The sequence below is a fragment of the Chryseobacterium sp. A301 genome, assembly GCF_054489425.1.
Genome location: NZ_JBTMWY010000002.1, coordinates 287,917 through 345,587, shown reverse-complemented (window position 1 = coordinate 345,587; position 57,671 = coordinate 287,917). Strand labels below are relative to the sequence as shown.

Below are 57,671 nucleotides of genomic sequence, written 5' to 3'. Positions count from 1 at the left end.
CATGGTGATTACCGTGAGCTTGAGGGAATACCGACGAAAAAACAAGGAGGTTAAATGGCTCGCGCTGATTGACTCGAAAATCACCACTGCTGTATTAGAATATATAGAGGAAATGCAAGCGGAAGAATCTCTCGAATTCGATTCCCTCCTAAGTAGTAAAGACTTTCGAGAACTTCTATTGCACCGATTGGTGCAAGCGCAAAAAAAATTCTCAGGGTCTGCAGAGTCACAAATACTTGAGCTTTTCAAGGACTACGGATTAGAAAAAGAAGCCCTCCAAAAAACGTATAGTTCAAAAGACTATAAAATCTCGCAAGGCATTAATGAACTTCGTTCGATGAACGTAGAATCCGCACTTATTCGAATGCAAAAACTAGCGTTCCATAAAAGTGAAACAGTACGACATGAGGCACAACTGGCCTTAATCCATTTCAAAGGATTTGATGGACTCGAGTTTCTAAGTGATATTCAATGGAATATTTCCAAGTGGCACCGCATACGACTCTCCTTTGAATTAAATGATGTCAAGCTCACGGATGAATCCAAACTCATCAATTGGCTGCAGAACGATCAACCCACGGTTGTGATCTTTTCTTTAGTCCTCATGCGACGATATCAGACACTTTCCCTATACAACCACGCCCTCGCGTTACTACATCATTCCAATTACGAAGTGCAGTGCGAAGTGGTACAAACGCTTGTATTTTTAGAAAATGAAACGACGGTATCTACTTTAATTCAAGAATTCCCTACCGTAGATCCGCAGGTGCAACAGACAATTCTTTCTGAAATGGCTACTTTAAACGATGTTCTGGTTATTCAATTCTTAAAAGAGCAATTTACATCGAATTCAAATACTAAATTACAGCTTCAGGCTGCCAAATCCTTGATGGCACTTGGGGAGAAAGAATTCCTAATAGGTTTTACGCAGGAAGTAAGCCCAGAGTCCATTGAGAAAAAAATAGCCTACCATGCCTTAGATTTAGCTTTATGATCGCATTTCTGTCAACTGTTTTTTCTATTGTAACGTGGCTGTTTTTTATATATGCCATTAGCGTAATTGCCGTCTACACTTGGATCGCTTTGTATGCCCTAGGGGCTGTACTGCGCTATCGCAAAGAAAATACACTCACCGATTATTCAATCATTGCCCGCACATCTCAAGCGCCCAAATTCAGCCTGGTTGCCCCAGCCTACAACGAAGGGATGACGATCGTGGAGAACGTACGTTCCCTACTTTCACTTTATTATTCCAACCTCGAAATCATCATTGTAAACGATGGAAGTAAAGACGATTCAATCGAGAAACTGATTGCGGCCTACCAACTAAAAGAAGTGCGTTTTTTTGTCGACACTCAAATTGAAACTCAACCCATTAAAGCGGTCTACAAAAGTACGAATGCGGCCTTTAGCAAACTAATCGTAGTGGATAAAGAGAACGGTGGAAAAGCTGATGCACTAAATGTGGGGATTAATCTCTCAAGTGGCGACTATCTGGTGTGTATAGATGTCGACTGTATTTTAGAGCAAGACGCATTACTCAAACTCGCCAAACCCTTTTTGCAAGCAACTAGCAAACGTGTTATTGCCTGCGGTGGGGTTATTCGATTGGTAAACAATTGCAAAATTGTCGATGGAAAGGTGGTTGAAGTTAGGATGCCTACAAGCTGGCTAGCTAGAAACCAGGTGCTTGAGTATATTCGTGCGTTTGTTTTAGGAAGAATGGCATGGTCAAGAGCTTCCGGACTCATTCTAATATCGGGTGCTTTTGGTGCTTTTGAGCGTCAAATTGTAGTGGCATGTGGAGGATACGATCCCAAAACCGTAGGTGAAGACATGGAATTGGTAGTTCGCATGCGAAAATACATGGAGGAAAAGAAGGAACCCTACGAAGTGATCACCATTCCAGATCCTCTGTGCTGGACTGAAGCACCAGAAACAAAGGAAATTTTGGCTCGTCAAAGAAATCGTTGGATGAGAGGAACGATGGAAACCTTATGGAAACATCGTGGATTAATGTTCAATCTGAAATACCGCAAACTAGGGACAATAAGTTTACCCTACTGGCTAACGTTCGAATTTCTGGGTCCACTCGTCGAATTTACAGGTTACCTTGTTTTTACCCTTTTTCTAATTCTTGGACTCATTAATTGGTTCATCTTTTTTATTCTACTTGCACTGGTCACTGCATTGGGAATACTTTTCTCGGTTTTTGCCATCCTAGTGGATCTTTTGAGCGAGCAGGTCTATACAAAACGAAAGGACCTCACCCGACTTTTCGTCACGGCCCTTGTCGAACCGATCTATTTTCATCCTATTGTGGTGAAGGCCGGGGTTCAAGGATTTGTCGATTATTTCAAAAAACGGCACCAATGGGGGGAAATGAAACGCCAAGGCTTTAGCCCTAGTTCGGGAAAAACAAGTGCATGGACTCTGCTTTGGGAAAAATTCAAATTTAATGTAAAACAGTGGGCGCCCACAGGCATACTTCTTTTTCTTTTATTTCAAATAGGAATATTAGGAGAATGGGCGTGGTACCAATACATTGAACCAAGTAAAGAGGCACCCCATCTCGCAGTCAATCTGTGGCTCTCCAACACACAGTTTATTCTCTCGTTTCTATCTCTGGGCGCTTTGGTTTTCTTTTTAATTCAAATGTATTCCGATCGCTTCTCGAGAATTTTACTAATCGCTAGTTCGGTCGTATTGGTAGTTTTGCAATGGATCTTAGTCGCTTATTTTTTAGAATCACACAATCTATTAGGCGCTGACCTTAGGTACTATTCAATACAAGAGTTAGAAATAGTGGCCCTATCTTCAGGCAAATTGTCCATCCCTTATGTTTTAGGTGCAATCTTAATTTTAGCAATGCTAATCGACCTCTTTAGGAAGTTTTCGCTAAAAAGTACAAAATCTGCGTCCATCGGAATTATGTTGATAGGCCTAGGATTATTAAGCGTTGCACTACCGAAACTGTCATTGGGCAGCCCCGAAAGTGAGTTTGACCAGAGCAAATCGAGTAGCAAATGGCAATACTTCGCCTTTACAAATTGGAACGACTACTTAACTCGTCATCCCGAACTTACGGCTTGGTTTGAACCCGAATTAGAACTCAACACACAAACCCTTCTTGACAAACGATATCCCTTTTGGCGTAAAGAAAACACTTCGGATTTCCTGTCTCATTACTTTGAAAAAAGCAGTACGCCACCCAATTTAGTGCTAATTGTCGTAGAAGGTCTAGGACAAGCTTACAGTTCTCCTGAAGGATATTTAGGGGATTTCACACCGTATTTTTCATCCCTAACAAAGAAGGGACTCTATTGGCCTAACACTGTTAGTTCTTCTGGGCGGACTTTTGCAGCCCTTCCTACTTTACTAGGATCCCTTCCCTTTGGAGAAAATGGCTTTTTAGAAGCTCCATTTCGAGCCCATTTCAATTTAGTGAACGTACTGGGTGCGAACGGATTTGAAACTGGATTTTTCCATGGTGGCAATGCGGAGTTTGATGGTATGAAGCCTTATCTTGAAGCAAGTGGAATTGATCGGATTGTGGACCAAAGTCTCTTCACAAATCCTGCAGAAAAACTTCCTTCAAGCCTAGGGGGAGAAAGTTGGGGGTATGAAGACCAAGCCGTGTTTAAGAAATTGCTTACGGAGCAAAAAGTGGCGCCGCCACCTTATTTTAACACGGTACTCACTTTATCCACTCACAACCCCTTTTTAATCCGTAATCAAGCCTTTTTTGAAACCCGCTTTGAGCAGCGAATCAGCGGGGGTGCTTTGACCTTGGAACAAAAAGAACGCTCCATTCATCATAAGAAAGAACTTATAACGGTACTCAATTTCGATCAGGCCCTGCAAGATTTTATGAAAGAGTATGAAAAACGACCTGATTACAAAAACACCATTTTTGTGATAACGGGCGATCACAGCATGCCGGAAATTGATCTACAAACTACCTTAGATCGTTTTAGAGTTCCTCTTTTAATTTACTCTCCTCTAATCAAAATGGGCAAACGCTTCTTGAATCCTGTGAGTCATTTTGATCTAGCGCCTACCTTACTTGCTTATTATAAAACAAGCTATGGACTGTCCACCCCCTCTACTGTGACTTGGTTGGGTGATGGTCTGACCGGGGAATACAATCCGCTACACTCTGGTGTTGGGATGATGCAAAGTAAATTCTTACTGCAAGATTACCTGTATAAAAACCACTATGTTCATCGCGATCAAGTGTACCGACTAAAAGAATTAGAGCCTAGCTCGGAAATTCAGGGAACAGAAAAAGAAAAAATCTTGCAAAGCTTTAGGAATTACAAACAGCGAAACCAACAATTCCGAGAGGGAGTTGAGCTTCTACCCGCAAAAGTAGTGGAGAATTTCTTTCAAAAAACGAAATAAGGTCTTTTAGAAAAGTCGGCTATATCCTAAGGATACATCCACTTGATTTCCTTTTACCCCAGGACGGTATTCCTGATTAAAATACATAGTGGAAACAGAAAACCTATCTTTTTCACTTAATGTAAAATTGTAATCGAGCCCTAGTTTAAATGTTTTCAGACGGTAAACGCTATCTCCTAAAAGTATCGTTCTTGTATCGTCTGGACTGATACCGGTTCCGATTTGAAAACCTATGTAATCATGGGTGCTTTTTAAATAGTAGCGCACGGTCCCCGTGTAAGATTGTGAGATTCTCTCCGTGCTTGGAGTTAAATAAGTTCGTAGATTGAACCAATAGTTCTTGTAGTATTTCCCTACAGATCCTGTAAACATCCATACCGTGGAGTCGAACTGCAAATGACGGTATCCTACTTCCGCTTCAAAGCTCTTAGGTAAGTTGGCATAGAGTGAAGCTCCCGTTCTAAATTTTGGAAAAATTCCTACATCACCTGAGTAGCCAACTCCTAAATAAAGATAAAACAAATCGTTAATACGAGGATAGGCTTCTACTTCTGCTTGAAGTCCGTTATTGCCAAACTTATTGGCGTGGTTCAATTTGAAAATTACGGATCCAATCGGAGTTGCGCGCTTATAACTTAATGAGACCGTATGCCAATCCTCTTCAAATTGTTTATCGAAATGAGAATAACTGTAGGATAAACCAAGGGCATTTTTTGTATTGTAGTTCGAGACTTTTTCTAGAAGTTCACGCGCCAAAGCATTTTGCGAGTTTCGTGCAAGTTCTTCTTCCAGCACTTTGCTAGCTTCCTCGTAACGATCTTCAGAATATAAAATTTTCGCCTGCAGTAATATCAAATCGGAATGGGCTGGATTTTTAATTAAACCCTCTTCAAGAAGCTCTAAGGCAAATAGGGAATTGTCATTCCAGTATTCTAACGAACTATACGCTAAATAAAAATCTGCATCATTCAAATCTTCCTTTCTCATTTGAGAAAACAGCTCTCTTGCAGAAGTTAAATCTTCACTCCATGTATAAAGTCGACCTAGAAACACTCGAATGTCGGTGTAGTTAGGTGAAAGCTCTAAGGCCTGTTTACTTTTTTCGATGGCCAGTGGATAATTTTTGTCTTCAAAAGCGGCTGAGCGAGCCTGTCCAAACAGTTCATCTGAATTGACTTTTTCTTGAGCATAAGCCTGAGAATAAAAGCATATAAACAAAATTAAGCAAGAAAAATTACGCATACGTTCTAGTGTTACTTATGCAAATATAGAGAACTTTTTGGCTTTTGAAATGAATTGAATTAAATCGAATCCTTGAAATACTAAAAACAAAAAAGACCTCTGAAAATCCTCAGAAGTCTTTAATTTAATTTATCCAAATCTAGAATTATTTCTTAGATTCTTCTACAGAAACTTTTCTAAAATCTTTGAACAATTTGCTAAGTTCCAATGCTGATTTTCTAGCTCTGGTTCCAGCTGCTTTGTTTCCTTTCTCAGCTTGTAGTTCAGCCTCTTTTGTAAAAGCCTCAAATTCTTCGTTGATTTTTGCAATCAGTTCTTTCATAATGGGTTTAATTTAAAGGTTAATTAGACTTGCAAATATAAAATAATTTCTGACCAACGCACTATCTCCATGATAAAAACTTATAGTCCATCGGCATTCACGTTTAAAAATACAGATTCAATTAAGTTGAAATACGAGGGCTAAAGCAAAACACAGTTTTAAAAATCAATTCCAAATCGTACATTTGATACTCAGTAATTCTTAGCAAATTAGTAGCTTCTAGAAATAAAGTTCCGCTATTTTCCACTATAAAAATTATACTAGTTTCGTATATTTTGTAGACTCCCTGATTTAAGAGGTAGCAAAGTACCCAAAAATGACAATCCCTACCTTTCTCTTTTCAATGCCATGCTCCCGCCTGACCAAGAAGCGCACTTGAAATTTTGTAACCTTTTCATTATCACTCTGTAAGAAATTTCATCGCATGAATTCTAAATTTGTAGTCTAACCAATACATAGCACGATGAAAAATTTAAAACTCTTTACGCTCTTTGTCCTATTTTTAGCCTCTCTAAGTAGCTGCGCTGCTGTAGAAACCGTTTTCAAGGCAGGAATGTGGTGGGGGATTCTTGTGGTGATAGGAGTCATTGCCCTACTTTTCTGGCTCTTTACCCGTGGAAGTAACAAATAAGTAAAAAAGTAGGTTTAGCCTACTTTTTTACTATAGTTCAACTAAAACTTGTTTAATTTAAATCTCTAAGAGTATGCAAAAAAAAGAAAGCCAAAAAATACGTCCCCTTCAAAAGCAGGCGAAGCCTGGAAAAGAAAGTCAATTGAAACCCAAGGCTAAAAGCAAACCCTTGGAGAACTGGCAAGTTAGGCTAAAAGGCAAGGTAGCTCTAATCACAGGAGCCGATAGCGGAATTGGCAAAGCCACGGCCCTATTATTCGCTCACGAAGGAGCGGACATTGCAATTGCCTATCTCTCAGAGACTCGCGATGCAAAAGAAACTCAAAAAGAAATTAAAAAATTAAATCGCAAATGCATCCTAATCAAAGGGGATTTAGGACGCGAGGCCCATTGCAAAAAGGTGATTTCAAAAACAATCGAAACGTTTGGGAAAATAGACATTCTAATTAACAATGCAGGCAATCACTGGGAAGCAAATAGTCTGGAAGACATTTCAACTGAGCAGTTACTTAAAACCTTTCATTCTAATGTTTTCTCCGTGTTTTGGATTACAAAATATGCCCTCCCCTTTATGAAAAAAGGAAGCTCTATTATCAATACGACCTCGGTTACAGCGTATCGGGGAAGCGACCATTTAATCGATTATGCGGCGACCAAAGGTGCGGTTTTATCGTTTACCCGCAGTCTTTCTGCTAATTTAGTAAGCAAAGGCATTCGGGTCAATGCGGTCGCCCCTGGTCCTATTTGGACTCCTCTGATCGCTTCTACCTTTTCAAAAAAAGAAATCTCCGAATTTGGGAGCGACACACCGATGGAAAGAGCAGGAGAACCGAGCGAAGTGGCCAATTGTTTCTTATTCTTAGGCTCAGAAGCAGCCTCATACCTTACGGGACAGGTACTTCATCCCAACGGAGGGGAAATTGTAAACGGGTAATTCAGGTACAGAGCTACCTAGAGACTATATTGAAGAAAAGAAAACTTGGCTTTTAAGTAGTGCAACTTCTTTTCCTTGGCTTAAATCTTCAAACAGCTCTGGAAATATTGCACTAAGGACAAAGTAGAAAACAATAAGTCCTACAATAATCGCAAGGGCAATTAAATACCCGGCTGGTGGTTTGTTTTTACCTTTTTGTGTTGGTTTGTTCATTGGTTCCATAACATTAAAATTGAATTGCTACGAAGTTCAATAGATTCCACTGCCTTCCTATTATAGAATGAGCGAAAATATTAATACAATTTAAAGCCTCAATGAAAAGGGGCATTTTAGTGCAATCCTGGCCTTGCCGTCAAGTGGATTCCTACTGGAATTTCTCAAAAGCGCCTGCAAATGCTGACAAATAAGATCTGCCACCCCTTGAAAATAAAAAAAATTTAAGTCCCTAGATAAAATTCCATCGCAAATTCTATTTTGTTTATTCTCAATAACATATAGGATAAATCATACCAAGGCAATTCGCTGTTTTTCATTTAAAATCGCATGGCCTTCAAATTTTTTATTCTTTTTTTCTTGGTGATTAAAAATTCCTCTCTATATTTGCTCCAATGAATAGCAACAAAAATACAAATTGGTGGTGGCCTCAAAACTTTCAAAGTCTTGAGCCTTATTCTTTTGTGTAAAAACTATAGTTAATCCAAAATACTAAGAAGACTTTGACGGAATGTTAAAGTCTTTTTTTATGTCTAAAATCTTTGAAATCCAATGAAATTCACTCAAACAATAAAACTTCAAACTCACGTAAAGACCCAACTATCAGACCTTTATACCCCTATTGGAATCTATCTTCGTCTTCGCGATCAATTTCGAGATACGATTCTTTTGGAAAGTGCGGGAAACCAAAACGCAGAGAATAACTATTCTTTTCTTGCTGTGAACGCCATTGCCGGAATTGAAATTAAAAACCAACAGACAGCCCATGTAAAATTTCCACTAGAAAACTCTCAGACTCTACCCATCGAGAATGAATCTCTTACGGAGATTCTCCACTCCTTTTCAAAGGTCTTTCACTGTGAAGAGCCCAATCTGGAAATTGGAAAATCTGCGCAGGGGTTCTTTGGCTATACCTCCTACGATGCCATCCCTTTCTTTGAATCGATTCCCTTTAGGGAAAGAGAAGAGCCAAATGGAGTTCCGCTTCTACGTTACCGTTTGTACCAATACGTAATTGCGATTAACCATCACACGGATGAAATGTTCTTAATTGAGAACAAAATAAAAGGGTTAAAATCGGAATTGTCCCTACTCGAAAATTTAATCCAACAAAAAAATGCGCCGGTTTTTCCGTTTAAGAAAAGCGGTCACGAAGAGTCCAATTTAAGCGATGAAGAATTTATGTCCCTGGTCGAAACCGCCAAAAACCACTGTTATCAAGGCGACGTATTCCAATTGGTCTTAAGCAGACGATTTACACAAAAATTTCAGGGAGATGAATTCAATGTGTACCGGGCCTTGCGAAGCATCAATCCCTCTCCCTATCTATTTTACTTTGATTACGGGGATTACAAACTTATGGGATCGAGTCCGGAAAGTCAACTCATCATCAAAAACCACAAGGCAACCATTCACCCGATTGCAGGCACCTTCAAAAGAACAGGAACGATGAAAGAGGATCTAGAAGCTGCAGAGCGACTACTTCAAGACACCAAGGAGAATGCAGAACACACCATGCTTGTGGATTTAGCCCGAAACGATTTAAGCATTCTTGGAAAAAACACCACAGTCACAAAACTTAAAGAAATCCAGTTCTTTTCGCATGTGATTCACATGGTCTCTGAAGTCACCGCGGAACTTTCAAAGGATCAAAACCCCTACGAAATGATTGCCACCACGTTCCCGCAAGGAACTCTAAGCGGTGCTCCTAAATACAGAGCCATGCAACTGATTGATCGGTACGAAAAAACAGCACGAAGCTTCTATGGTGGCTGCATTGGGTTCATTGGATTTGATGGCAGTTGCAATCAGGCCATTATGATTCGAAGCTTTTTGAGTCAAAACAACACCCTTATTTATCAGGCAGGAGCTGGAATCGTAGCAAAATCCAGTGCTCAGGATGAACTTCAAGAAGTCAACAGCAAATTAGGAGCCTTAAAGAAGGCGCTTAACAAGGCGGAAAAATTAGTTTAAAAGAGATAGACATGAGAATACTAGTAATAGACAATTACGACAGCTTTACCTACAATCTGGTTCAGATCCTTGAACAACTCACCCTTGAGAAGGTGGAAGTCTTTAGAAACGACCAAATTCCTTTGCAGGACGTTGAGAAATACGATAAAATCATTCTATCTCCAGGGCCCGGACTACCGAAAGATGCCGGGAATTTGCTCGAGGTGATAAAAACCTACTCCAGTACAAAATCCATTCTTGGAGTTTGTTTAGGCCAGCAGGCTATCGCCGAGGCATTTGGCGGCAGTTTATATAATCTTAAGGAAATTTTCCACGGTGTTTCTACGGAGGCCATCCAAGTCAAAGAGCACGATCTTCTAAAGGGTCTACCTAAGTCGATTCAGGTGGGACGTTACCATTCTTGGGCTGTCAATCCAAAGGATTTACCAGAGGAACTTGAAATCACAAGTGTGGACAAAAACGGAATTCCAATGAGTTTAAAACACAAGACTTATGATCTCCACGCCGTTCAATACCATCCTGAGAGCATTTTAACGCCTGAGGGAAGAAAAATCCTAGAGAACTTCATTACCAAATAGGCTTAAAACTAACCATCAACCTAAGTCCCCTACCCATGAAACAAATACTTCAATACTTATTAAATCACAATACACTCTCGCGAGCGGAAGCCAAATCGATACTACTGGAAATTTCCCTTAACAAATTCAATGAAAATGAAGTCACCGCCTTTGTTACGATTTTTTTAATGCGAACCATCACACTAGAAGAATTGGAAGGGTTCCGTGAGGCCCTACTGATCCTTTCCACGGAAATCGAACTCGAATCCGAGGATTTAGTGGACATTGTCGGAACAGGTGGGGATGGAAAAAACACCTTTAACATTTCTACCCTTGCTAGTTTTGTCGTGGCAGGCACGGGACAAAAAGTTGCCAAACATGGGAACTACGGAGTTTCCACGGTTTCGGGGTCTTCAAATGTTCTAGAAGAACTAGGCTATAAATTTAAAAGCGATTCCCAAGGGCTAAATCAAGATTTAAACAGAGCAAACATTTGCTTTATCCACGCCCCCCTGTTTCATCCTGCACTTAAAAAAGTAGCTCCCTTAAGAAAAGGACTTGGACTAAGAACCTTTTTTAATGTGCTGGGTCCTCTGGTCAATCCTGCGCAGCCTAAACATACCCTGATTGGTGTATACAGTTTAGAAATCGCACGTTTGTATCAGTACTTATTGCAGAAGAAAAAGCAAAACTTTCTATTGGTTCATGCCCTCGATGGATACGATGAAATCTCTCTCACCGCGGACACGAAATTTTTTGACAACTCGGGAGAGTCTATTTTAAGTCCAGAGGAACTTTCCTTTACAACCCTAGCACCGGAGGCCCTTTTTGGAGGCAACAGCAAAAGACAGGCGGCCGATATCTTTAAAGGCATTCTAGAGGGAAAAGGAAGTTATGAGCAAAATGCAGTGGTGTTATCCAATGCAGCCATGGCTCTAAAAAACACACTCAAATATGGCGACTACGAAACCTGCCTGGATCTTGCAAAAGAAAGTTTAGTAGGGGGTAAAGCGCTTCAGAGTTTTAAGAATCTTGTAAACTAAATCCTACCATGAACCTATTAGAAAAAATCGTAGAACAAAAGAAAGCAGAAATCGCGGACTCAAAAAAAAGTACGACTCTTCAAGAGCTGAGGGATTCCCCTTTTTTCTCACGCGAGAAGATCTCCCTTAAAAAAACACTCAAATCTAAATCTGGAATTATTGCGGAATTCAAAAGAAAATCACCAAGCAAAGGACTTATCAATGAACATGCGAAGGTCTTAGACATTGCCCCCCAGTACGAAGCCTATGGAGCAAGTGCTATTTCCGTTTTAACAGACAAAGAATTCTTTGGAGGAAGCTTTGAAGACATCCAAAGGGTGCGTGCTTCGATTCAGATTCCCATTCTTAGGAAAGATTTCATTCTAGATCCTTATCAGATTTTTGAAACCAAAGCCTTGGGTGCTGATTTAATCCTTCTAATTGCGGCCTGCCTCTCTCCAAGCCAAGTGGATGAATTCACGGCACTTTCTCATGAACTGGGTTTAGAGGTGCTTCTCGAAATTCATACCGAAGAAGAACTGAATCATTTTACCAAAGACATCGATCTAGTAGGGATCAACAACCGCAACTTAAGCGATTTCAAAGTAAACCTTGAGCATTCTTTAAGGCTTAAAGATAGTTTACCAAAGGGAATATTGTCCATTGCGGAAAGTGGAATAAGCAGCCGCGAGGACTTTCTCTTTTTAAAAGAGAAAGGATTTGACGGCTTTTTGATGGGAGAATACTTCATGAAGCACGTGAGTCCGGGTCTTGCCTTTCAAGAATTTGTAAATCCAATTTGATATGAAACTGAAAGTCTGTGGTCTTACGCAAATAACTCAAATCCACCAGTTGGAAGAAATAAATGTAGATTTCCTTGGGTTTATCTTCTATGAGCATTCGCCCCGTTATGTTTTAAACCACTTAACCTTACAGGAGATTGCAAAAGTAAATCATCCTGCAAAAGTAGGTGTGTTTGTAAATGAATCTGTAAAAAGGGTCACTCAGATTGCAAATACGGCCAAGTTGAACTTCGTTCAGCTCCATGGTGACGAAACTATAGCCTATATAAGGGAGCTCTCAGAAGAACTAGGTACCAGAACTCAAATTATGAAGGCTTTTCGAATCTCAGGAAATGAAACCTTTTTGCAAGCCCATTTGCGTGAGCTTGCGCCACTCGTGGAGTACTTTCTTTTCGATACGGATTCAAAACACTTTGGCGGAACAGGAAAACGCTTTAATTGGCAGGTTCTAAACGAGGTTACGATTCCAAAACCCTATTTTTTAAGCGGAGGAATTTCGCCAGAGAATCTAAGTGAGTTACAGATGCTAAATTTAAGCCCTTTTGCACTAGACATCAATTCAAAATTTGAAACAAAACCAGGGTTCAAAGACCTTGATAAAATTAAAAAATTCTATGAAAACTTATAAAAACCCAGACGCTGAAGGCTACTACGGTGAATTTGGAGGCGCTTTCATTCCCGAGATGCTTTACCCCAATGTAGAGGAACTAAAGAACCGATACTTAGAAATCATGGAGTCTAAAGAATTCCAAGACGAGTACCAAGAATTATTAAGGGACTATGTAGGTAGAGCAACTCCCCTTTATTTCGCTAAAAATCTAAGTGAAAAGTACCAGACACAAATCTATCTTAAGCGTGAAGATCTAAACCACACGGGGGCGCATAAAATCAACAATGCACTAGGGCAAGCTTTGCTTGCAAAAAAACTGGGTAAAAAACGAATTATCGCAGAAACCGGTGCCGGACAGCACGGCGTGGCGACGGCTACTGCTTGCGCCTTACTGGGATTAGAATGCATCGTGTACATGGGAGAAGTGGACATGCAGAGACAGGCCCCTAATGTCGCTCGAATGAAAATGCTCGGCGCAAGCGTGACGCCCGCTACTTCGGGTTCAAAAACCTTGAAAGATGCCGTAAATGAAGCGCTTCGGGATTGGATAAACCACCCGACCACCACGCACTACATCATTGGGAGTGTGGTAGGACCTCATCCCTTCCCCGATCTCGTGACTCGATTTCAAAGCATCATCTCTAAAGAAATAAAGTCTCAACTTTTGCAAAAAACCGGAGCTGAATCACCCGATTATGTGATTGCGTGCGTGGGAGGTGGAAGCAATGCAGCCGGAGCGTTCTATCACTTCGTAGACGACAAAGAAGTTAATTTAATTGCCGTAGAGGCAGGGGGATTAGGTACCGATTCGGGGAAGTCAGCAGCCACAACAGCCTTAGGAACCTTAGGGGTACTCCATGGAAGTAAAAGTCTCGTAATGCAAACTAGCGATGGACAAGTGATCGAACCCTACTCTATTTCCGCAGGTCTCGATTATCCTGGAATCGGACCTTTTCATGCCCATCTTTTTAAAGAAAAGCGTGCACAGTTTTATGGCATCAAGGATCAAGAGGCACTTAAGGCCGCCTTTGAACTCACAAAACTCGAAGGCATTATTCCTGCCCTAGAGAGTGCGCATGCCTTGGCGGTTTTAGAAAAAATAGAATTTAAGAAAACCGATACCGTTGTCATTTGTCTTTCCGGACGTGGGGACAAAGACATGGAAACTTTTCTTAACCACCTTTAAAAATCAATCGCAACTACAATTAGAAACCCATGAATACAACGAATAAAAATTTAAGCAGCAAGGAGGATCCTTCCCCAACGAAACAACTGAATCTCTACTTTACAGCTGGAATTCCGCAATTACAAGATACTACGCAAATTCTAAAACTACTTCAAGACTCAGGTGCGGACCGAGTCGAAATAGGAATGCCCTATTCTGATCCTGTCGCAGACGGACCGGTGATACAAAAAGCGCATGAACTTGCCTTAAAAAACGGAATGACCATTCAAATTCTACTAGATCAATTAAAATCTGTAAAAGAGCAAATTCATATCCCCATCGTATTAATGGGCTATATCAACCCTGTTTTAAGTTTTGGTTTCGAACGCTTTTGTAAGGCGTGCGAAGAATCTGGAGTCACAGGACTCATCATTCCAGACCTACCCGCATTCGAATTTGAAAAAACGTACCGACCCTTGATAGAGAAGTACGGTTTGGAATTCACATTTCTTGTCACTCCTGAAACGCCAGTGGAGCGAATCCAATATTTGGATTCGCTTAGTTCTGGCTTTTTGTATGCGGTTTCAAGTTCTTCCACTACAGGAAATTCAACTAAAAACATAACAAACGAATCCTATTTGAAAACCCTTGCGAGTTTAGAATTGAAGAATCCCGTGATGATTGGGTTTGGAATCCAATCCCAAGAGGACTTTCAAAAAGCGACCCGATTTTCTCAAGGAGGAATTATTGGGACTGCACTTGTTAAAATCCTACTTGAAAAGGACAATTGGGAAGAGAAGGCCAAGCGATTTGTTCACGGTATTAAGGCGTAAAGAACCTTTTGTTCTACTTTCAATTGGAAGTTAATTGAAAAAAGGGAAGCACTTTCTTATTGCGTATAATTTTAGAATCCGATTTTCACAAAGTTTGAAAGAAGGAACTCCCTGTTGAATTTTTGGAACAATACTTGTTTCAAAAAAAACGAATTCGATCCCATTTCCATCATTAATGCCTAAATATCCTATTATGAAAAAATTCCTTCCTGCCCTTAGTACTGCAGTTCTTCTTTTCGCTGCTCCACATGCCAATGCGCAAATATTCAATCGCATAAAAAGCGCGGTTAGTTCTAAAGTAGAGAATACAGTAGACAAAGTCCTCGAGGGAAAGAGCAAAACTACGGAACAAGTGGGTTCCGCTAGCCGTAAGGCAGAGCGCAGCTCATCCGATATTTTCGCAAATGCGGATAAAAATTTCCATTTTAAAACGGCAACCACGATAATTTTTGAAGATGATTTTTCGAAGGATCCATCGGGACGTATGGCACTAAATTGGAAAACGAGTGGTAGTGGTAGCGTCTCTAGTTTACCAGACCATAGTGGAAATTGGTTGCTACTAAAAGAATTCACTAGTTACAAGTTGAAAAGCAATACCCCACTACCTGACAACTTCACCCTAGAATTTGACATTGCTACTAGCAGTAATACCGGGGCCAAAGATTTGCAAGAACTCAAATTTGGCTTCGCGCACGACAACGCCATAAACGCATACATAAGTGATGCCTATAATGACAATGCTATCACTTCAACTTCAGTCCACTATTGGAACAAAGAAATCACCAATTCGAGTAGCGATACAAAAATTTATAATACGATCGAATTTCCTTTAGCGCAATATGCAGTGGGAACTATGCATGTTTCCATTGAAGTCAAAGGTAAAATGATGGCTGTTTACCTTGATAAAGTAAAGGTTTTAGACACGGAAATGTTCCTACATGATTCCGAAAAAAAATACTTTTACATTAGCACTGGAACTGAACTAAGCAACGATGCTAAAATCGGAATCAGCAATTTTAAATTGGCAAGTTTCTAATATTGCATTTTAAATCGTTTTTCGAGAACTCTATTTTGGCTATAGTATGGTTGTGCTTTATAACGCTGCAACTCTATTTTTAAATTGTACTTTAATACTGTTAATAGACAATCGATACCGGAAGATTATACGCGTATGCAAGGACGGTTCTAATCTTCATTCCTTTGATACTTTCTACTATAAAGGAACTAATGAAGGTTAATTTTTAGGGATAGATTGCGAAATAACTAAATTTTTTAAGGTAATTTTACCCTAGAAAATTACATCCGGTGAAACATCTAAAATTATTACTCTTCCTTGGTCTTGCCATCCTATGCAGTTGTAAGGCCGTACCAAAGTCCAACCCCGAGTTACCCATTAACTTTCACGGGCGAACCGAGCTATTTACTCCCTACAAAGCGAATCTTATAGGTCCCGCTTCTATTGCTGAATTTGAATTTAGCGGCAAAGAGACCACTGTGCAGCTTGGTTCGTACCACAGTCACGATTACGTCAACTTAGAACTCGATGGAATCTACAAAGGACGATTCCGCGTTGAAGCGGGAGCGCCTAAAGATTTCGTCATTAAGGCCGATCAAGCGGGAAATCATTCAGTTAAGCTTTACAAAGCCACCGAAGCCAACAAAGGTGCCCTCTTATTTGACGCCTCCAAGACCCCAAACCTATCTCGCGAAATGACGATTTCACCAAAGAAAAGAATTGAATTCATTGGAAATTCCATTACTTCTGGAATGGGGAACGACTTAACGATTCCTTGTGGTCAAGGGGAATGGTTCGATCAACATAACGCCTATTTTTCTTACGGTCCAATTTTGGCTAGAAAACTCGATGCCGACTTTTTATTAAGTTCAGTATCTGGGATTGGAATCTATCGGAATTGGAACGACGAGCATTTGAACGAAGCCATTATGCCGGACGTCTACAACAACCTATACCTAATCCGCGAAAACCAAACCCCATTTAATTCTGAATTCCAACCTCACCTTGTTTCCATTGCCTTAGGCACAAACGACCTCTCCGGGGGAGACGGTCAAAAATTCAGACCTCCCTTTAGCCAAGATAAATTTGTAAAGTCCTATACCGAATTCATCCATATGCTTTACAAGCGATATCCTAACACGCGAATCGTTCTTTTAACTAGTCCAATGATTTCTGGAGAGCAGAATACCGTTCTAAGGAATGCTTTGGATAAGGTCAAAAAGAACTTCGAAAACGATACAAGCCACAAACCCATAACAGTATTCGAATACCAACCCATGACGCTCAAAGGGTGCGGCAATCATCCAGCAATCGAAGAAGACCAAACGATGGCCCGGGAATTATATCCCTTATTTAAAAAATTGCTTGAAGATTAGCGCTTTGCGGATACACTTAAAGTAGAATTGGGGAATCGAGTAAACACCACTTTCCAAAAAGCCGATTTTGTTACAGATGATTTGTCCTTAATAACGGTAGAGGGTATCCTTATGGCAAACGCCTTACATTTTGTGAAAGACAAAGAAAACTTAATTAAAAAATTAGAAAAAAACTTTAAGATTGTAACAAGGTTTATTATCGTTGAATATGAACAATACACCAAAAATGGGGGAATTAAAATCAGTTTATGGAGGATTGATGTACGCCTGTTTTTGTGAAAAAACTTCAGAATAAAATTAATATAGCTTATGCACCACACTTTACTATTGATACTTAGTTTATTGTTTGTTATATTCCTTTTGGTAATGTTGGCACAACGTATCAAAATTGCGTATCCTATTTTCCTAGTTATAGCAGGTTTAGGAATCAGTTTCATTCCCAATATTCCTCAATTGCACCTTGACCCTGAGCTGATATTTTTAATCTTCTTGCCACCGCTATTATACGAAGCGGCTTGGTACACTTCGTGGAACGACTTTTGGAAATGGAAACGCCCGATTAGTTTATTAGCTTTCGGTTTGGTATTTTTCACCTCTATGGTGGTAGCTTATGCTACATCATCTCTTATTCCTGGCTTTACATTGGCATTGGGCTTTTTATTGGGTGGCATTGTTTCACCACCTGATGCCGTAGCGGCAGCCACAGTTTTAAAAGGAATGAATGTTCCTAAAAGAGTGATGACGATTTTGGAAGGTGAAAGTTTGGTAAACGATGCTTCCTCTTTGATTGTTTTCAAATTTGCTTTATTAGCCATTCTTACCGGGACATTTTCAATGCAAGAAGCTGTAGGACAATTTTTCTTAGTGGCCGGAATGGGGATTGTAGTTGGACTTGTAGGGGCACATATCATGTATGTTATTCATCGCTTTTTACCTACAACACCTGCTATTGATGCAGCACTTACGGTAATGACACCCTATATTTTGTTTTTGGCGGCAGAACAATTTCATTTCTCAGGTGTGATGGCAGTGGTGAGTGGCGGCTTATTTATGTCATATCGTGCACACGAAATTTTCAAAACAGGAAGCACCAAAATGAATATGCTTGGCGTGTGGACAACATTGATTTTTGTGATGAATGCATTGGTGTTTGTTTTGATTGGTCTGGAATTACCTGAAATCATCGACGGGCTGGGCGACTATTCGATTGCTGATGGAATCAAATATGGATTAATTGTAAGTGCCATCGTAATAGTATTGCGCTTTCTTTGGGTATATCCTGCGGCACATGTTCCCCGGTGGTTGAGTGTCAAAGTCAGAAAGGATCCATCGCCTGGTTGGAAAGGTCCGCTAATTATTAGCTGGGCAGGAATGCGAGGGGTAGTATCCTTAGCAACAGCACTGTCTATCCCACTGCTGATGACAGACGGTACGACTTTCCCGCAACGCAATCTGATCGTCTTCATTACATTTGTAGTCATCTTTGTTACCTTGGTTTTTCAAGGTTTGACCTTACCATTTGTTTTAAAATTCATAAAACTAAAAGAGATAGACAACTTAATTCCCGAAGAAGAACAACAAGTTGGTATACAATTAAGATTGAATAATCTTGCATTAAAATTGTTGAACGAACGATACGCTGATTACCTATCAGAAAATGAATTAGTGAAATTTTACAAATCCAATTTAGAAACCGACATGAGTAACATGGGACTACAATTACACTCATTAGAATGTAAAGAATCTCAGCAAAGAGAAATAGACGCCTATCACAAAATTTTACTAGACACCTATGCATTGCAACGAACAGAGCTATTTCTACTACGTAAAGAAAAGTTTTTTAGTGATGAAGAAATCAGAAAAGCCGAATTGCAATTAGATTTGAATGAATTGAAAATTACGGGAACAGGACATTAATTATGAATGCTGCAACTCATTATAAACTAAAACATTTTATTCTTTATCCTTTGGATGAAACATAACAATATCAAAATGTTGATTTCATCCGTAATTCCTAATAGCAGCTTCTCGCGTAGAATTAATTTTGGCTTTTTTTAAACAGAAAATTAAATTAGAGATCTTGTACATTTCATGACAGATAAAACAAAAAAAGCTTTAAAACATACGTTTTAAAGCTTTTTGTACTACTGTGAATTGTAGTTGCGATCCGGACGGGATTCGAACCCGCGACCTCCGCCGTGACAGGGCGGCATTCTAACCAGCTGAACTACCGGATCAAAAAAAACAAAGAACTTCTTTCTTTTTGGTGAGTGCAAAAATACAACTTTTACCGTACTTTACAAACTATTTCTGAAAAAAATGCCTTCCGTTTTGGAAGGCATTCATTTTCAAGGAGGTTAATTTCTATAAGTGAGCAGAAAGCTTTTCTGCAATTAGCTCTTTTGGAGCTACTCCTACTATTTTGTCTACGACTTCTCCATTTTTGAAGATTAGTACGGTAGGAATGTTACGGATCCCATAATCCACAGAAACCTGCTGATTATTGTCTACATCTACCTTTCCAACCACAGCCTTTCCTTCGAATTCTGCAGCTACTTCTTCGATGATAGGTCCTAGTACTCTACATGGACCGCACCATACCGCCCAAAAATCGACCAACACAGGTTTATCGGAGTCTAATACAGCTTCTTTAAATGAACTGTCTGTAATTTCTAATGCCATAACTTCTATTTATTTCTTAATTAGTTCTACAAAAGTACTAAATCTATTGATATAGTCCCTATAGAATCATCTATGTTCTACATTCGTTTTTTCTATTTTCGAATGCTCAAAAACACCCTGTAGAGCCTCTACAAAATAATCGATCTCGTCCTGAGTAGTTAGGTGACTGAAAGACACTCTAAGGGGCGTTGTGGACTCTAATTCCTCATCGTCGAGCAGCATCATCATAACCATAGAAGGTTTAGAAGCACCTGAAGAACATGCGCTTCCTTGAGAGACTGCAATTCCTTTCATATCTAACTCTAAACCAATCAAAGGATTTTTGAATGGCAAGAGTAGACTGAGCACTGTATAAAGGCTTTTGTCTGAATCGGCCGAATACCCATTGAATTTCACACCGGGAATAGCCTTTTTAAGCTTTTCTACGGCGTAACTCTTAATCATGGTCATATGACTCGAGTAATCCTCTAAGTTCTCCATACAAAGATCTAGGGCTTTCCCTAAACCCACAATTCCTATTACATTTTCAGTTCCTGCGCGCAGTTCCCTCTCTTGGGTTCCTCCAAGAATCATCGGACGCAAACGCGAAGTCTTTTTCACGTAAGCAAAGCCAGCTCCTTTCGGTCCGTGAAACTTATGTGCACTGCAAGAGGCAAAATCGATATTCATTTTCGAAAAATCTAAATCTAAGTGCCCTACTGTTTGAACTGTATCCGAATGAAAATAGGCATCGTATTTTTTGCATACTTCCCCTACCGCTTGTAGATCAAGCAAATTACCAATTTCATTATTGGCATGCATAAGAGAAACGAGCGTCTTTTTATCAGAACCTTTTAAAGCATTTTCTACGGACTCCACACTAATCTCGCCGTTAGAGTCAGGTCTTAAGTAAACTACCTCTACTCCATGACGAATTTTCGCATCGCGAATGGCTTCTGCCACACATTTGTGCTCCATCGGCGAAGAAATGATTCGGGTGACGCCCAAATGAGCCACACAGGATTGAATAATTAAATTATTGGATTCGGTCCCACAAGAAGTGAAAATAATTTCACCCGGGAGTACTTTGAGGTACTGCGCCACCTTACGACGCACACCCTCAATTAAAGATTTAGCTTCCTGTCCTACACTGTGAGTTGAAGAAGGGTTTCCGTATTGTTCTCTCATGGCACTTACCATGGTTTCAATGACTCGTTCATCAAGCGGCGTGGTCGCTGCATTGTCTAAGTAAACTTTCGTTTTCATTGCCTATTTCTGGTGGTTCTAATTCGTGTATCTAATTTCTAAACCCTACCTAAGTAGTAGAGTATTAGGCGTTTTTAACTCCTGCAAATTAATGAAAAAATTTGAAATGACTCTCAGATGCAAACCGAAACATCGCTTGATCCCCCAAAGAATCTCCAAACGCAATCACCTTATCGTATTTTCGATTCTCTAGGAAATTTTCGAGCCGGTTTACTTTCTCCTTTCCGTTGCAGTTTTTAGTTTTAAACTCTCCTAAGTAGACTCCGTTTTCATACAACATTTCCGTGGAAAGCAGTTCCATATTCCAATGTTTTGCAAAGGGCTGTGCCCATAAATCCAAACTCGCGGTCACGAGAACAGAATCCACAGATTCCCTGGGAATAGACTCGATAAATTCAAGGGCAGCATCTCGGATTAAACTCGGGTATACCTCTTCAAAAAATGCATTTGCAGCTTGTTCGAGCTTCTGCTTCTTCTCCCCTTTTAAGACAGCGTTCACAAAGCTTCTTTTCACAGGCTGAGCTTCCAAAAGTTTGATTTTCAATAAGAAAAACAGAGGCAAATGCTTTAGATATGCCCAAAAATAACGAGAGGAGTTGTAAGACCTAAGAAAAAGAAAAAGAGTGTCCTTCTTCGTGAGGGTTCCATCAAAATCAAAGCAGTAAAGTTTTTTCATCAAATGCAATTAAGGGCTAATAAAATCCAATTAGAGCTTATAATAGATTAGTAACATGAAGGAAACAATCCAAAGCAGAACGGTAAGTTGAATGAATCGATCCTTGTAAATCACCCGTGTAGGAGATTCTGTTTTGTTGTAAACTAAGGTTTGTTGCAAATAACGCAAAAGAGCAAACACCACAAAAATTACTGTATAAAAAACTCGAGATCCAAATTTCTGCTGCACCTCGGGGGTCACGGTAAACATAAGATAACTTACAATGGCAAGGGTAACAGAAATGGAGAGCGCAATGTCTGCAAATTGTACGTTATACCCGTCTAAGGAACGCCTTGTAGTCCCTGAAATTTGAGCATTGATTAATTCCCCTCTGCGCTTTCCAAAAGCGAGAACGAGTGCTAAAATAAAGGTCAATAGAATGGCCCATTGTGAAATAGGGATTCCTGTCGCATACCCTCCTACTAGAATTCTCAGAACAAAACCTAGAGATACGAGACAGACATCGACAATGGCTACATGCTTGAGAGTAAAGGTATAGGCTATATTCATCACCCAATAAAAAGCAATCACTCCCACCACTTCCCACAAATGGAATTCAGTTCCTAAAAAGAAATAAGCGCTCACTAACAGCAGCAAAACAAGGGCAATTAAAGCAATTAAAATCCCTCTTGCTTTTGATTTAGAAATCGCACCGCTGGCAAGCGGGCGATGCCTTTTCACCGGATGTCTGCGATCCGATTCAATATCAGAATAATCGTTTACAATATAGACACTACTCGCGGCAAGGGAAAAAAGAACAAAAGCAAACACGCTATAAAGCACGAGCCTTAAATCAAAAATATTTCCGGAAAAGAAAAGAGGCAAAAAAACAAAAAGGTTCTTCACCCACTGCTCCACTCGTAGGAGCCTGAAAATGTTCGTCATGGTTAGCAGAAATCAAGGCAAAAATAGGAATTTTTACCTTAATGTTTTTTCACCACCTCTAAAATCACAAAACGACCGCCTCTAAGAGGCGGTCGTATGTATATTCAATATCCTTTTGGACTATTGTGCAGCTTCTTTCTGCGCGTCCAAAATCATGTCTTCGTTTGCAGTAATTGCAAATTCCACACGACGGTTCTGCGCTCTACCTGCATCGGTATCGTTCGTTGCAATAGGCTCTTGTTCTCCCATTCCCATTGGGAATAGACGATTCGAGGCAACTCCAGTGGAAACTAGATACGATTTCACAGAGTTCGCTCTACGCTCAGAAAGTTTCTGATTGTAATCATCCGTTCCTTTGCTGTCGGTATGACCATAGACATTAATGTTCGTATCCGGATTGTTCTTAAGAACTTGAGATAGTTTGTCAAGGTTCATTTTTGCAGCAGAAGTTAAATTGGAAGAGTCAAATCCAAAATTAACAATACTTTCTGGCATCGACACACGAATACCGTCTCCTACACGCTCTACTTCAGCGCCAGGCAAAGTTTGTTCAATTTCTTTGGCTTGCTTGTCCATTTTGTTTCCAATCACGTTTCCGACCACGCCTCCTATAACACCTCCGAGCACTGCCCCTTGAGGAGCTCTACCTCCTTTTCCGATGTTGTTTCCTAGGACACCTCCAAGAACTGCACCTGCCGCCGCTCCGATGGCCGTGCCTCTTTGTTGGTTATTGGAATTCTTAACAGCCTCACAGCTGCTTAGCATTAGCGCTGTAGAAAACAATAACGCTCCTACACTGGTTTTATTTAGTACTTTCATAATCTAAGATAGTTTGATTTATTTCTATTTTTTAATTGGATACTTTCTGAAATTGGTATACAACTTTCACTAAGTTGCCTTCAAAAGGTACATTTTGCTCAAGTGTGAAAGCATTTTCTCCTTGGTCCACTAAACTTAATTGATAGCCTTCGGTTACGGTTTTTGCTTTTTCACCTTCGTTGATTTTTTTGAACTGGAAAGTAGATCCTCCTACCACTTCGAACTTAATCGGCTGTGTAAAGGTTGGACAATTCTCACCTCCGTTTAGGCTATAGGTACCCGAATAATTATTCGGTACCAAATGCCAGGTACTACCTACAAAGCACTGCGCATCCGCACCGTCGTCAAACGGACGTACTTGAAGCGATTTGTCATAGTTTACACTGGTAATTTGCCAGTCTCCTTTTAATTGTAAAAATTCTTTGCGGTTGTCTTGTGCCACTTTCGCTGTAGAACAAGAGACACTCAGTGCCGCGCCTACAATTCCTGCTATAATAAGGTTTTTCATAATGTTTGTATTACTTGGTAAAGATACATTCAAAACTGTGCCAAGACGCACACAATCCCCAATTAAAATGTTTCAAAATTTCCACTTGAAAAGATTTCAAAACGAAAAAAGCGACTTTCTGTTGAAGGAAAGCCGCTAGTAGGGTCTTAAAAAAAAATCTCTAAGATTTACTTTTCATGGGGTGCTTTTTCATCGTTGGGCTTTTTTGAACGCCCGCTTTTCTGCGTAGATTCTTCGAGTCTGCAGAATTCCCTTTGTAAAATTTCGTGAAGGCATATTCCGCTGCTTTGGCGACATCAATTACCCCGCCGGCTCTAGAAATGCTATCAAATTTGTTTGTTTCACCATTTGGAAGCATCGCATTTCCTTTGGAAACATTGACTGTTTTTACAAGCGATTCTATTACTTGTGCAGGGGTTAACTCGGGCATATAAGCTAGCAAAACCGCAGCGGCGCCGGCTACCACGGGCGAGGCCATAGAGGTCCCTTGCAAATATTCGTATTTTCCATCAGGTACGGTCGAGTAAATTTGTTCTCCCGGTGCAAACACATCCACCATTTTGGCATTGTAGTTAGAGAAACCTGCTCTAAGCGCATCGCTTGAATTGGTACTTGCTCCCACCACAATCATATTGTCTACAAAGGCCGTAGAATCAGTTGCTTTTTTAAAATTCGTGGGATAGTACGTATGCACCTGAATGTCTTCGTTTTCATTTCCTGCAGCTTTGACCAAAAGAACTCCTTTGTCTTGCGCATATTGGAAAGCTTCCCAAACATGCTCTTTGCCGGGTGAGACTGGTTTTCCAAAACTCATATTGAGAATCTTGGCTCCGTTGTCCACTGCGTAGCGAATGGCATTCGCTACATCTTTATCTCTTTCGTCTCCATTTGGAACCGTTCTTACGCTCATGATTTTAGCGACTTTGTAAGCCACTCCATACTGAGCCTCTTGCCCTTGGGGAAGTCCTGCAATAATTCCGGCTACATGCGTACCGTGCTCGGCATCCGGTCCTTCGTAATGGTTGTTTCCATACACGCGCTGATTGTAATTCTCATAATCATCTCCCACAAGCTCTTTTCTTGGATCAAAATCAAGATTGTATTGCTTCTTGGCTTGAGGACCGTAGTAATCTACCGCTTCTTTAATTTGTGCGGAAAGAACGCTCTGTACTTCCTCTCCAGATTTCCCTGCTAAAAGGGGATCTTGCGAGGCTCCAAGAAGCAGTTGCTTTGCCATGGCCTCTTCTTGAGACGAAGGCACGATTGCAGCTAGAACTTCGGGCGTTAATTTCTTCCCGTCTAAAAGCTTAATTGCAGAAGGAATTAGCGCTTGAATCCGAGCGTAATTCGCATAGCCTTGCTGCGCGGTGATTGATTTTTCGTTAAAGATGGTTTTGCTCTTAAGATAGGCGGCAAATTCCTCTGGCATTTTGGCTTGGTTTGCCTTGTTTTCACTGGAGTTTTCTCCTTCAAAAATAGGTTTGTACTTTTTAACCATGCGCGTTACCTCCATGTTGTCGACATCGACGTCGCCGGTTTTATTGCCTAAGAAATTCCATCCATGCACATCGTCGATGTATCCATTTTTATCATCGTCGATCCCGTTTCCAGCGATCTCTCCAGAATTGGTCCAAAGGTTCTTTAAAAGGCCAGGATGATCCACCTCAACTCCGCTATCAAGAACGCCTACGACCACAGAAGTGGGCTTAAGTCCTTTTGATTCTAAATAGGTGTACGCATTTTGGGAATTCACTCCGTAAACTTGGGAGCTTGCAAAGTCCATATGGTACCAAGTTTTTAGTTCTTTTTCCTGCTGGGCAGCCTGAAGGGAATCAGACTGTGCAGAGACAAAACTAAGTCCGGCTAGAAAACTAGCTGCTATAATTATTCTTTTCATTCTTTTATTTTACTATTCATTAGTCGTTTTAATATAAAGGGAACTCTCAGGTCCGAGATTACAAAGCAAATCTAGTACCGAGAGATCATTTAAATACCCTAATTTATCACTAAAGGTCTGATAATAGGGTCTATTTTCAAAGCGAGAAGGCTTTTTTGCACTAAACTCCGAACGCAGATCCTTACCTAGGATGCTTTTCTCATAGTGCTTTGAGAGTTCAAGCGGTTTCTCTTCTTTTAAGAGTTCTAGAATCAGTTCTAAGGCTCTTAAATTAAAAAGCAGAAGGCTGGGTTCCTTCTTTTCGTACAAAGTCTGTAAGCGGTCTTCGTAAAACTCAAAATAAGCGGAACTCTGGTAGGCCGTTTTAATCGACTTCCAGTGCAGGGCTTGCCAGTCTTCTGCGTACGAGATTTCAATATCGCGATAAACCCGCGCACCTGTATGGCGAATCGGAATAATTAAGGGTAGTTTTCCGTTGGCACCGTAGATATGTGCGCGATTTCTAAAGGTCTGTTTCGGGAAATTCTCAAATGCTTCTAGAAGGACCAAAGATTCCGGTTTCAAAAAAGAATGAAACCAAGAAATCGGCGGCAAATAAAATACGGGCATTAGGGAGTGGCTATTCATCATCTATCTATACGTAAAAAAGTGAGAAAATTACCCTTTAGGGCTCTTTTCTCACTTGGTTTATTAAGAACCTAGGGGTTAGTCTTCTTTTTTCTTTCGAAAGAGTTTCACGAAATAATCCCAACCGAAGAAAAGGACTAAAAGCAGGGCGGCTACCCATGCGTAGGAGGTTTTATGCAGCTCTCCCGTGTTGCTCGCTTTAAACATTCGATCCCAACGAATCTTCTTGCCATTGGCTTGGTAAGAAGAGCTCTGATCTGCAAACAGTCCTTCGACACTAAGCCAGGTAAACATCGGTTTTCCCACAATATGGGTCTCAGGTACATACCCGAAAAAACGAGCATCTAAAGAGGCATCGCGATTGTCACCAATCATCATGTAGTAATCGTATTTCACCGTGTAGGTGGACTCAGGTTTTCCGTTGATGATAAATTTCCCGTCTTTTTCTTCTAAGGTATTGCCCTCGTGTTTTACGATAAGCTTTCGGTACTCTACAATATTCTCTGCTGTCAAATTCAAAACTTCACCTTTGTAAGGAATTTTGAGTGGACCGTACCAATCTACATTCCAAAGCTTACCAAAAGGGAATATCGTGTTTGAATAATTCACTTTCGAACTAGGCACCAGTTCACCCGCCTCCATCGATCGTGGCATATCCGGATAATAACTAATTTCGTGCTCTCCTTTAGGTTCCACGATTTCGTCCATTTTGACCACTTGTGGCATTTGCTTAAGTTCCTTTGCAAGAGATTCGGTTAGACCTTGGAAACGATAATAAAAGCCTCCCTGCAATTGCTGCTCAACCACAGGCAAGAATCCGTATTGGTCGTACAGCGCCGGAATGTTTAGCTGTGAGCTCGTATATAGAGTGTAAGCATGTTGCACCTGCGCATCCCCCATTCGAACTTCTGGTTTCCCGTTGATATATAAGCGGCCTGCACGAAATTCCATCGTGTCCCCAGGACCTGCCACTAGACGTTTCACATAAGGATCCTTCCGATCAATTGCAACGTGCACAGAGTCGTCAGGATAATTGAAAACGACGATGTCATTTTTCTTTGGCTTTTCCCAACCTGGTAAACGAAGGTAAGGAAGATCAATAGCCTCTACGTACGATTTAGGATCGTCAATCGGATTGCCTTTCTCTCCCGTATCCATAATGGTTCCTTGCAAGAACGGAATGGCTACAGGTCGCATGGGCATACGGAATCCGTAATTCAGTTTGTTGACAAACAAAAAGTCTCCCACGAGCATTGTACGCTCCATGGAACCGGTTGGAATCCCAAACGGCTGCGTAATAAACACGTGAATTATAGTGGCAAACACGACGGCAAAGGTCACGGATCCTAAAAACGTTTCTTTTTTCTGATTGCTTGGCTCTTCGCCTGGAAGAAGAAACTCGGGTTTCTCTTTTTGCGAATCTTTTGAATAATTGACAAGCGCTAAATACACAAAAGGAAGAACGACACATAAAATTCGTTGTCCGAAGCTTCGTTTTCCAAAAAGGCCCACTAAATAAAGATGAAACACAGACATCATAATGGGACCTACAATAGGCAAATACGAAAGTAGGCACCACCAAGTAGAATGTTTAGACTCCTTTAAAATCAGATAATAATTATAAAAAGGGACAAACGCAAAAATGGGTTTGTATCCCAATTTTTGGAAAAGTTTCCAGGAAGAAACTCCCATAAGAAGAGAAAGAATAAGTACGTATAACGCGTAGATCAGAAAATAGTCCATAGTCTTTTGTATGCCCTTGGGCTTTTCAAATTAGTTAAATCCTTTTGGTATTTGTTACACTTTAAAGCGAGAGTACGTCTTTCATGGAAAAAACCCCTTTCTTATTTTGAATCCACTCCGCGGCCACTACGGCCCCTAAGGCAAAGCCTGAACGGTCAAAGGCGGTGTGCTTGATTTCAATTTCGTCCTGTTCACTTTGGTAGCGAACACTGTGGGTTCCGGGCACCTCGTCTTCTCTTAAAGCGAAAATACCTATTTCGGATCCACGGGTCTGTTCCAATTTCCAACTCTCGTACAAAGGATGGTTTTCCATGATGCCCTCTGCTAAAGAAATAGCGGTTCCACTCGGGGAGTCTTTCTTGTGGGTGTGGTGAATTTCTTCTAGCTGTACCGTATAGGAATCGACCCCTTTCATGAGTTGAGCCAATTTCTCATTTAGGGCAAAAAATAAGTTTACGCCAAGGCTAAAATTAGAGCCGTAAAGAAAAGCACTGTCATGTTCTAAGGCGATTTGTTCTGCTTTAGGCTTCTGATCAAGCCAACCCGTGGTTCCACTCACCACCGGAATGCCAAGTTCTAAAGCGGTCTTGATATTCTCAAAGGCCACTTCTGGCTGAGAAAACTCAATGACAACCTCTGCAGCATTTAGCGTTTCTTTCGTTGGGGTCTGCGTTAGCCTCGCACAAATCTCATGACCTCTTGCCGTTGCAATTTCATCAATGATCTTTCCCATTTTGCCATAGCCTACAAGTGCTATTTTCATCTTTTCTAAAAATTATAATTAAAACTAAGTCCCGCTTTTGCATTGTTAAGCCCGAAAGGATCGTAAATCACAGTCGGTTTGATCGCGAGATCCGGATCGTGTCTTTGGTCGTAGAGGTGCGCATCTACGACGGCATCCATGATATTCAAAATATACACGAGTCCTGTGATGGCCATGGAATAATCTCTCTGCCTTTTCATACGGTCTTGAGTTCTTCCTAAAGCCTCTTTTGTAATGCCTTCAATGTCCGAAAACTCATGAGGAAGTCCATTTAATTCCGCCACGTACGCATCGCGATACCGCTTGTACATATTGTCGTTGTAAATGGAAACTCCTATTCCCGTTCCTATCCCAGCCCAAACAATAGGGATCTTCCAATATTTCCGGTTGTAATACTGCCCTAGACCTGGGAGTACAGCGGAATAAAGTCCCGCTTTGGTCGGATTAAATGTAGGGCGTGGCGCCTCATTTGCCTCCTGAATTTCCTCTAATACGGCGTCTTGAGATTTTTGTTCCCGAATTGTAGCGGTGTCTTTAGAAATCAAAAGGGTATCCTGCCTTTGCACCTGCGCAGAAAAGCTGGCTCCTAAGCAAATCGCTAAAAGTAGAACTACACTCTTCATTATTTAAAATGAGCCAGAATGGTATCGAGCTCCTCTTGGTCCTTGAAATCTAAAACAATCTTCCCTTTCTTTCCATTGCCCACGGTTTTTATCTCTACTTTCACATCCAAAACATCACTAAGTCGCTTTTGCGCTTTTTTGAGTTCGTTAGAAAGCACCTTGATGGGTTTCTGCACTTTGGTAGAAGGAGATTTAAGGCTGTTTGCGAGGACTTCACTTTGTCTTACGTTTAACCCTTCTTTTACGATGGTTTCAAAAAGTTCTCTCTGCAGCTCGGGCGACTCAATGCTTAATATGGCTCTTCCGTGTCCTGCTGAAATCTCACCGCCTCGAATTGCGTTTTGTACCGCCGGGGTCAGTCTTAAAAGTCGAATGGAATTGGTAATGGTACTTCTTTCCTTTCCGACCCTTTGACTTAAATTTTCTTGGGTCATGCCAATCTCATCCAAAAGCCTTTGGTAGGTAAGGGCAATTTCAATCGAATCTAAATCCTCTCTTTGAATGTTTTCAACCAGCGCCATTTCTAAAAGCTCTTGGTCGTTGACCAGTCGAATGTAGGCGGGAATAGATTTTAACTTTGCTTTTTTGGAAGCGCGGTATCTTCTTTCTCCCGATATAATTTCGAAGCGCTCACCGTCCTTTCTTACCGTGATGGGCTGAATTACACCCAGCGCTTGAATAGACTGCGCTAAATCTTCTAATGCTTTTTCATCAAAATAAGTTCTAGGCTGCGAGGCATTGGGATAAATATCTTCAATAGGAACCTCTACAATTTGACCCAACAGAACTTCCGCTCCTTTGTCCGTAGCAGAATTAATGGAAACTTTGGACTCTGAACTTAGGATCGCCCCAAGCCCTCTGCCCATGGCACGTTTTTTATCTTTCAACTTTTTGTTTTTTTAAGGATGGACTACTGGTTTCATTTTTCAAAATCACTTCCTCAGCCAATTGGATGTATTGGATCGCTCCCTTGCTCTCTGCATCGTACATGAGGATGCTTTCTCCGAAACTTGGCGCTTCACTCAGGCGCACGTTTCTAGAAATAATCGTGTCAAAAACCATTTCTGGGAAATGAGAATTCACCTCCTCAACCACTTGGTTGGAAAGGCGAAGACGCGAATCAAACATGGTAAGTAGAAGACCTTCAATGTCCAATTCTCCGTTGTGAATCTTTTGTACATTCTTAATGGTATTAAGAAGCTTTCCAAGACCCTCTAGGGCAAAGTATTCGCATTGAATCGGAATAATCACGGAATCGGCTGCGGTTAATGCATTGACAGTGATCAGTCCTAAACTAGGCGCACAATCAATGATTACATAATCGTACCTATCTCTTACGCTCTCCAGCGCGTTTTTAAGCATGTATTCTCTATTGACTTTGTCCACAAGCTCAATTTCCGCTGCCACTAGGTCTATATGAGAAGGGATAATATCCACATTAGGAGAACTCGTTTTTTGAATGCACAGATCCACCTCGACACTATGTTCAAGTAAATTGTAGGTGGAATACTGCACCTGCTCTACCCCGAGTCCAGAGGTGGCATTGGCCTGAGGATCTGCATCTATTAATAGAATGCGTTTTTCTAGCACCCCTAGTGCGGCTGCTAAATTTACCGCCGTCGTGGTCTTTCCCACGCCCCCTTTTTGATTGGCTACCCCAATGATTTTTGCCATCTGATTTAATTTATTCTTCAAAAATACAATTTTTTTATCGTGCGCCTAATTCGTCCCCACGTGAAACAAGTCAACACCCTAACAACAAGCGAATTAAACTCTAAAAAAATTATCCACAATCCAAAATTGGACGTGGATAATTCCTTTTTCTCTCTGCTTTGGGCTTCTCTTTATTCGATACGCATTGAAATTGGAAATCGGAACGAACTACGAACCCAATTTCCGTCCACTTTCGCAGGTTTCCATTTCCCTTTGATCGAGGCCACGGTTCTTTCGGCTTCTTTGTTAAATTCAGCGCTTGGACCGCTTGCTTTAATGGAGGAAAGAGTTCCGTCCTTTTCCACGACAAAACTTACAGTCGTTTTTAACACGTCCGCTTCGTTTGTAAATCCTGAACTGTCAAAACGCTGCAGTACTTGAGAACGAAACGATTCAATTCCCGATTTGAAATCCGCCGCAATGTCCACGGAACCGTATATGGCATTCGGATCGATCTCTTGCGTGGGAGCCGTGGGAGTTGACTCCACTTTCCCTGGTCCTTGCGTAGGTCCCGCGTTTGTCCCAACGCCCACGGCTGAAGAAGGAATGCTTGGACCCGTATCAGCTCCCGTAATAACGGGAGAAGGAGTTACCGGCGTAGCCTCCTTACTCACCTCGGGTGTTCTTGTAGGAATGGGAACACTTGGAACGATTTGCTTGGGCGTCTCTAAGGGCTTTGTACTTTGCACAGGCAAAGTTTTTTGCGCCTCAGCCGGCTTTGGACTAAGCGGTTCCCTTAAAATCCAAACCGGATCCTCAGCTGGGATTTGCTCAGGGCGATTGTTCCCTAAACTAGTCGATAGGAGAATGGGAAGCAAAGTAGCCACGGCAAAAAGACTAACCCCTACAAATAGGGATTTGGCTAAAACCGAGTCCGCTTGCTGCCTTAGGAGGTAAGCTCCGTACTCCTTGTTTCGGTTTTCAAAGAGCACTTCGTCTAGTGAATGGCTCATTTTGAATTGAGTAAATTTTTTCATTGTGTTTGGATTTAAGGTTTATACTTTTAATCCCCGTTATGTAAAAAGTAATATTTTACACCCCATAGACTAATTCGTAGAAATATATTCAACAAGCTTGCCAAATTCATGAAACAAGCGCACAATAAATCCAAAATCAGTATAAAATTTCAATCTGAAGATAAATTTCACACGAAATTCTCCCAAGTACGTACAAAACAAACCGGCCCTTTCCAAGGAAAAGGCCGGTTAGAGAGGGTATTTAGTATAGAAAATTAGAAAAGTTCTTTTCTAATAATGTTCTGGCTTCTTTCGGGTCCTACAGACACCAAATACACATTAATCCCTAAATACGATTCGATGTATTCTATGTATTTTTTCGCATTCAAAGGCAGTTCCTCGTAGGTTCTCGCATGGGAGATGTCCTCGTCCCATCCTTCAAGCTCTTCGTAAATCGGTTCGTACAGATCTAATTTCGTGGTAGAAGATGTGAAATAATCATTGATTTTCCCATCCTCTGTTTTGTAATGTGTCACGATTTTAAGTGGCTTAATCCCGGACAATACATCCAGTTTGGTAATCACCAAATTGTTGATCCCATTGATCATGCAAGCATGCTTCAAGGAAACGAGGTCGAGCCATCCGGTTCTTCTTGGTCTTCCCGTAGTCGCCCCAAATTCATTTCCGACTTTTCTCATCTTCTCTCCTAGCTCATCGTGCAGCTCAGAAGGGAAAGGTCCGTTTCCTACTCGAGTCGTGTACGCCTTGGAAACTCCAATTAAATTTTCAAGTGCCGTGGGAGGTACTCCAGCTCCAGAGCAGACTCCACCAGTGGAAGGGGAAGAAGAGGTCACATACGGATAGGTACCAAAATCAATGTCTAACATTAAAGCCTGAGCGCCTTCGAAAAGCACGTTTTTCCCTGCTTTGATCGCATCGTTGAGTTCCACTTCGGTATCCACGATACGGTCTTGAAGTTTTTTCCCAAGTTCTAAAAACTCTTGGTAAATTTCTTCTATATCCATCGTCGGCTTTTCAAAATACTTTTCAAAAAGAGAATTTTTAACTCGAAGGTTTTTTTCAATTTTCTCTCTAAGCACTTCCGGGTTTAGTAGATCGACCATACGAATACCCACACGAGCAATTTTATCCTCGTAGCAAGGTCCGATTCCTTTTTTGGTCGTTCCAATTTCAGTTCCTCCGAATTCTTCCTCTCTATAGGTATCTAACATAATGTGATAAGGCATAATCACATGCGCTCTTCTACTGATGAACACATGGTCCGTACGCATTCCTTTGCTTTCAATTTGTTCGATTTCTCTTAGGAACGATTTCGGGTTCACTACCACGCCGTTGGCAATAATACATTTCCCTCTGCATTGCAAAACACCAGAAGGCAGCAAATGGAGTACAAATTTTTCCTCTCCTACATACACCGTATGACCTGCGTTATCACCGCCTTGGTAGCGCACAACATAATCCGATTTAGCGGAAAGCACGTCAGTGATTTTCCCTTTTCCTTCGTCTCCATATTGAAGACCTACAACCACATAAGTAGACATAAACTATTACTTTTTATTAGATTCGGACAAATTTACTTCTAATATAAAAGCTGTACAAACAATTGAGTTAAGATTTTACCCTCAAATTGGCCTGCTTTTTCAAATGCGCTCCTGGAAGATCCATATTCTCCCTTTCTTGGCTAAGTTTAGAGCCCAAACCTAATTTTTGAAAAATTGAGCGGTCCCATAAAAAGAGCGACAGACGAGCCCCGAGGCTACTAAAATGCAGATTTGATTCCTTTAGGGCCACTTCCTTAAAAATTCGTAAATTTGCATTTTGAAATTCACTATGAACAGAGTCCAGATTCACGACAAAGAATTCGTCCCTTATTTAAAGAACGACGAAATTCAAGAACTCATTAAAGCCCTCGCCCTTGAAGTTTATGAGGAGTACAAAGACGAAACCCCTGTGTTTATCGGGGTATTAAACGGGGTAATTATGTTCTTCGCCGATTTTTTGAAGCACTATCCAGGCCCTTGTGAAATTGCATTCCTGCAAGTAAGTTCTTATTCCGGAACCCAATCTACGGGAATCGTATACAAAAAGATGGATCTCACGAAAGAAGTCGAAGGCCGTCACATTATCCTTATGGAAGACATAGTGGATACAGGCGGAACGATTGAAAGTCTTTTTGAATATTTCAAAAATACCCAAAGACCTAAATCTTTAAAGGTGGCCACTTTGCTTTTAAAACCGGATGTCTTTAAAAAGGATTTTAAAATCGACTATGTGGCAAAAGAAATTCCAAACAAATTCGTTTTAGGGTACGGACTGGATTACGATGAACTCGGTCGTAACCTTCCCGATTTGTATCAACTTGCAGAAGGACGAATCAATCACTAATCCGCCATACAACTACTATAAGATATGATCAACATCGTACTTTTTGGCCCTCCAGGAAGTGGAAAAGGCACACAAGCACAAAATTTAATCGAAACTTTTAATCTCAAGCAGATCTCTACAGGGGATTTATTTCGATTCAACATTAAAAATAGCACTCCACTTGGAACATTAGCCAAGTCCTACATGGACAAAGGAGAGCTTGTTCCAGACCAAGTGACTATTGATATGCTCATAAGCGAGGTACAAAAACCGACCGATGCGGCTGGCTTTATTTTTGATGGATTCCCAAGAACGGCAGAACAAACCCTTGCCCTGGAAGAGATTGTTAAAACCGAATTAAATGCAAAGATTGATTTATGCCTTTCGCTTATTGTAGAAGATGAAATCCTAGTGGAACGTCTTATCAACAGAGGGAAAACGAGCGGAAGAACCGACGATAGCAATGAAGAAATCATTCGCAATCGCATCAAAGAATATTATACAAAGACCGCGGAAGTAGCGGAACTTTATAAAAAACAAGGAAAGTACGTGGAGATCAATGGCGTGGGAGAAATTCCACAAATTGCAGAAGCGCTTTACCGCGAAGTAAGAAAAATTAAAACACAGCAGGACTAAAAAAGTTTGGTTTTTCACTAAAAACCATCCTTTTCCTCAAGCTAAAAGACCTATATGTCAAATTTTGTAGATTACGTAAAAATTCACTGTAAAAGTGGTCACGGGGGTGCTGGATCCGCACACCTTAGAAGGGAAAAATACATTCCCAAAGGAGGTCCAGACGGCGGTGACGGAGGACGTGGCGGGCATGTCATCATGCGTGGCAATTCCCAAGAGTGGACCCTTTTGCCCTTACGTTATACGCGACATATTAAGGCGCAGCGAGGAGTCAATGGAGCCAAAAGCCAATTAACCGGTGCAGACGGTGAGGATATTTACATCGAGGTTCCCCTGGGAACCGTAGCCAAAAATGAAGAAGGAGAAGTTCTCGGAGAAATCATGGAGAACGGACAGGAAATCATCCTTATGAAAGGAGGAAAAGGAGGTCTTGGTAACGAGCACTTCAAGTCGTCCACCAACCAGACCCCGCGCTACGCACAGCCTGGTCTACCCGGCGAAGAAGGCCATGTTGTTTTTGAATTAAAAGTCCTAGCAGACGTAGGTCTTGTGGGATTCCCGAATGCAGGAAAATCCACTTTGCTTGCGGCCGTGTCCGCTGCAAAACCGAAGATTGCCAATTATGCCTTTACCACCCTAACGCCTAACTTAGGAATCGTAGAGTATAGAAATTACAAATCTTTTGTAATGGCAGACATTCCTGGAATTATTGAAGGGGCTGCCGAAGGAAAAGGACTTGGCCACCGATTTTTAAGACACATTGAAAGAAATTCCATTTTGCTCTTTTTAATTCCAGCCGATTCTCCCGATCATTTTGAAGAATACCAAGTTCTCAAAAATGAACTCTCTAAGTACAATCCGGAATTGCTAGAAAAAGACTTTGTCGTTTCCATCTCCAAAGCCGACTTGCTCGATGAGGAATTGAAAACAGAAATCCGAAAAGAATTCCCAGAGACAGTTCCTCTTTTGTTTTTCTCCGGAGTCAGCGAACAGGGCCTTATGGAACTTAAGGATGTCCTTTGGAAGAAGCTTCACGGCTAAAAAGGAACCTAAAACCTCCCCTATTTCTTTTAAAATCCACCCCTGTCTCTTTTTCTTTTTCAAATGGGAGAAGAAAAAGAGGCTAAGAGTGCAATTGGGTACAATTATTGAACGTGAGAAAGAAAAATAAATTATGAAACTACTTTCCTTTTTCATGGGCCTACTTCTTCTTGCAAGTTGCACGACGCAAACTAAATCTTTCCAAACCCTTCAATACGAAGCAACCGCATGCTTTGGCTTTTGTCCTATCTTTGAAATCACGATTAATCCGGACCGAAGCGCCGTGATTAAAGCGGAGCGTTTTACGTTTTCAAATCCTCAAACCAAAGATTACGACCCCAATGCGGGACCGGAAGGAACCTTTAAAACCACTCTAACAGAAGCTTCGTTTAAGGCCGTTCAGCAATCTCTAGCAAAGCTGAATTTAAATTCGTTGGAAGACCACTACGGCAATAGACAAGTAACGGATCTTCCCACAGCAAAAGTGAAAATCTGGCTTTCAGCTGAAAAAGCAGTGCAGTGGGACGACTATGGCAAAAGAGGAACACCAGAGTTAAGAGAGTTTTATCAGACCATCGAAGGTCTTAGACTCTCGGAAAACTGGGTAAAAGTAGACTAAGGAAGTCTTTCGTAGGACAAAAAAAAATAAACTACCTTTGCACCCTCAAAAATAGTCCTTTCTTTAGGAGAAAGGATTTATCTTAATTTAAAATACTACTCATTGAAATTTACCGATTTACACCTTATCGACCCCATACTTAAAGCGCTCGAAAAAAAGGGATACACCCAGCCCACTCCGATCCAAGAAAAAGCGATTCCTTCCATTTTGCAAGGGAGAGACCTTTTAGGAACGGCGCAAACGGGAACTGGGAAAACGGCCGCTTTTGCGATTCCAATTCTTCAGCTCTTAAATGAAAAGCCCTCGAAACCGGGTCAAATCAAAGCCCTTATCTTAACCCCTACGCGTGAACTCGCGATTCAGATCGAAGAAAACTTTAACGAATACGGGGCGAACTTAAGGCTTAAGAACCTCGTGATATTTGGAGGAGTGAAGCAAGGCGCTCAACAAACCGCCTTAAAAAGAGGAGTGGACATTCTTGTGGCTACACCCGGTCGTCTAATCGATCTTATTTCTCAAGGGCTTATTAGCCTAAAGCATATTGAAATCTTTGTGCTCGACGAAGCCGACCGAATGCTCGACATGGGCTTCGTGCATGACGTGAAGCGTCTTGTAAAAATGCTTCCTCAAAAAAGACAAACTCTTTTCTTTTCCGCTACGTTCCCCGAAGAAATTCAGAACTTGGCGAAAACCATGCTTAATAATCCTGTAAGAGCAGAAGTGCAAGCGGTTTCCTCTACGGCTCAGACCATTTCCCAAGCGGTTTATTTCGTGGACAAGGACAACAAACTTAACCTCCTTACTCACCTTTTGGAGGATCCAAAACTTGACCAGGTCCTTATCTTTGCCAGAACAAAGCACGGAGCAGATAAAATTGCAAAGAAACTTCATCAATCTGGCATTAGCGCTCAGGCCATTCACGGGAATAAATCTCAAAATGCACGTCAAAATGCCCTAAGCAATTTCAAAAACAAAACCACAAGAGTTTTGGTGGCTACGGACATTGCGGCAAGAGGTATTGACATTGATGAACTTAAATATGTAATCAATTTTGAACTCTCTGACGTATCGGAAACTTACGTTCACCGTATTGGTAGAACCGGTCGGGCAGGCTCTTCCGGTAGTTCCATTTCTTTTGTAGACGGACTTGACCTTCTCAACCTAAAGAACACGGAAAAACTCATAGGAATGAAAATTCCGGTAGAAAGAGACCATCCTTACCACGTGGACAATTTGGTGGCTGAAAAAAGAGACAGCAATAACAAACCTTTTACGCCAAAACCGAGGCCTCAAGCCAAAAAAGACCTTGGATATAAAAAACCTAAGAACAAGGGATTCACTAGAAATAGATAATCTTTGAGCACAAACAAAAAGACCGCAAAAAATCAGCGGTCTTTTTTTTATTTCCTTTTTGTCTACTCTTACGATTTGACAAAAAGAATTTCTGCATTTTTAGTAGTCTGCTTTTTAATTTGATCAAAATCCACTTGGTATACGTCTACTAATTTCCCTGCGACAAGAGATAAGTAGGAGGACTCATTTCGCTTTCCCCTGTAGGGAACCGGTGCTAAGTAGGGGGAATCGGTCTCAAGAACGATATGCTTAAGGGAAATCTCCCCTAAGAATTTATATATTCCTCCATTTTTAAAAGTAACCACGCCTCCAATTCCAAGCAAAAAACCAAGGTCAATTGCCTGCAGTGCCTGCTCGTAGCTACCCGTGAAGCAGTGGAAAATCCCTCTTAATTTAGGATGACGTTTTCTCTCTAACACCTCAAAGACCTCATCAAAACTTTCTCTAGCATGAATCACAATAGGGATATCGAGCTCGATTGCCCAGTCAATTTGCAGTTCAAAAGCATGAGTTTGGATTTCAAGGGTTTCCTTGTCCCAATAGAGGTCAATTCCAATTTCTCCAATCGCACAAAACGCTCTCTTCTCCAAATAGGCTCTTACCTGCTTTAATTCAGTTTCGTAGGTTTCTGGCTTTACACTGCAAGGATGAAGTCCCATCATCGCGTAAATGCTATCTGGATACCTCTTTTCTAGAGCCAACATAGACTCGTGTGTGCTCGAATCAATGGCAGGCAAATAGAATTTCTCTACGCCGACTTCTTGAGCTCTCTTTATGACCTGATCGCGATCTTGCTCAAAGGCCTCTGAATACAAATGGGTATGGGTATCTATCATCGTTTCTAAGCTAATTCCTTATTCCTAGAGATCGTCCAAAAAAATAGGATGGTTCACTTTTTCTCTTTGCGTCTGAATTTTTCGTTTTAAGGCTTCCCTAAATTCAAGGTATTTAGGATCCTGCTCCTGGGAGGGGCGATGTTGCAAAGAGCGCATTATTTTGAAGTTCTCTTCAATAAACTCCATCGTGGCCTCTGAAAAGTAAGCATTGCCAAACTTTTCAAAAATATAATTTACGGCCTGCGCACTGGGATGCAGCATGTCCTCTTTGTAAAAACGATAGTCTCGTAGTTCGTCCAACATCAGTTCATAGACAGGCAAATACGTCACTTCCTCATACTGCTCCACTATTTCGTGCATTGCACTTAGCAAAAGAGCCTTGCTTCGTTGGTTCTCTACGATGCCCTCTTTCGTATGACGCACTGGAGAAAGGGTAAAAAGGATGTGAACGCCGGAGGGGCAAATATCCATCAAATCCTCCACCGTTTGCTGCATGGCAGATTTTATTTCCTCTGAGCTTAATAGGCGTTTCTTAAAATACGTTGCCGGCAATTTATGGCAGTTGGCCACAATTTGAGGACGCGGCAAAAACTCGTGGACATAGGCGCTTCCAAAGGTCACGATAATCCACTTCGCGGACTGCAAAAACCGATTGGAAACCTCAATATCTGCATTGATTTTTTCCAAGGTTTTGTGCACAAATCCACTGTTGTATTTTGAATGGTGGTCTAAGGAGATGACTTTGTCTTGGTACTGAATTAAATCCTCGTCGGTATATACTTTGGAATCGTGCGCCGCCCTCACGGCCTTGGCAATCGAAAAGGGATTAAATAGAGTCCCAAAAGGATTGTGGCAGGTCTGAATTTGGCCTTTGTTCAAAAGACTAGAGATCTCACTTGAAAAACAAGAACCGATGGAAAACACAGGGTCTTCTACTTCTAACTTGATGCTAGATTCTGGAATCGGAACAGGCGTACGGAACTGCATGGGAAAAATTAAGATTCGCGTTTAAGTAAATAATTGGCAAGTTCAATGAAAGGCTTTTTCTTTTCCTCAGAGAGATTAATTTCCCCCAAGAATTGTTGGCCCAGTTCGTTATGCTTTTGAATCAAACGAAGCACTTTCTCGTCCACCTTTGTACGACGGAAGATTTTTAGAACTCCATGTAGTTTATCAATATTTTCTGTTTTTTTGGAATACCAGTATTCTAGTTCCTCGCGTTCTTCTGCGTTTGCATGCTCCATGGCAAGAAGGTACAAAACGGTCTTCTTATTTTCAAAGATATCGCCTGCTTGGCGTTTTCCGAACTGTTCCATATCGCCGAAGACATCGAGGTAGTCGTCCATGATTTGGAAGGCAATTCCAATATGCTTTCCAAATTGGTAAAGGTTCTCTGCCTCCTTATCACTCGCCCCTGCAATCAGAGCTCCTATTTTAAAGGATGCGGCGCTTAAAACACCGGTCTTGCTCGTAATCATTTGAAGGTAATCTTCATAGGTTACATCTGCCCTGGTTTCAAAATTCACATCCATTTGCTGACCTTCACAAAGAATGGCCGCGGTTTGTGAAAAAATCATCGTGCATTTTTTAAAAAGCTCAGGTTCTAAGTCCTCAAAAAACTGATAGGATTTAATAAGAAGAGCATCTCCCGATAGAATCCCAATGTTTATTCCATGCAGCGTATGAATCGTAGGCTTCCCTCTACGTAGAGGAGCTTCGTCCATAATATCGTCATGAATAAGAGAGAAATTATGGAAAAACTCAATGGCTAATGCAGGTTTGATTGCTTTGTCTAGCTCTCCATCAAAAAGATCATTTCCCATCAGAACCATCACTGGTCTTAGGCGTTTTCCTCCGTGCGAAATAATATAGTTGATGGGATCGTAAAGCTCCTGAGGCTCCTGCGTGAACTTGAATTTTTCAATCGCACTTGCCACGACATTCTGATATTCTTGTATAAATTCCATAGATTTCTAATAAGACACAAAAATAAGACTAATTCAGCGGGTAAAAAAACAAACCATTTGATTCCTTTTGAAAAAAATAGAAAGTTCCAACCGGATCTCAAAGGCTGTAGAATTCTAGACTTCTTCTCTTCTCTACCTACAAAAAATAGCGAGCCTTCTGGGCTCGCTATCGATATAAATTTGTGTACTTCTTTACGTGAATAAAGTAACTAAATAATACGTTACTCCTGCAATCAGAGCACTAACCGGAATGGTAATTACCCAAGCCCAAAGAAGGCTAATGGTAATGCCCCAACGTACGGCCGACACCCTTTTTGTAAGTCCCACCCCAATGATAGATCCTGTAATGGTATGGGTTGTAGATACGGGAATCCCTAAATGGTCCGTTAAGAATAGTGTAATGGCTCCTGCACTCTCCGCAGCCACTCCTTCTAGAGGAGTTACCTTGGTAATACGAGTTCCCATTGTTTTAATAATTTTCCATCCACCACTCATCGTTCCAAGCCCAATGGCTAGAAAAGATACCAGGGGAACCCAAAGGTAATGCTGAGCAAAAAAATTAAATCTTTCTGAGGAGTCCATCACGGCATATACATCGTCCCCTCCAATCATATTTACGTGGTAAAAGATGATTGCGGCTCCAATAATCCCCATGACCTTTTGCGCATCGTTTAGTCCATGTCCCACACTGAAAAGTGCAGAAGAAACCAATTGCCAGTTCTTAAACTGTTTCTCCGCCTTGTGCGGTTTTGCATTCTTGGCTAAGTTGACAATAATAAGTGTGATGATTATCGAGATAATCATCCCAATAATTGGGGCAAGGAAAATAAACAAAAAGATCGGGATCACTTTGCCGTACATAACCACGTCCTGCGTCATAAGCTGCATAATGGCCTGCCTAAAGGTTTCAAAGAAGGATAAATCCGGGCTTGTCAGTTGTACCTGCGCATAGTCCAGAGAAAAGGCATGCATTAAAGCAGCCCCTAGAAACCCTCCAATGAGCGTGTGCGAAGACGAGGAAGGAATCCCAAACCACCAGGTAAGTAAGTTCCAAAAAATCGCGGCAATTAAACCGGAAAAGATCACTTCAAGGTTAATGAAATTTTCATTCACGGTTTTGGCAATCGTATTCCCAATTTTAAATTCTCCAATGACGTACGCGGCAAGAAAGAAGGCCGCAAAGTTCCATACCGCAGCCCAAAGAACAGCCTGAAAGGGTGTTAAAACTTTGGTGGATACAATGGTGGCAATGGAATTGGCCGCATCGTGAAACCCGTTAATGAAGTCGAATATCAGAGCAAGCGCAATGATGATAATTAAAAGTACTGGAAAGTCCATGGAATTGATCTAGGGTAAATTAAGCGTATTTGATCACGATGTTCTCGATGGTATTCGCCACATCTTCCGCCTTGTCAGTAACCACTTCTAGATACTCTAAAACGTCTTTTGCTTTAATGATCGTGATAGGATCACCGTTCTCAAATAATTTAACTAATGCTTGACTAAGTACGTCGTCCGCAATGTTTTCGAAAGAATTAATCTTAATGCAAGATTCTTTTACAGCCGCCGGGTCTTTGAATCGATTCAGATTCACAATAGCGGTTTTAATTTCAATACAAGATTTGTGAATCAGAAGCGATAGCTCGCTAAATTCTTTAATCTCAGGGGTTTTGTATAAGAAGATATACTTTGCAGAAGCGTAAATGTAATCTGCAATGTCGTCGAGTCCGGAAGCGAGTAGGTTGATGTCTTCACGGTCAAAAGGAGTAATAAAATTCTCCCCTAGTTGTACGAAAATTTCATGGGTGAGATCATCCATTTGATGCTCATAATCACTCATTTTTCTTAGGAGCGTATCGTCGTTTGTATCGAACTCAAGGAGTCCCTCGTGGAATTCTTTTGACATTTGAACCAATTGATCTGCGACCTTTTCAAACAAGACAAAGAACACTTTGTCCTTTGGTTGGAATGCTTTAAATATGTTACCTATTCCCATTGTAATTGTGATTATTTTTCAGGGTGCAAATATCGGTATAAGTCAAGAGCAGATTTAAAATTTAATATTAATTTTTGTTAACATTAAAAAATAAGCCAAAAAAATACCGGAACTTACGTTCCGGCATTTCTTAATTTATCCAGCCACTTCGGCTCTCATGTCTTTTCCTTTAAACTTCATCGATCCTAAATTGCTTAGTATCTCTTGTTGGAAATCTTTGTCTACTTCAAAGAAAGAGAATTTTTCTAGGATTTCAATGTCTCCCACATCCGGTCTCTTGCGAGATTTCTGTGTCGCCTTATTGATAATATCCAGTAAGTCCATCTTTCTTAGGTTGTCCTTTTTTCCTAAATTAAAGAAAAAACGGGTCATGTTTGCATTGCTACGACGTTTTCCACCGCGACCCCCGTCTCTATCTCTACTAGGTCGATCCGAACCTCTAAAGTCGTCTCTTCTACGATCGTCTCTACCGCCTCTATCGCCTCTGTCGCGATCGTCTCTACGACGGTCTTTTCTTGAGGATGGAGCGTCTCTCTCGTCAGACAACCTTTCGCTTTTAAGATCTTTCTTATCCTGATAGAATAAAGCCAAATCTCTTAGTTGAAATTGTAAAAGTTGGTGAACAAGTTGCTCTTTGGTAAATTCAGACAAGTCTGGAATTAAAGAATCATCAAATGTGAAAAATTCTTCGTGCTCTGTGAAAAGTCTCTCAAAGACTCCTTCCACTTGAGACTTGATAATCACGTCGCTAGTCGGAACTTGCTTTTCTTGAATATCAATTTTCGTCACCGACTTGATTTGCTTCAATTTACGTGTTTCGTCTGGTTTGGTTAAAGCCATCGAAATTCCGTTTTTCCCTGCTCTTCCGGTTCTACCACTACGGTGAACAAAAACTTCAGGATCGTCCGGTAACGAAAAATGAATTACGTGCGTAAGTGAGTTCACATCAAGTCCTCTCGCCGCTACGTCTGTGGCTACAAGAATGTCAATGTTTTTCAAACGAAACTTCTTCATCACCGTATCTCTTTGGGCTTGGGAAAGGTCACCGTGCAATGCATCTGCGGCGTAGCCGTTCTGCATTAAAAAGTCAGCCACTTCCTGCGTTTCCATACGAGTACGGCAGAAAATAATTGAATATTGGTTAGGATTTGCGTCAATAAGTCTCTTAAGAGCCTCTTTCTTTTGACGGTACCCTACGACATAATATTCGTGCGTAATGTTTTTCTTAACCTCGTTGATAGATCCTACCGCAATGCGATGAGGTTGGGTCAAGTAATTTCTTGAAATACGTTCCACTTCTTTACTCATGGTGGCAGAGAAAAGGTACGTTAGCTTGGTGTCAGGGGTTTCTCTTAAGATCGTTTCTAAATCGTCTTTGAAACCCATCGAAAGCATTTCGTCTGCTTCGTCAAGCACCATCCATTGAATTTCTGAAAAATCAAGGGCTTTACGGTTAATTAAGTCAATCACTCTCCCGGGAGTTCCCACAATGATTTGCGGTTTGTCTCGAAGTGAGCGCATTTGATCCACAATACTGCTACCTCCATAAACCGCTGTGGTTTTGAGGTTTTTCATGTACTTGGAGTAATTTTTTATGTCTTTCGTAATTTGAAGACATAGTTCGCGTGTCGGGCAAAGAACCAAAAATTGGATTTTACGACTCGTATCGTCAATCATATCCAAAATCGGAAGCGAAAACGCTGCTGTTTTGCCTGTTCCCGTCTGCGCTAGAGCGATTAAATCGCGTGTATCTGATAAGATGAAAGGAATAGTCTGTTTTTGGATTTCTGTCGGGGCTTCGTAGCCCAGTTCGCCAATTGCCTTTATTAAATCAGGACTTAAATTGGACTCGGAAAATAAATTCATTCAGTAATTTAAAAATTTTTGCAAAAGTACAACAAATAATTGAATAACAGCTAATAAGTAATTTACGGAACAGAAACTCGCCGCTCTACGCCTACCTCTCTCAGTCCCTTGCAATTGCGATCTTTAGCCCCTTCCTTTCTCTAAGAGAAAACCCCTTATAGTGCACTAGAGCCCAGTTCGTAATCTTCACTTTTTTTTAAGGATTTGCTAATCCGAGCTTTTATATTGACTTTAACGCCCTGAATTTGAGTCAAAAAAGTATTGAAAATCCTTCTTTTTAATTTCCATTTGCCACAGATAATCGCTCCAAAACCTCCAAAAAGTTTGGATCTTCGGGTGAGATTGCATAGTAAAGTGCAATGTCTGAAGTTTGATCTACCACCATAAAACGAGGAACCCAGTTTAGTTCAATGTATACGTTAAATGGATTTTTCCACCCCTGGTCAAACCAGTAATGATCCCACGATTCCATATTGTATTTTGCGAGTCCTCGGTTCCACTGCTCGTAGGAGCGGTCTAAGGAAAAATAGACAAAATCCACTTGGGGATATTTTTGTTTGATTTCTTGGGTTTTGGGAAGCGCCAAAATGCAGTCTTTGCACCAACTTGCCCAAAAGTCAATTACAAGGACTTTTCCTTTGTACTTTTCAAGCACAGCCCCCACGCTGGTTTTCGTTCCGCTTTTCGCGGTCAAACTTTCAGCTAAGGCCTCTTTCGAAAAGGAGGTTTTTGGAGATTCAGGGGCTCTTTGAGCATAACCTAAGGAAAAAACAAGGACAAAACTCAAGAGTAGAATTTGTTTAGAGCACGTTTTTATTGATATCATTTCATTTATTTTTTAAGTTCGAGTAGGACTATTTCTTCCGGAGAGTTAAAGCTTACCTGTCCGTTTTTCACTTTTGCACTTGCACCTGAATACGCATCTGTCAGCGCAGCTCCTTCCGCAAAGACCCCTTTCACATCCACCTGTTTTCTTCCAGGCGAAAGAGAAAGACCGACAATGACTTTGTCCTTATCAAGCACTCTTGAAAAATAGTACGGACTTTTTGAAAGCATTTGGTGTTTGCCAGCTCCAATCGCAGGGTGCTGGGCGCGAAACTTACCTAGTTTTTGGTAATGCGCTAAAAGTTCCTGCGTAGATGGACTGCTTTGAATCTCTTCCCAATTCATGGTGCCGCGAAGGGTGGCATCTCCTACGGCGCCTTCTAGAATTAAACTCCTACCCGACTCATCTCCATAGTAAATTTGAGCGATCCCGGGAGTGAGCAGAAGTTTGGTTGCAGACTCAAACCCTCTGTTTCTCTCTTTGTCGAAAGGCGTACTGTCGTCATGTGAGGTTACGTAATTCATCACGGTTTTCCCTTTCAAAGGACCGGATAGCATCTGATCGTAATAATGAAAGAGATCCTCATACTCCTTATTTGCATCCGATTTAAAATCAAAATTAATGAGCGCATCAAATCCGTTGTCAAAGTAATTCACTTTGCGATCCGAAAAATCGTACTGTTTTTCTTGAGAAATCCCATACCCATACACTTCCCCTACGAGGAAGAAATCCTTTTGATCCAGCACCTTTGTGGGGTTCGCCGCTTTGTATTCTAAGAAAGCGCTCTTGGCTACCTTTTCAAAGTCTTTCCAAACTCCTTCTTCCGTATGTTTCACCGTATCCACCCGGTACCCGTCGATTCCATACTCTTTGATGTAATCGCTAAGCCATTTCATTACGTAATACTTCGGCGCACGCGGATACCCAGTTTTCTCAAAGAACGCGTCTAGTTCTGCTACTTCTTTTTCGTAGCGATTCTCCTTCTTCCATTTTTCAACTAGACTCGCAGGAAGCTCCACCGGAAGAGTGCTTTCCGTTAGAAGGTCCGGAAGATTCTCCACGAGCGTACACGAAACGGTAGAGTGGTAATTCTCATACGTGCAAATCGGCTCCGTTCTCACCCAACTAGTTGGAAAAACCGGATCGGTAGAAGTCACGGGTCCTGTATGGTTAATCACCGCATCCAAAACAATTCGAATTCCTCTCTTGTGCGCTTTCTCGACAAATTCTTTCAAATCTGCCTTCGATCCAAAATTGGGATCAAGCGAAGTCCAATCTTTTGCCCAATACCCGTGGTAAGGGTACGTAAGACCTGTGCCTTCATCCACCGCACCATGAATCTGTTCCACAAGCGGCGTAAGCCAAATGGCATTAATCCCTAAGTTTGTAAAATACCCTTGATCTAATTTTTGAATCATTCCTCTTAGATCCCCTCCTTCAAATCCGCGGTATGCAGCGGTAGATTCCGTGCGCCCAAAGGATTTGTCGTTGGTAAGATCCCCATTGGAGAAGCGGTCTGGAAGCACAAAATAGAGATTGGCGGCTTGCCAATTAAAGGAATCCCCCTTGGAGGACACCGATGAATTCACACTACAAGAACTAAAGCTAAGTAGCGCTACAAAGGAGATTAGAATCTTTTTTAAAGTCATAGGAAAATAGAATTTCTATCCAACATAGGAAAGCTAACCTTTCCATTTCAAGAGGGTAATTTAGTGATTTTTATGCTTATTAAGAAGCCCAAAGTGAATCGGTTTAGAAATACGGTTTATTTAACATCTTTTAACCAAAAATGCTATCTTTGTTTGAAAGAACTAGCCTATTTATGTCTCTATACAGTCAATTGGCCGAAACCCTTTCTTACATCGCTCCCTCGATTTACAAAGAGCGATTTTTTAAGAAACTTAAACATCTAGACGCATCTAACCGTTTAGAGAGCAAGGTAGAACCCGAACTCTATTGGTTAAAAAGCAAGGTGCAAAAACAAGATGTTTTTCTCGACATTGGTTCCAACGTCGGAGCCTACTTATACACCCTCGAAAAAACCCTGAAATCGGATAATTTATACGGATTTGAACCGAACCGCTTTCTCTACAAACGTTTAAAGAGACTATTCCCTACGCTTCCAATTTTTCCGCTTGCACTTTCAGATCAAAACCAAATGGCAGAATTTAAAGTTCCTGTGATTCGTGGCAGCAAAGTGAAATCCAGGGGCACCCTACAAACCCACTTAAAAGAAGAAGGTGAAGAGGCAGGAGTTTACCAAAGGGTGAAAGTCATGCGCCTAGACGATTGGGCTCCTATGGAGCATTTTGAGAGGCTAGATTTTATCAAAATCGATGTGGAGGGCAGTGAAGAAAAAACCCTAAAAGGGGCACAAAAAACGATCAAACGTTTTAAACCGACTCTTTTGGTTGAGATTGAGCAAAGGCACCACGAGTCCCCCATTTGGCCACTCATTCTTGAGGTCTGTTCCTGGCAGTACAAGCCGTTTTACGTGGATCCAAGCAGCCTTGAACTTATTCCCCTAGAGAAAGGTTTTTACGAATCTCAAGGAAAGGAAGGTCCAAATTCTAGGACTCCCTACATTAATAACATTATCTTTGTCCCCGAAAAATGAGTGTAGTATCGCGACAAGGGTTTAAGTACTCTTTAATTGGGTATTTTGGTTTTTTGCTGGGCACGCTCTCAGCACTTTTTGTGTTTCCTCAGGACATGGTATTCTATGGGAAACTGCGGTATGTTTTACCGGCGGCAGAAATGTTGCTTCCCATCGTGGTATTTGGACTTTCCTTCTCGAATGTCAAGTATTTTCTAAAAACCAAAAAAGACGGAAAACACCAAAATTTTCTAAGTCTAACCCTGGTCGCAGTGGCTCTGAATTTCCTACTGTTTATAGGGGCATTCTTCCTGTTTTTCTATCTCTTTCCTCAGTTTAAAGACTCGGAGCTCTTCCAACTTAAATATTTAATCCTTCCCCTAATTCTCATTTTAGCGTTTAGCGCCGTATTCAATAAATACATCTCGAATTACAAACGAATCGTAGTTCCTAATATTTTTGAAAATCTATTTCCAAAACTGGCGAATCTAGGCACGTTTTGTCTTTTTGTGTTTCTAGGTGTGAGTACACAAGGCTCCTTTGGATTCTTATTTGGTATGTTCACCCTGGCACTCATCGGCTATGTTCTGTACGCCAATTCCCTAGAGAAATTAAAACCTGACTTCTCCACTTCTTACATGCAAAAGGACGGATTTTACAAAAAAGTCTTAAACTATAGTTTGTTTGGTTTTCTTGGAAACATTGGCAATTACATTGCCTTTCGGGTGGATAACTTTATGATTGGTGAATTCCTCACCTTTAGCGAGAACGGGGCCTACAGTATTATCCTCTCGGTTCTCTCCTTTATCCTTATTCCTCAAATGGGACTTTTCAATATCTCGGCTCCGATCATCAACCGAACCATAGAAGAAAATAATTTTGAAGAGCTCAACCGCTTTCACAAAAGAACTTCCCTTACCCTCTTTTTTTTAGGATCTGTTCTTTTCTCTTGCATTTTGGTGGGGTTCCCTTACCTCACTCATTTCATTGCGAGTGGAGAGGCACTTAGAGAAGCCTCCCCCGTCATTTGGATCTTAGGCTCCGCAATGATTTTTGACTTAGCTACAGGGTTCAACGGCCATATTATTTCGCTCTCGAAATACTACCGATTTACCATCGTGGTGATGCTTTTATTAGCCGTCATGAGCGTATCACTCAATTTCTTATTTTTACGCACAACGAACTTAGGAATCGTGGGAATCGCCCTTGCTACCGCAATCTCACTCACGCTCTTTAACTGCATTAAAATTGCGTTCAATTATTGGAAATTCAAAGTGTTTCCTATTTCCATAGAAATGGTGTACACGTCCATTTTATGCACTCTGGGAATCACCCTTTCTATCATTCTTCCGGAAAGCAGCTATCCGCTACTAAATCTCGTCTATAAACCTTTGGTGGTACTACTTGTCATTGGAGTGGGTAATCATTTCATGGGAATATACCCTTTAGACAAGTATCTAAAGTGGAGTTTTCTTAAAAGTCTTTTAAAATTCTAACAAGCTCTTTTCGGCTTTATTTCAATTGCAGAAGGAGCCTTTCTAAGGCATTGGATACTTCTGCCTTTTGATACCTCTCATAGCTAAGGTCCCCAAGGGAATCTCTATCTAGTAAGGAAGCAATCGTATTTACTTTTGAAGCCTGAACCAAAGGGCAAGAGCTTTTGTAAAACGTGGGAAGCAAAAGAGAAGTAGAAAATTTAATAGCATCTCCAATAGCGCCCGTCATTTTGGTGGTCCCGTAGATTTCAACGCCTCCAAAAAACCGGGTTTTCTTATGCAAAGGGCACCAAATAAGATCTGCCCTGCTGAGAACTTCGTCAAAATGACTACTGGAAACTTTGTGGGTGAAGAATTCAATGTCTAAAGAGGCATAATGCTTATACTTCAGCTCCTCGAGCCATCTAAGTTCCTTTCCGCTTGCTCTTCCTAAGAAAACCACATGCACCCGTTTTAAAGCCTCCCTAGAGCTCTCAAGCGGGGATGCCTTCTCGCCGTACTCTTTCAACTTTTTTAGGACTTCGCGGTAATCCCTTCTTTTCTGAGAGACCTCTCCTGGTATTACCAATTGAAATTCATTTGCAGCTTTCTTTCGCGTGCTCTTGGTATAAAAAAGGGGTAAAACTTTTGCAGCTCCCTTATGCAAATCGCCATCTAGCACCAAAAGACGAGAAGAATCTGCAAAAACCTTTGGAGCCGAAAGAAGTCCTTCTTTTAGTAATAGTTTGAGCCTATAGACGGTTTGGCTTTTAAAAACAGCCTTGAGCAAAAAGGAACGACTGCGCTTGGGAAAATTTAGATTGTGTGTAATTACATAGGTGTTAAATCTCTTTTGAATCTCTAAAAAGAGAGAGAAATAACGATGTGCGGTTCCAATTAGGACCAAGTCGTATGACTGAGCCTGCAACTGCTCCAAAATAATGGTGGAGTCGCTCTTGTGAACATTTCCAGTTGCTGAGATTTGAAGTTCGGAAAGGATGCGGGGTGAAAAATAAAAATCGACTTGTAGGGCAGTAAAATCCCTCGAAAGCTCCCTGAAATTTCTAGCAATTTCAGCGTGCGTATCCAATTCAATATAAGCCACTCTCAACATGCAATTCTAAAAGAGTTAGTTCCCAGCCTTGAGGCTCGATTTCAAAGACTCGTAATCCATCACGAGTTCTCCTTTCACGTAGGTTTTTAGAACTTTCGTTTCTAAAATCTTTGAAGGCTCTATCTTCAATATATCTTGATCCAGGACGATGAAATCGGCCCACTTCCCTTTCTCTAGACTGCCTTTTTCATTTTCTTGAAAACTGCCTTTTGCTGCCCATAGGGTCATTCCTTTTAAGGCCTCTACTCGACTTAGCGCATTTTGCATCTGAAATCCTTCAGAAGGGAAGCCTTTTGCATCTTTTCGAACCACCGCGGCGTAAAAAGTCTTCATAGGACTAATGTCCTCTACTGGAAAATCAGTTCCAAGCACGAGCCATCCGTTTTGATTTAAAAGCTGTTTGTTCGCATACGCATGCGAAAGGCGTTCTTTGCCTAAACGCGATTCTGCCCATGGCATATCCGATGTTGCGTGCGTGGGTTGAACGGAAGGCACGATGGAATACTTTGCAAAAGTGGAAAAATCCTCGGGAGAAATCACCTGCGCATGTTCGATTCGCCAGCGACGGTCGTTTTTGCCTTTTAATTCATTCGCGTACACTTCTAATATCACGCGGTTTGCAGAATCGCCAATCGCGTGGGTATTCATTTGAAACCCTTCTTCAAATAAAAGGGAAGCCATTTTTTTAAAATGAGCCACATCAGAAAGTAAAAATCCAGTGTTAGATGCCTCATCACTGTAGGGGTGTAACAAACAGGCCCCGCGGGAACCTAGGGCTCCGTCCGCATAAAACTTCATTCCATTGACAAAAAGCCGATCGGTTTTAATAATACCTCGGGATTTTAGCCATTGAAAATTGGCCTCAGAATCCGACAGCATGACATGCAAATTGATTTTTAAATCCTCCGACTTTTGCATGGCCTCAATTTCTTCCACCAACGGAAAGTCTAAACCTGCATCCACGACAGTGGTTAACCCTTCCTTAAAACTATACTCCTGCGCTTGTCTCAGGATTTGCTGAACCTGAGCCTTGGTTGGCTTAGGCATATGCGTAGCCATTTGATCTTTTGCATTGTCAATTAAAACCCCAGTGAGTTTACCGTCTTTTTTCAAGAGATCACCTCCACTCATTTTTGTGCTAAGATTATACCCTGCAATATCAAGTGCTTTTTGATTCACAATGGCCGCATGACCGTCCACCCTAGTTAAGTAGACAGGACGATCTGGAAACATTTGATCTAGTTTTTCTTTGCTTGGAAACTCTTTTTTAGTCCATCGATTTTGGTCCCAACCACGGCCCACCAGCCATCCTTCGCTGTGCGATTTAGAAAAATCTTGCAACACGTCTAAAACGGCCTCCCATGAGTCAAGTCCGGCTAAATCTGCATTTTGGAGCATGCTCCCAAATCCGTAAAAATGGGCATGTGCATCAATAAGACCGGGCAAAACCGTTTTCCCCAGAGCATCATAACTTTGAGAGGCTTTGTATTTGGATAAAATATCTTGGTTTGTACCGACTTCTAGGATCTTTCCGTCTTTCACGGCCATGGCCTGACCCATCGAAAACTCCGCATCCACGGTGTAGATTTTCGCATTGTGCAGAATGTAATCAGCGGAATTTTTTTGCCTTGTTTTGCACCCTAAAAGGAAAAGTAAGCTTAAAAGCGGAAGTAGAAGTTTAGGCATAGTATATCATTTTTTAAATTTCAATTTAGAAAAGACTTCTTTCCACCGAAGCTTTCGAATGTAGCTAATTTCTTCGGAGGTGAGTTTTTTAGTTCCGGATTGACTTAAGAAACTTTTCAAAGTCAGATAAAAGGCAACGACCCCACCCTGATGCCTTGAGGCTTTGGCTGCAGATATAAGAACCAATGGCAAACTAAGTCCTATGTTGTAAAAATAGACACCGAGCTTGGTTGCTTTTTGATTTTTATATCGCTCCGCGGTTGGTCTTAAATGCTTCACCCATAAATCCTTCAGTGTGAGCACCTCAAAGCCTTCCTTTTGAGCCAGCATTCGGTCAATGTTGTCCCACCCCAATGTTTCTCGAAGTCCATCCATCGCTTTAAAACAAGCCACGCGATATGATTTTATAGGGCCTCTGACATGGTCCTTCGAACTAATCGCCTCAAATTCCCAGTCCGCACTCTCGGGTGGAAACTCAAAGGCATCCTTCGGCTCAAATGGTCCCCTGGGGATTTTCACAATACCCGAGACCATACCTGCCTGAGGCGAACTCTTATACACGTTCTCCAAACGAGCCAGATAATTTTCAGGGAAGACAATGTCCGCATCAAACTTACAAACCACATCAAACTCACTCAAGTTTTCTGTAGAAAGTCCTTTGTTAAAGGTTCGAACCACCTTGGCTCCAGGCTGATGCTCCGAAGAAGGCAAGTTTAAAAGCCGGAAACGAGAATCTTTTTCACTAAAGTCTTTCGCAATCTGTGCACTCTGATCGGTGGATCCGTCATTGACCACCACCAATTTGAACTCCTTATACGTTTGCCTTCGTAACGATTCTAGCGCAAACCCAAGGGACTGCTCTTCGTTGTGGGTAGGCATCACGATAAGAATTTTCAAACTCATAGTTTTTGAGGAGCGAGCATATTTTTAGGGTCTAAAATTTCATCTAGTTTTTCCTGCGATAGAATTCCATGTTCAAGCACTAGATTGTATACGCTTTTTCCTGTCTCTAACGCTTCTTTTGCAATTTTCGTTGAAGTCTTATATCCTATATAGGGGTTGAGAGCTGTAACAATTCCTATGCTGTGTTTCACCATGTTTAAGCAGATATCCTTGTTTGCTGTAATCCCTACAATGCATTTATCGGTTAGGGCTTCTAAAGCATTGTTAAGGAAGTAAATGTTTTCCATGATCGCATGGCACAAAACAGGTTCCATCACATTGAGTTGGAGTTGTCCTGCTTCCGCCGCAAACGTAACGGTCAAATCGTTCCCAATCACTTTGTAGCAAACTTGGTTTACGACTTCAGGAATCACAGGATTTACTTTGCCGGGCATAATGGAAGAACCAGGCTGCATTGCAGGCAGGTTAATCTCGAAGAGACCCGCTCTAGGACCCGAGGACAAAAGACGTAAATCGTTGCATATTTTAGAAAGCTTTACGGCCAAACGCTTCATAGCCGAAGAGTAAATGACGTAGGCTCCTGTGTCCGGAGTAGCTTCTACTAAATTCTTTGCGGAAACAATAGGATATCCAGAAATGCTAGCTAAATTTCTAGCGCAGAGGTTCGCATATCCTGCCGGTGCGTTGATTCCGGTTCCAATGGCGGTAGCTCCCATGTTTACCTCTAAAAAGAGCTTTGCATTGGCATTTAATTTTGTAATATCTTCTTCTAAGGTGGCTGCGAACGCTTCAAATTCTTGACCAAGGGTCATCGGTACGGCATCTTGAAGTTGGGTTCTTCCCATTTTAATTACATCGTGAAACTCCACCCCCTTAGCACGAAAGGCCAAGATTGCTTTTTTAAGTGTAGAAATTAAAAGTTCATTCTGTTGCAGAAGGGCAAGTTTGATGGAGGTAGGATACGCATCGTTGGTCGATTGTGAAAGATTCACATGGTCGTTCGGAGAACAAAACTCATAACTTCCTCTCGGCTTTCCTAATTTCTCTAGTACAATGTTGGAGATTACTTCGTTTGCGTTCATATTGACAGACGTTCCTGCTCCCCCTTGAATCATATCAATTGGGAATTGAGAATTGTACTTTCCGTCTGCTACTTCGTCGCAGGCCTCCGAAATCTTCGAGTAAAGCTCCTGATTTAGAAGTCCAAGTTCATAATTGGTCTTTGCTGCTGCTTTTTTCACGAACGCGAGGGCGCGAATAAAACGAGGATAACTCGATAATTTCTGACCCGAAATGTGAAAGTTTTCAATTGCTCTTTGCGTCTGAACGCCATAATACGCTTCCATCGGAACATCCAGTTCCCCTAACAAATCGCTTTCTTTTCTAAATTGTGCCATCAAAAAAATATTTGAGGGAAAGTTAAGAGTTTTTGATAGATTGAACAAAAAAACGCGCCCTATTCGAGCGCGCGTAAAGTATCTAATTCAAAGAGAATTATTTAGTCGGATATTTTTCAAGCAATGCCTGTAAAATGGCCCATGTTTCTAGGTCCATTACTCCACTTGCATTTTGCGGTCTAAAACGGTACTGAAACGCTTCGATCGTTTTTTGTGTGGCCTGATCCACAGAGCCTGATCGAAGTAGTCCATAACCGAACTCATTCAAGTAGGTCTGGTATTTGAAGATAAAAGTGGAATCTAAAAGTAGGGATTCAAAGTTCTGCGATTCCGGAGCGTTCATAAATCGCTGCTTGGTCGGCTCATCATACCACATCCCTATGCCATATTCCTTGTAAAGCCTTTCCCAAGGAAACAAAGGACCTGGATCCTGTTTTCTTGTAGGTGCAATGTCGGAATGTCCTAAAACATTCGTGGGCAGAATTTGATAACGATCCACTAGATCTTTCACTAAAGCCGCTACTTTTTTGAACTGCCATTCGGGGTAAGGGTAAAAAACCCTTTGACCTACAGAGTCTGTCGTGTATCCCGGATTCACAATTTCAATACCAATAGAGGAATCATTTAAATTTTCAATTTTGCGCCAAGAACTAACACCGGCATGATAGGCTCGCTTGTTCTCGTCCACCAACTGATAGATTTCTTTGTCATTTTGATCCCCTACCAAATAATGCGCACTTACACTTTGGGTCGTTAGGACGCGAACCGAACGATCGTCATCTAGCGCTGTGTAGTGAAGAATAAGATAACGTTGTCGATAGTTTTGCCCGAGGGAAGGAAAATACGCTTTTGTCACACTATACCCTTTGGGTTCTGCCGTCACAATCGACCCATGACTAATCGTATTATCATTGTTTGCTGCGTCGGCAATATTTACTTTGAAAAAATCATATTTCCCTTGGTGCTCTACACTTGGTTTTGCAGGTTGTGGAATTGGCTTTTTTTCTGCCGGCGGAGTCTTGCTCGTCGCAGTCGCAGTAGTCGTTTTCGGTAATTCCGGCTTTTTTTTCGTCGGTGCTTGTGGCGCACAGGAAAAAACTAAAAAGCTTAATCCAATGACACCTAATGTTTTACGCATAATAAGTGTTTTTAAGTGATTTCAGATTCCAAAAATACAAAAAAAATTAAGCGATTTTTTTTGGTTAATATGAAAATCCTTGTTATATTTGCACTCGCAATTAGAGAAAAGCAGTTCTTTAAAAACGAAGATTGCAAGGAGGGTTGCCGGAGTGGTTAACGGAGCAGTTTGCTAAACTGTCGACGCGCAAGTGTCGCGTGGGTTCGAATCCCACACCCTCCGCAACCGGAAACTCGGGGTGTAGCGTAGCCCGGTCATCGCGCCTGGTTTGGGACCAGGAGGTCGCAGGTTCGAATCCTGCCACCCCGACAAAAGCCACTGATTTATCAGTGGCTTTTTTTATTTTCGGACGTATCTCGGATAGAAAAGGTGTTTTCATTAAAATTTTCAGCTTCTAATCCATTAATTATTTGCTTGTGTAACCTAGGGTACTCAAGCTTAGATCTGATATATTTATATTTGTCAGACACAAGTTATAAATGCTATGGAAAAATTATTTTACCAAACATATGGTGGTATTTTTGAACAAGAATTATTAGCTGAAATCGTTCAAGTATCAAAAGCTGTTGAATTTAAGGAAGGTGACGTGTTGATTGATTACAATCAGTATATTAAGATGATGCCACTCTTATTGTCTGGTGCAGTGAAAGTGATGCGTGAAGATTACGACAGTGGAGAACTATTACTTTATTACTTAGAGCGTGGGGATACTTGTGCGATGTCTATGACCTGCTGTTTGCGTGAGAAACAGAGTGAGATCCGTGCTATAGGTGAGGTGCCAGGCGTTATTTTAATGTTTCCTGTTCAGAAGATGTCGGAATGGATCGGGAAATACAAAAGTTGGATGGTTTTTGTTTTTGAAAGTTACAATAACCGTTTCAATGAATTACTAAATGCTGTAGATACGATCGCGTTTATGGATATGAATGAGCGTGTGTTGAATTACCTTTTCGAAAAAAGCAAAATTGAAAATAGTACAATTGTCTACAAAACCCATCAAGATATAGCGGAAGAATTGAATACTTCGCGCGTAGTGGTCTCAAGATTACTAAAAGCGTTGGAAACAGAAGGTCGAATCAAGCTCAACCGGAATAGTATTGAGATACTCGTCAAATAAATAGAAGGCTTTACAAATAACGTTGAGCCTTTTCTTATGTAACAAATGTAACTGATAGGATGAAAATACTTCAAGACATTTGCAGCAAATTAAATGATTATGGATATGATATTGTCACCATGGCCTTGGTATGTAAGTGGGCCACTTATAGCAATCACGATGTTTGTATTGCTTTATTTAGGTAAGAACTTTGGGATGTCGTCCAACTTGCGTACGATGTGTACGATGTGCGGAGCGAGCAAAACAGCGTCATACTTTAAATTCGATTGGCGTAGCCAAAAATGGAATCTCCTGATGGTAGTAGGTGCTATGATTGGAGGATTTATCGCTTCTAATTATTTAGGCGCAGGCCAATCTCCTGATTTGAATCCTAAAACTATCACACAGCTCGAAGCAATGGGTATTCACAGTGCAGGGAAAGATTATGTCCCTACTGAGTTTTTTGG

At 41.2% G+C, this 57,671-nt stretch carries 55 protein-coding genes and 3 tRNA genes (2 of these 58 only partly in view); 26 read left to right on the top strand and 32 right to left on the bottom strand.

The window, feature by feature from the left end; all coding sequences use genetic code 11:
- Together ACX3PU_RS04905 and ACX3PU_RS04900 are read left to right on the top strand one after the other, a co-directional pair.
- A protein-coding gene (locus ACX3PU_RS04905) for a HEAT repeat domain-containing protein (protein ID WP_459083799.1) crosses the window boundary here: on the top strand, window positions 1-994 show its 3' portion. 74 nt of this gene lie to the left of the window's left edge; 994 of the gene's 1,068 nt are visible here — the last part of the coding sequence; its start codon lies beyond the left edge, outside the window; it ends in the stop codon at window positions 992-994.
- Window positions 991-4,404, top strand: coding sequence for a sulfatase-like hydrolase/transferase (locus tag ACX3PU_RS04900; RefSeq protein WP_459083798.1), 3,414 nt, complete (start codon window positions 991-993; stop codon window positions 4,402-4,404). The genes ACX3PU_RS04905 and ACX3PU_RS04900 overlap by 4 nt, the downstream gene beginning before the upstream one ends.
- A gap of 6 nt (window positions 4,405-4,410) precedes the next feature.
- Here ACX3PU_RS04900 and ACX3PU_RS04895 read toward each other — a convergent pair whose 3' ends face one another.
- Both ACX3PU_RS04895 and ACX3PU_RS04890 read right to left on the bottom strand, forming a co-directional pair.
- Entirely contained in the window at window positions 4,411-5,646 is a 1,236-nt protein-coding gene (locus ACX3PU_RS04895; RefSeq protein WP_459083797.1) for a YaiO family outer membrane beta-barrel protein, read from the bottom strand.
- Between the two features lie 145 nt (window positions 5,647-5,791).
- Window positions 5,792-5,968, bottom strand: a complete 177-nt coding sequence (locus ACX3PU_RS04890; RefSeq protein ID WP_459083796.1) for a histone H1 — start codon at window positions 5,966-5,968, stop codon at window positions 5,792-5,794.
- Window positions 5,969-6,431: 463 nt separating this feature from the next.
- On the opposite strand from ACX3PU_RS04890, the gene ACX3PU_RS04885 reads away from it, so the two are divergent.
- Window positions 6,432-6,599: a phosphatidate cytidylyltransferase gene (locus tag ACX3PU_RS04885; protein WP_459083795.1), complete on the top strand. Its 168-nt coding sequence runs from the start codon at window positions 6,432-6,434 to the stop codon at window positions 6,597-6,599.
- A gap of 73 nt (window positions 6,600-6,672) precedes the next feature.
- Window positions 6,673-7,533 (top strand): SDR family oxidoreductase, encoded by an 861-nt coding sequence (locus ACX3PU_RS04880; RefSeq protein WP_459083794.1) that lies wholly within the window; start codon window positions 6,673-6,675, stop codon window positions 7,531-7,533.
- 24 nt (window positions 7,534-7,557) lie between these two features.
- On the opposite strand, the gene ACX3PU_RS04875 is transcribed toward ACX3PU_RS04880, so the two are convergent.
- Entirely contained in the window at window positions 7,558-7,755 is a 198-nt protein-coding gene (locus ACX3PU_RS04875) for a hypothetical protein (protein ID WP_459083793.1), read from the bottom strand.
- Between the two features lie 543 nt (window positions 7,756-8,298).
- Here ACX3PU_RS04875 and ACX3PU_RS04870 point away from each other — a divergent pair.
- The 11 genes from ACX3PU_RS04870 (at window position 8,299) to ACX3PU_RS04820 (ending at window position 19,018) form a co-directional block, all read left to right on the top strand.
- Window positions 8,299-9,720, top strand: coding sequence for an anthranilate synthase component I family protein (locus tag ACX3PU_RS04870; RefSeq protein WP_459083792.1), 1,422 nt, complete (start codon window positions 8,299-8,301; stop codon window positions 9,718-9,720).
- A gap of 11 nt (window positions 9,721-9,731) precedes the next feature.
- The gene (locus tag ACX3PU_RS04865; RefSeq protein ID WP_459083791.1) at window positions 9,732-10,298 is read left to right on the top strand and encodes an anthranilate synthase component II; all 567 of its coding nucleotides are present in this window, start codon (window positions 9,732-9,734) and stop codon (window positions 10,296-10,298) included.
- Window positions 10,299-10,333: 35 nt separating this feature from the next.
- A complete protein-coding gene (gene trpD / locus ACX3PU_RS04860) occupies window positions 10,334-11,320 on the top strand; it encodes an anthranilate phosphoribosyltransferase (protein ID WP_459083790.1) in 987 nt (328 codons plus the stop codon).
- Window positions 11,321-11,328: 8 nt separating this feature from the next.
- Window positions 11,329-12,102 (top strand): indole-3-glycerol phosphate synthase TrpC, encoded by a 774-nt coding sequence (gene trpC / locus ACX3PU_RS04855; protein ID WP_459083789.1) that lies wholly within the window; start codon window positions 11,329-11,331, stop codon window positions 12,100-12,102.
- A gap of 1 nt (window position 12,103) precedes the next feature.
- Entirely contained in the window at window positions 12,104-12,730 is a 627-nt protein-coding gene (locus ACX3PU_RS04850) for a phosphoribosylanthranilate isomerase (RefSeq protein WP_459083788.1), read from the top strand.
- On the top strand, window positions 12,717-13,898 hold the full coding sequence (gene trpB, locus ACX3PU_RS04845) for a tryptophan synthase subunit beta (RefSeq protein ID WP_459083787.1): 1,182 nt from the start codon (window positions 12,717-12,719) through the stop codon (window positions 13,896-13,898). The genes ACX3PU_RS04850 and trpB overlap by 14 nt, the downstream gene beginning before the upstream one ends.
- Before the next feature lie 29 nt (window positions 13,899-13,927).
- A complete protein-coding gene (gene trpA, locus ACX3PU_RS04840; protein WP_459083786.1) occupies window positions 13,928-14,710 on the top strand; it encodes a tryptophan synthase subunit alpha in 783 nt (260 codons plus the stop codon).
- Window positions 14,711-14,903: 193 nt separating this feature from the next.
- On the top strand, window positions 14,904-15,746 hold the full coding sequence (locus ACX3PU_RS04835) for a hypothetical protein (protein WP_459083785.1): 843 nt from the start codon (window positions 14,904-14,906) through the stop codon (window positions 15,744-15,746).
- Between the two features lie 269 nt (window positions 15,747-16,015).
- Window positions 16,016-17,101, top strand: a complete 1,086-nt coding sequence (locus ACX3PU_RS04830) for an SGNH/GDSL hydrolase family protein (RefSeq protein ID WP_459083784.1) — start codon at window positions 16,016-16,018, stop codon at window positions 17,099-17,101.
- Between the two features lie 27 nt (window positions 17,102-17,128).
- On the top strand, window positions 17,129-17,380 hold the full coding sequence (locus tag ACX3PU_RS04825) for a hypothetical protein (protein WP_459083783.1): 252 nt from the start codon (window positions 17,129-17,131) through the stop codon (window positions 17,378-17,380).
- Window positions 17,381-17,410: 30 nt separating this feature from the next.
- Window positions 17,411-19,018: a Na+/H+ antiporter gene (locus tag ACX3PU_RS04820; RefSeq protein WP_459083782.1), complete on the top strand. Its 1,608-nt coding sequence runs from the start codon at window positions 17,411-17,413 to the stop codon at window positions 19,016-19,018.
- Window positions 19,019-19,264: 246 nt separating this feature from the next.
- On the opposite strand, the gene ACX3PU_RS04815 is transcribed toward ACX3PU_RS04820, so the two are convergent.
- The 16 genes from ACX3PU_RS04815 to ACX3PU_RS04740 form a co-directional block, all read right to left on the bottom strand.
- Window positions 19,265-19,338 (bottom strand) — tRNA-Asp (locus ACX3PU_RS04815).
- A gap of 127 nt (window positions 19,339-19,465) precedes the next feature.
- The gene (gene trxA / locus ACX3PU_RS04810; protein ID WP_459083781.1) at window positions 19,466-19,783 is read right to left on the bottom strand and encodes a thioredoxin; all 318 of its coding nucleotides are present in this window, start codon (window positions 19,781-19,783) and stop codon (window positions 19,466-19,468) included.
- Window positions 19,784-19,849: 66 nt separating this feature from the next.
- Complete coding sequence (locus tag ACX3PU_RS04805) at window positions 19,850-21,028, bottom strand: cysteine desulfurase family protein (RefSeq protein WP_459083780.1); 1,179 nt, start codon at window positions 21,026-21,028, stop codon at window positions 19,850-19,852.
- An 88-nt stretch (window positions 21,029-21,116) separates the two neighbouring features.
- Window positions 21,117-21,704, bottom strand: a complete 588-nt coding sequence (locus ACX3PU_RS04800) for an HAD family hydrolase (protein WP_459083779.1) — start codon at window positions 21,702-21,704, stop codon at window positions 21,117-21,119.
- Window positions 21,705-21,734: 30 nt separating this feature from the next.
- Window positions 21,735-22,628: a decaprenyl-phosphate phosphoribosyltransferase gene (locus ACX3PU_RS04795; RefSeq protein WP_459083778.1), complete on the bottom strand. Its 894-nt coding sequence runs from the start codon at window positions 22,626-22,628 to the stop codon at window positions 21,735-21,737.
- A 120-nt stretch (window positions 22,629-22,748) separates the two neighbouring features.
- Window positions 22,749-23,447: an OmpA family protein gene (locus ACX3PU_RS04790; protein WP_459083777.1), complete on the bottom strand. Its 699-nt coding sequence runs from the start codon at window positions 23,445-23,447 to the stop codon at window positions 22,749-22,751.
- Between the two features lie 31 nt (window positions 23,448-23,478).
- The gene (locus ACX3PU_RS04785) at window positions 23,479-23,955 is read right to left on the bottom strand and encodes a lipocalin family protein (RefSeq protein ID WP_459083776.1); all 477 of its coding nucleotides are present in this window, start codon (window positions 23,953-23,955) and stop codon (window positions 23,479-23,481) included.
- Window positions 23,956-24,115: 160 nt separating this feature from the next.
- Window positions 24,116-25,852 carry a S8 family serine peptidase gene (locus tag ACX3PU_RS04780; protein ID WP_459083775.1) on the bottom strand — a complete coding sequence of 579 codons (1,737 nt, stop codon included), beginning with the start codon at window positions 25,850-25,852 and terminating at the stop codon, window positions 24,116-24,118.
- Window positions 25,853-25,864: 12 nt separating this feature from the next.
- Window positions 25,865-26,482: a WbqC family protein gene (locus ACX3PU_RS04775; protein ID WP_459083774.1), complete on the bottom strand. Its 618-nt coding sequence runs from the start codon at window positions 26,480-26,482 to the stop codon at window positions 25,865-25,867.
- Between the two features lie 75 nt (window positions 26,483-26,557).
- A complete protein-coding gene (lepB, locus tag ACX3PU_RS04770) occupies window positions 26,558-28,222 on the bottom strand; it encodes a signal peptidase I (protein ID WP_459083773.1) in 1,665 nt (554 codons plus the stop codon).
- A 61-nt stretch (window positions 28,223-28,283) separates the two neighbouring features.
- Window positions 28,284-28,985 (bottom strand): 4-hydroxy-tetrahydrodipicolinate reductase, encoded by a 702-nt coding sequence (gene dapB / locus ACX3PU_RS04765; RefSeq protein WP_459083772.1) that lies wholly within the window; start codon window positions 28,983-28,985, stop codon window positions 28,284-28,286.
- Between the two features lie 5 nt (window positions 28,986-28,990).
- A complete protein-coding gene (locus ACX3PU_RS04760; protein WP_459083771.1) occupies window positions 28,991-29,608 on the bottom strand; it encodes a DUF5683 domain-containing protein in 618 nt (205 codons plus the stop codon).
- Window positions 29,608-30,495: a ParB/RepB/Spo0J family partition protein gene (locus ACX3PU_RS04755; protein WP_459083770.1), complete on the bottom strand. Its 888-nt coding sequence runs from the start codon at window positions 30,493-30,495 to the stop codon at window positions 29,608-29,610. The genes ACX3PU_RS04760 and ACX3PU_RS04755 overlap by 1 nt, the downstream gene beginning before the upstream one ends.
- A complete protein-coding gene (locus ACX3PU_RS04750; protein ID WP_459083769.1) occupies window positions 30,485-31,282 on the bottom strand; it encodes a ParA family protein in 798 nt (265 codons plus the stop codon). The genes ACX3PU_RS04755 and ACX3PU_RS04750 overlap by 11 nt, the downstream gene beginning before the upstream one ends.
- 170 nt (window positions 31,283-31,452) lie before the next feature.
- On the bottom strand, window positions 31,453-32,298 hold the full coding sequence (locus ACX3PU_RS04745; RefSeq protein WP_459083768.1) for an energy transducer TonB: 846 nt from the start codon (window positions 32,296-32,298) through the stop codon (window positions 31,453-31,455).
- 254 nt (window positions 32,299-32,552) lie between these two features.
- Window positions 32,553-33,839, bottom strand: a complete 1,287-nt coding sequence (locus ACX3PU_RS04740) for an adenylosuccinate synthase (protein WP_459083767.1) — start codon at window positions 33,837-33,839, stop codon at window positions 32,553-32,555.
- Window positions 33,840-34,128: 289 nt separating this feature from the next.
- On the opposite strand from ACX3PU_RS04740, the gene hpt reads away from it, so the two are divergent.
- From hpt to ACX3PU_RS04715, 5 genes are all read left to right on the top strand, one after another.
- A complete protein-coding gene (gene hpt, locus ACX3PU_RS04735) occupies window positions 34,129-34,683 on the top strand; it encodes a hypoxanthine phosphoribosyltransferase (RefSeq protein WP_459083766.1) in 555 nt (184 codons plus the stop codon).
- Between the two features lie 24 nt (window positions 34,684-34,707).
- Entirely contained in the window at window positions 34,708-35,298 is a 591-nt protein-coding gene (locus ACX3PU_RS04730; protein WP_459083765.1) for an adenylate kinase, read from the top strand.
- A gap of 54 nt (window positions 35,299-35,352) precedes the next feature.
- Window positions 35,353-36,336 (top strand): GTPase ObgE, encoded by a 984-nt coding sequence (gene obgE / locus ACX3PU_RS04725; RefSeq protein WP_459083764.1) that lies wholly within the window; start codon window positions 35,353-35,355, stop codon window positions 36,334-36,336.
- A gap of 133 nt (window positions 36,337-36,469) precedes the next feature.
- Complete coding sequence (locus ACX3PU_RS04720) at window positions 36,470-36,955, top strand: DUF6438 domain-containing protein (protein WP_459083763.1); 486 nt, start codon at window positions 36,470-36,472, stop codon at window positions 36,953-36,955.
- A 102-nt stretch (window positions 36,956-37,057) separates the two neighbouring features.
- Entirely contained in the window at window positions 37,058-38,308 is a 1,251-nt protein-coding gene (locus ACX3PU_RS04715; protein WP_459083762.1) for a DEAD/DEAH box helicase, read from the top strand.
- A gap of 68 nt (window positions 38,309-38,376) precedes the next feature.
- On the opposite strand, the gene ACX3PU_RS04710 is transcribed toward ACX3PU_RS04715, so the two are convergent.
- The 8 genes from ACX3PU_RS04710 to ACX3PU_RS04675 all read right to left on the bottom strand — a co-directional run bounded on the left by ACX3PU_RS04710 (window position 38,377) and on the right by ACX3PU_RS04675 (window position 47,448).
- On the bottom strand, window positions 38,377-39,144 hold the full coding sequence (locus ACX3PU_RS04710) for a TatD family hydrolase (RefSeq protein WP_459083761.1): 768 nt from the start codon (window positions 39,142-39,144) through the stop codon (window positions 38,377-38,379).
- A gap of 24 nt (window positions 39,145-39,168) precedes the next feature.
- Window positions 39,169-40,131 (bottom strand): GSCFA domain-containing protein, encoded by a 963-nt coding sequence (locus tag ACX3PU_RS04705; protein WP_459083760.1) that lies wholly within the window; start codon window positions 40,129-40,131, stop codon window positions 39,169-39,171.
- 8 nt (window positions 40,132-40,139) lie between these two features.
- Window positions 40,140-41,111: a polyprenyl synthetase family protein gene (locus ACX3PU_RS04700; RefSeq protein WP_459083759.1), complete on the bottom strand. Its 972-nt coding sequence runs from the start codon at window positions 41,109-41,111 to the stop codon at window positions 40,140-40,142.
- A gap of 192 nt (window positions 41,112-41,303) precedes the next feature.
- Window positions 41,304-42,449 (bottom strand): inorganic phosphate transporter, encoded by a 1,146-nt coding sequence (locus tag ACX3PU_RS04695; protein ID WP_459083758.1) that lies wholly within the window; start codon window positions 42,447-42,449, stop codon window positions 41,304-41,306.
- A 19-nt stretch (window positions 42,450-42,468) separates the two neighbouring features.
- Window positions 42,469-43,107: a DUF47 domain-containing protein gene (locus tag ACX3PU_RS04690; protein ID WP_459083757.1), complete on the bottom strand. Its 639-nt coding sequence runs from the start codon at window positions 43,105-43,107 to the stop codon at window positions 42,469-42,471.
- A gap of 135 nt (window positions 43,108-43,242) precedes the next feature.
- The gene (locus ACX3PU_RS04685) at window positions 43,243-44,973 is read right to left on the bottom strand and encodes a DEAD/DEAH box helicase (protein WP_459083756.1); all 1,731 of its coding nucleotides are present in this window, start codon (window positions 44,971-44,973) and stop codon (window positions 43,243-43,245) included.
- Window positions 44,974-45,250: 277 nt separating this feature from the next.
- A complete protein-coding gene (locus ACX3PU_RS04680) occupies window positions 45,251-45,799 on the bottom strand; it encodes a TlpA family protein disulfide reductase (protein ID WP_459083755.1) in 549 nt (182 codons plus the stop codon).
- A 5-nt stretch (window positions 45,800-45,804) separates the two neighbouring features.
- Window positions 45,805-47,448 (bottom strand): alpha-amylase family glycosyl hydrolase, encoded by a 1,644-nt coding sequence (locus ACX3PU_RS04675; protein ID WP_459083754.1) that lies wholly within the window; start codon window positions 47,446-47,448, stop codon window positions 45,805-45,807.
- A gap of 173 nt (window positions 47,449-47,621) precedes the next feature.
- Between ACX3PU_RS04675 and ACX3PU_RS04670 the strand changes: the two genes are divergently transcribed.
- Window positions 47,622-48,416: an FkbM family methyltransferase gene (locus ACX3PU_RS04670; RefSeq protein WP_459083753.1), complete on the top strand. Its 795-nt coding sequence runs from the start codon at window positions 47,622-47,624 to the stop codon at window positions 48,414-48,416.
- Window positions 48,413-49,891, top strand: coding sequence for a lipopolysaccharide biosynthesis protein (locus tag ACX3PU_RS04665; protein WP_459083752.1), 1,479 nt, complete (start codon window positions 48,413-48,415; stop codon window positions 49,889-49,891). Before ACX3PU_RS04670 ends, ACX3PU_RS04665 begins: the two co-directional genes overlap by 4 nt.
- 16 nt (window positions 49,892-49,907) lie before the next feature.
- On the opposite strand, the gene ACX3PU_RS04660 is transcribed toward ACX3PU_RS04665, so the two are convergent.
- The 5 genes from ACX3PU_RS04660 to ACX3PU_RS04640 form a co-directional block, all read right to left on the bottom strand.
- Window positions 49,908-50,984: a hypothetical protein gene (locus ACX3PU_RS04660; protein ID WP_459083751.1), complete on the bottom strand. Its 1,077-nt coding sequence runs from the start codon at window positions 50,982-50,984 to the stop codon at window positions 49,908-49,910.
- A 15-nt stretch (window positions 50,985-50,999) separates the two neighbouring features.
- Window positions 51,000-52,670: an amidohydrolase gene (locus tag ACX3PU_RS04655; RefSeq protein WP_459083750.1), complete on the bottom strand. Its 1,671-nt coding sequence runs from the start codon at window positions 52,668-52,670 to the stop codon at window positions 51,000-51,002.
- A 6-nt stretch (window positions 52,671-52,676) separates the two neighbouring features.
- Window positions 52,677-53,567: a glycosyltransferase family 2 protein gene (locus ACX3PU_RS04650; RefSeq protein WP_459084014.1), complete on the bottom strand. Its 891-nt coding sequence runs from the start codon at window positions 53,565-53,567 to the stop codon at window positions 52,677-52,679.
- Window positions 53,568-53,569: 2 nt separating this feature from the next.
- Entirely contained in the window at window positions 53,570-54,970 is a 1,401-nt protein-coding gene (gene aspA, locus ACX3PU_RS04645; protein ID WP_459083749.1) for an aspartate ammonia-lyase, read from the bottom strand.
- 97 nt (window positions 54,971-55,067) lie between these two features.
- Window positions 55,068-56,108 (bottom strand): N-acetylmuramoyl-L-alanine amidase, encoded by a 1,041-nt coding sequence (locus ACX3PU_RS04640; protein ID WP_459083748.1) that lies wholly within the window; start codon window positions 56,106-56,108, stop codon window positions 55,068-55,070.
- 137 nt (window positions 56,109-56,245) lie between these two features.
- Here ACX3PU_RS04640 and ACX3PU_RS04635 point away from each other — a divergent pair.
- The 4 genes from ACX3PU_RS04635 to ACX3PU_RS04620 form a co-directional block, all read left to right on the top strand.
- Window positions 56,246-56,330 (top strand) — tRNA-Ser (locus ACX3PU_RS04635).
- A gap of 12 nt (window positions 56,331-56,342) precedes the next feature.
- Window positions 56,343-56,417: transfer RNA gene (locus ACX3PU_RS04630), tRNA-Pro, on the top strand.
- 175 nt (window positions 56,418-56,592) lie between these two features.
- Window positions 56,593-57,225 (top strand): Crp/Fnr family transcriptional regulator, encoded by a 633-nt coding sequence (locus ACX3PU_RS04625; protein WP_459083747.1) that lies wholly within the window; start codon window positions 56,593-56,595, stop codon window positions 57,223-57,225.
- A gap of 99 nt (window positions 57,226-57,324) precedes the next feature.
- Window positions 57,325-57,671 carry the 5' portion of a YeeE/YedE family protein gene (locus ACX3PU_RS04620; RefSeq protein WP_459083746.1) on the top strand. It continues 211 nt past the right edge of the window, so the window shows 347 of its 558 coding nt (coding positions 1-347); its start codon is at window positions 57,325-57,327; the stop codon falls past the right edge of the window.

What these genes read in the sequence shown, in the direction of transcription:
- ACX3PU_RS04875 (WP_459083793.1), bottom strand. Translation starts at nt 7,755, where the DNA reads ATGGAACCAATGAACAAACCAACACAAAAAGGTAAAAACAAACCACCA.
- ACX3PU_RS04655 (WP_459083750.1), bottom strand. Translation starts at nt 52,670, where the DNA reads ATGCCTAAACTTCTACTTCCGCTTTTAAGCTTACTTTTCCTTTTAGGG.
- ACX3PU_RS04705 (WP_459083760.1), bottom strand. Translation starts at nt 40,131, where the DNA reads ATGCAGTTCCGTACGCCTGTTCCGATTCCAGAATCTAGCATCAAGTTA.
- ACX3PU_RS04885 (WP_459083795.1), top strand. Translation starts at nt 6,432, where the DNA reads ATGAAAAATTTAAAACTCTTTACGCTCTTTGTCCTATTTTTAGCCTCT.
- ACX3PU_RS04805 (WP_459083780.1), bottom strand. Translation starts at nt 21,028, where the DNA reads ATGAAAACGAAAGTTTACTTAGACAATGCAGCGACCACGCCGCTTGAT.
- trpC (WP_459083789.1), top strand. Translation starts at nt 11,329, where the DNA reads ATGAACCTATTAGAAAAAATCGTAGAACAAAAGAAAGCAGAAATCGCG.
- ACX3PU_RS04745 (WP_459083768.1), bottom strand. Translation starts at nt 32,298, where the DNA reads ATGAAAAAATTTACTCAATTCAAAATGAGCCATTCACTAGACGAAGTG.
- lepB (WP_459083773.1), bottom strand. Translation starts at nt 28,222, where the DNA reads ATGGACTATTTTCTGATCTACGCGTTATACGTACTTATTCTTTCTCTT.
- ACX3PU_RS04670 (WP_459083753.1), top strand. Translation starts at nt 47,622, where the DNA reads ATGTCTCTATACAGTCAATTGGCCGAAACCCTTTCTTACATCGCTCCC.
- ACX3PU_RS04865 (WP_459083791.1), top strand. Translation starts at nt 9,732, where the DNA reads ATGAGAATACTAGTAATAGACAATTACGACAGCTTTACCTACAATCTG.
- ACX3PU_RS04685 (WP_459083756.1), bottom strand. Translation starts at nt 44,973, where the DNA reads ATGAATTTATTTTCCGAGTCCAATTTAAGTCCTGATTTAATAAAGGCA.
- aspA (WP_459083749.1), bottom strand. Translation starts at nt 54,970, where the DNA reads ATGGCACAATTTAGAAAAGAAAGCGATTTGTTAGGGGAACTGGATGTT.
- ACX3PU_RS04790 (WP_459083777.1), bottom strand. Translation starts at nt 23,447, where the DNA reads ATGAAAGTACTAAATAAAACCAGTGTAGGAGCGTTATTGTTTTCTACA.
- ACX3PU_RS04730 (WP_459083765.1), top strand. Translation starts at nt 34,708, where the DNA reads ATGATCAACATCGTACTTTTTGGCCCTCCAGGAAGTGGAAAAGGCACA.
- ACX3PU_RS04785 (WP_459083776.1), bottom strand. Translation starts at nt 23,955, where the DNA reads ATGAAAAACCTTATTATAGCAGGAATTGTAGGCGCGGCACTGAGTGTC.
- ACX3PU_RS04760 (WP_459083771.1), bottom strand. Translation starts at nt 29,608, where the DNA reads ATGAAGAGTGTAGTTCTACTTTTAGCGATTTGCTTAGGAGCCAGCTTT.
- trpA (WP_459083786.1), top strand. Translation starts at nt 13,928, where the DNA reads ATGAATACAACGAATAAAAATTTAAGCAGCAAGGAGGATCCTTCCCCA.
- ACX3PU_RS04850 (WP_459083788.1), top strand. Translation starts at nt 12,104, where the DNA reads ATGAAACTGAAAGTCTGTGGTCTTACGCAAATAACTCAAATCCACCAG.
- ACX3PU_RS04695 (WP_459083758.1), bottom strand. Translation starts at nt 42,449, where the DNA reads ATGGACTTTCCAGTACTTTTAATTATCATCATTGCGCTTGCTCTGATA.
- ACX3PU_RS04690 (WP_459083757.1), bottom strand. Translation starts at nt 43,107, where the DNA reads ATGGGAATAGGTAACATATTTAAAGCATTCCAACCAAAGGACAAAGTG.
- trpD (WP_459083790.1), top strand. Translation starts at nt 10,334, where the DNA reads ATGAAACAAATACTTCAATACTTATTAAATCACAATACACTCTCGCGA.
- ACX3PU_RS04680 (WP_459083755.1), bottom strand. Translation starts at nt 45,799, where the DNA reads ATGATATCAATAAAAACGTGCTCTAAACAAATTCTACTCTTGAGTTTT.
- ACX3PU_RS04795 (WP_459083778.1), bottom strand. Translation starts at nt 22,628, where the DNA reads ATGACGAACATTTTCAGGCTCCTACGAGTGGAGCAGTGGGTGAAGAAC.
- ACX3PU_RS04890 (WP_459083796.1), bottom strand. Translation starts at nt 5,968, where the DNA reads ATGAAAGAACTGATTGCAAAAATCAACGAAGAATTTGAGGCTTTTACA.
- dapB (WP_459083772.1), bottom strand. Translation starts at nt 28,985, where the DNA reads ATGAAAATAGCACTTGTAGGCTATGGCAAAATGGGAAAGATCATTGAT.
- ACX3PU_RS04820 (WP_459083782.1), top strand. Translation starts at nt 17,411, where the DNA reads ATGCACCACACTTTACTATTGATACTTAGTTTATTGTTTGTTATATTC.
- trpB (WP_459083787.1), top strand. Translation starts at nt 12,717, where the DNA reads ATGAAAACTTATAAAAACCCAGACGCTGAAGGCTACTACGGTGAATTT.
- ACX3PU_RS04780 (WP_459083775.1), bottom strand. Translation starts at nt 25,852, where the DNA reads ATGAAAAGAATAATTATAGCAGCTAGTTTTCTAGCCGGACTTAGTTTT.
- ACX3PU_RS04700 (WP_459083759.1), bottom strand. Translation starts at nt 41,111, where the DNA reads ATGGAATTTATACAAGAATATCAGAATGTCGTGGCAAGTGCGATTGAA.
- ACX3PU_RS04895 (WP_459083797.1), bottom strand. Translation starts at nt 5,646, where the DNA reads ATGCGTAATTTTTCTTGCTTAATTTTGTTTATATGCTTTTATTCTCAG.
- ACX3PU_RS04675 (WP_459083754.1), bottom strand. Translation starts at nt 47,448, where the DNA reads ATGACTTTAAAAAAGATTCTAATCTCCTTTGTAGCGCTACTTAGCTTT.
- ACX3PU_RS04750 (WP_459083769.1), bottom strand. Translation starts at nt 31,282, where the DNA reads ATGGCAAAAATCATTGGGGTAGCCAATCAAAAAGGGGGCGTGGGAAAG.
- obgE (WP_459083764.1), top strand. Translation starts at nt 35,353, where the DNA reads ATGTCAAATTTTGTAGATTACGTAAAAATTCACTGTAAAAGTGGTCAC.
- ACX3PU_RS04710 (WP_459083761.1), bottom strand. Translation starts at nt 39,144, where the DNA reads ATGATAGATACCCATACCCATTTGTATTCAGAGGCCTTTGAGCAAGAT.
- ACX3PU_RS04835 (WP_459083785.1), top strand. Translation starts at nt 14,904, where the DNA reads ATGAAAAAATTCCTTCCTGCCCTTAGTACTGCAGTTCTTCTTTTCGCT.
- ACX3PU_RS04640 (WP_459083748.1), bottom strand. Translation starts at nt 56,108, where the DNA reads ATGCGTAAAACATTAGGTGTCATTGGATTAAGCTTTTTAGTTTTTTCC.
- ACX3PU_RS04740 (WP_459083767.1), bottom strand. Translation starts at nt 33,839, where the DNA reads ATGTCTACTTATGTGGTTGTAGGTCTTCAATATGGAGACGAAGGAAAA.
- ACX3PU_RS04775 (WP_459083774.1), bottom strand. Translation starts at nt 26,482, where the DNA reads ATGATGAATAGCCACTCCCTAATGCCCGTATTTTATTTGCCGCCGATT.
- ACX3PU_RS04665 (WP_459083752.1), top strand. Translation starts at nt 48,413, where the DNA reads ATGAGTGTAGTATCGCGACAAGGGTTTAAGTACTCTTTAATTGGGTAT.
- ACX3PU_RS04625 (WP_459083747.1), top strand. Translation starts at nt 56,593, where the DNA reads ATGGAAAAATTATTTTACCAAACATATGGTGGTATTTTTGAACAAGAA.
- hpt (WP_459083766.1), top strand. Translation starts at nt 34,129, where the DNA reads ATGAACAGAGTCCAGATTCACGACAAAGAATTCGTCCCTTATTTAAAG.
- ACX3PU_RS04660 (WP_459083751.1), bottom strand. Translation starts at nt 50,984, where the DNA reads ATGTTGAGAGTGGCTTATATTGAATTGGATACGCACGCTGAAATTGCT.
- ACX3PU_RS04880 (WP_459083794.1), top strand. Translation starts at nt 6,673, where the DNA reads ATGCAAAAAAAAGAAAGCCAAAAAATACGTCCCCTTCAAAAGCAGGCG.
- ACX3PU_RS04900 (WP_459083798.1), top strand. Translation starts at nt 991, where the DNA reads ATGATCGCATTTCTGTCAACTGTTTTTTCTATTGTAACGTGGCTGTTT.
- ACX3PU_RS04720 (WP_459083763.1), top strand. Translation starts at nt 36,470, where the DNA reads ATGAAACTACTTTCCTTTTTCATGGGCCTACTTCTTCTTGCAAGTTGC.
- ACX3PU_RS04870 (WP_459083792.1), top strand. Translation starts at nt 8,299, where the DNA reads ATGAAATTCACTCAAACAATAAAACTTCAAACTCACGTAAAGACCCAA.
- ACX3PU_RS04800 (WP_459083779.1), bottom strand. Translation starts at nt 21,704, where the DNA reads ATGAAAAAACTTTACTGCTTTGATTTTGATGGAACCCTCACGAAGAAG.
- trxA (WP_459083781.1), bottom strand. Translation starts at nt 19,783, where the DNA reads ATGGCATTAGAAATTACAGACAGTTCATTTAAAGAAGCTGTATTAGAC.